The organism is Mycobacterium leprae TN (assembly GCF_000195855.1).
GTDB classification, from domain to species: Bacteria; Actinomycetota; Actinomycetes; order Mycobacteriales; family Mycobacteriaceae; genus Mycobacterium; species Mycobacterium leprae.
In genome coordinates this window covers 2,537,547-2,595,217 of the sequence record NC_002677.1, presented here as the reverse complement: position 1 = coordinate 2,595,217, position 57,671 = coordinate 2,537,547, and the positions used below count along the sequence as shown (strand labels likewise).

41 protein-coding genes, 4 tRNA genes, 15 pseudogenes and 1 riboswitch (1 of these 61 only partly in view) are annotated in these 57,671 nt (G+C 56.2%); of the genes and pseudogenes, 33 read left to right on the top strand and 27 right to left on the bottom strand.

The annotated features are described in order from the left end of the window. Positions 1-159: 159 nt before the first annotated feature. Positions 160-232: transfer RNA gene (locus ML_RS11170), tRNA-Lys, on the bottom strand. 123 nt (positions 233-355) lie between these two features. Between ML_RS11170 and ML_RS11165 the strand changes: the two genes are divergently transcribed. The 3 genes from ML_RS11165 (at position 356) to ML_RS11155 (ending at position 637) form a co-directional block, all read left to right on the top strand. Then, a tRNA-Glu gene (locus tag ML_RS11165) sits at positions 356-428 on the top strand. A 30-nt stretch (positions 429-458) separates the two neighbouring features. Continuing rightward, positions 459-532 (top strand) — tRNA-Asp (locus ML_RS11160). Between the two features lie 31 nt (positions 533-563). Further along, positions 564-637: transfer RNA gene (locus tag ML_RS11155), tRNA-Phe, on the top strand. A 306-nt stretch (positions 638-943) separates the two neighbouring features. Here ML_RS11155 and ML_RS18145 read toward each other — a convergent pair. Beyond that, positions 944-1,267, bottom strand: a complete 324-nt coding sequence (locus ML_RS18145; RefSeq protein ID WP_306455890.1) for a hypothetical protein — start codon at positions 1,265-1,267, stop codon at positions 944-946. Between the two features lie 2,796 nt (positions 1,268-4,063). Further along, positions 4,064-4,177 (bottom strand): annotated as a pseudogene (locus tag ML_RS19915) (rolling circle replication-associated protein); the annotation flags it as partial. Positions 4,178-4,464: 287 nt separating this feature from the next. On the opposite strand from ML_RS19915, the gene ML_RS11145 reads away from it, so the two are divergent. From ML_RS11145 to ML_RS11135, 3 genes are all read left to right on the top strand, one after another. Continuing rightward, a complete protein-coding gene (locus tag ML_RS11145; protein ID WP_145985211.1) occupies positions 4,465-4,809 on the top strand; it encodes a hypothetical protein in 345 nt (114 codons plus the stop codon). A 366-nt stretch (positions 4,810-5,175) separates the two neighbouring features. Then, entirely contained in the window at positions 5,176-5,427 is a 252-nt protein-coding gene (locus tag ML_RS11140) for a PIN-like domain-containing protein (RefSeq protein ID WP_010908750.1), read from the top strand. A 282-nt stretch (positions 5,428-5,709) separates the two neighbouring features. Next, positions 5,710-6,621 (top strand): uridine phosphorylase, encoded by a 912-nt coding sequence (locus ML_RS11135; RefSeq protein ID WP_231846619.1) that lies wholly within the window; start codon positions 5,710-5,712, stop codon positions 6,619-6,621. Positions 6,622-6,773: 152 nt separating this feature from the next. Here the strand turns inward: ML_RS11135 and ML_RS11130 are convergent, their stop codons facing one another. Next, entirely contained in the window at positions 6,774-7,031 is a 258-nt protein-coding gene (locus ML_RS11130; RefSeq protein ID WP_010908748.1) for a hypothetical protein, read from the bottom strand. 521 nt (positions 7,032-7,552) lie between these two features. On the opposite strand from ML_RS11130, the gene ML_RS11125 reads away from it, so the two are divergent. Continuing rightward, on the top strand, positions 7,553-7,744 hold the full coding sequence (locus ML_RS11125; RefSeq protein ID WP_041323218.1) for a hypothetical protein: 192 nt from the start codon (positions 7,553-7,555) through the stop codon (positions 7,742-7,744). Between the two features lie 928 nt (positions 7,745-8,672). Here ML_RS11125 and ML_RS11115 read toward each other — a convergent pair. Further along, complete coding sequence (locus tag ML_RS11115) at positions 8,673-9,077, bottom strand: cytidine deaminase (protein ID WP_010908747.1); 405 nt, start codon at positions 9,075-9,077, stop codon at positions 8,673-8,675. 308 nt (positions 9,078-9,385) lie between these two features. Between ML_RS11115 and ML_RS17565 the strand changes: the two genes are divergently transcribed. Next, complete coding sequence (locus ML_RS17565) at positions 9,386-9,520, top strand: hypothetical protein (RefSeq protein ID WP_269147025.1); 135 nt, start codon at positions 9,386-9,388, stop codon at positions 9,518-9,520. Positions 9,521-9,576: 56 nt separating this feature from the next. On the opposite strand, the gene ML_RS11110 is transcribed toward ML_RS17565, so the two are convergent. From ML_RS11110 to ML_RS11100, 3 genes are all read right to left on the bottom strand, one after another. Further along, the gene (locus tag ML_RS11110; RefSeq protein ID WP_156511899.1) at positions 9,577-9,750 is read right to left on the bottom strand and encodes a hypothetical protein; all 174 of its coding nucleotides are present in this window, start codon (positions 9,748-9,750) and stop codon (positions 9,577-9,579) included. A gap of 880 nt (positions 9,751-10,630) precedes the next feature. Further along, entirely contained in the window at positions 10,631-10,816 is a 186-nt protein-coding gene (locus ML_RS11105; protein WP_041323212.1) for a hypothetical protein, read from the bottom strand. 798 nt (positions 10,817-11,614) lie between these two features. Further along, positions 11,615-11,971: a hypothetical protein gene (locus ML_RS11100; protein ID WP_010908746.1), complete on the bottom strand. Its 357-nt coding sequence runs from the start codon at positions 11,969-11,971 to the stop codon at positions 11,615-11,617. A gap of 337 nt (positions 11,972-12,308) precedes the next feature. On the opposite strand from ML_RS11100, the gene ML_RS16640 reads away from it, so the two are divergent. Next, a complete protein-coding gene (locus ML_RS16640; protein ID WP_145985209.1) occupies positions 12,309-12,491 on the top strand; it encodes an alpha/beta fold hydrolase in 183 nt (60 codons plus the stop codon). Between the two features lie 42 nt (positions 12,492-12,533). Here ML_RS16640 and ML_RS11095 read toward each other — a convergent pair whose 3' ends face one another. Then, positions 12,534-12,743, bottom strand: a complete 210-nt coding sequence (locus tag ML_RS11095; protein ID WP_269147094.1) for a multicopper oxidase domain-containing protein — start codon at positions 12,741-12,743, stop codon at positions 12,534-12,536. A 1,609-nt stretch (positions 12,744-14,352) separates the two neighbouring features. Between ML_RS11095 and ML_RS19525 the strand changes: the two are divergent. Then, a pseudogene (locus ML_RS19525) lies at positions 14,353-15,492 on the top strand (amidohydrolase family protein). 259 nt (positions 15,493-15,751) lie between these two features. Here ML_RS19525 and ML_RS16630 read toward each other — a convergent pair. Then, the gene (locus tag ML_RS16630; RefSeq protein ID WP_231846617.1) at positions 15,752-15,946 is read right to left on the bottom strand and encodes a hypothetical protein; all 195 of its coding nucleotides are present in this window, start codon (positions 15,944-15,946) and stop codon (positions 15,752-15,754) included. 825 nt (positions 15,947-16,771) lie between these two features. Between ML_RS16630 and ML_RS19520 the strand changes: the two genes are divergently transcribed. Beyond that, the gene (locus tag ML_RS19520) at positions 16,772-16,918 is read left to right on the top strand and encodes an AMP-binding enzyme (protein WP_231883273.1); all 147 of its coding nucleotides are present in this window, start codon (positions 16,772-16,774) and stop codon (positions 16,916-16,918) included. A 625-nt stretch (positions 16,919-17,543) separates the two neighbouring features. On the opposite strand, the gene ML_RS11080 is transcribed toward ML_RS19520, so the two are convergent. Further along, entirely contained in the window at positions 17,544-19,253 is a 1,710-nt protein-coding gene (locus ML_RS11080) for an alpha-keto acid decarboxylase family protein (protein ID WP_010908744.1), read from the bottom strand. A 516-nt stretch (positions 19,254-19,769) separates the two neighbouring features. Here ML_RS11080 and ML_RS11075 point away from each other — a divergent pair. After that, positions 19,770-20,761: pseudogene (locus tag ML_RS11075) on the top strand (CoA transferase); the annotation flags it as partial. A 587-nt stretch (positions 20,762-21,348) separates the two neighbouring features. Here ML_RS11075 and ML_RS11070 read toward each other — a convergent pair. Beyond that, positions 21,349-22,444 (bottom strand): annotated as a pseudogene (locus ML_RS11070) (aminotransferase class I/II-fold pyridoxal phosphate-dependent enzyme). A gap of 252 nt (positions 22,445-22,696) precedes the next feature. Here ML_RS11070 and ML_RS11065 point away from each other — a divergent pair. Together ML_RS11065 and ML_RS11060 are read left to right on the top strand one after the other, a co-directional pair. Next, entirely contained in the window at positions 22,697-23,908 is a 1,212-nt protein-coding gene (locus ML_RS11065; RefSeq protein WP_010908743.1) for an acetyl-CoA C-acetyltransferase, read from the top strand. A gap of 4 nt (positions 23,909-23,912) precedes the next feature. Beyond that, positions 23,913-26,057, top strand: a complete 2,145-nt coding sequence (locus ML_RS11060; RefSeq protein WP_010908742.1) for a 3-hydroxyacyl-CoA dehydrogenase NAD-binding domain-containing protein — start codon at positions 23,913-23,915, stop codon at positions 26,055-26,057. A gap of 106 nt (positions 26,058-26,163) precedes the next feature. Here the strand turns inward: ML_RS11060 and ML_RS11055 are convergent, their stop codons facing one another. The 3 genes from ML_RS11055 to ML_RS11045 all read right to left on the bottom strand — a co-directional run bounded on the left by ML_RS11055 (position 26,164) and on the right by ML_RS11045 (position 29,771). Beyond that, positions 26,164-26,451 carry a hypothetical protein gene (locus ML_RS11055; RefSeq protein WP_049769863.1) on the bottom strand — a complete coding sequence of 96 codons (288 nt, stop codon included), beginning with the start codon at positions 26,449-26,451 and terminating at the stop codon, positions 26,164-26,166. A gap of 1,690 nt (positions 26,452-28,141) precedes the next feature. Continuing rightward, positions 28,142-28,549 carry a hypothetical protein gene (locus ML_RS11050; RefSeq protein ID WP_041323199.1) on the bottom strand — a complete coding sequence of 136 codons (408 nt, stop codon included), beginning with the start codon at positions 28,547-28,549 and terminating at the stop codon, positions 28,142-28,144. 982 nt (positions 28,550-29,531) lie between these two features. Then, the gene (locus ML_RS11045) at positions 29,532-29,771 is read right to left on the bottom strand and encodes a hypothetical protein (RefSeq protein ID WP_145985208.1); all 240 of its coding nucleotides are present in this window, start codon (positions 29,769-29,771) and stop codon (positions 29,532-29,534) included. Positions 29,772-29,926: 155 nt separating this feature from the next. Here ML_RS11045 and ML_RS11040 point away from each other — a divergent pair, with 155 nt between their 5' ends. The 7 genes and pseudogenes from ML_RS11040 (at position 29,927) to ML_RS11015 (ending at position 34,236) form a co-directional block, all read left to right on the top strand. Further along, a complete protein-coding gene (locus ML_RS11040) occupies positions 29,927-30,154 on the top strand; it encodes a hypothetical protein (protein ID WP_041323193.1) in 228 nt (75 codons plus the stop codon). Further along, positions 30,151-30,396: a hypothetical protein gene (locus ML_RS11035; RefSeq protein ID WP_041323190.1), complete on the top strand. Its 246-nt coding sequence runs from the start codon at positions 30,151-30,153 to the stop codon at positions 30,394-30,396. Before ML_RS11040 ends, ML_RS11035 begins: the two co-directional genes overlap by 4 nt. 62 nt (positions 30,397-30,458) lie before the next feature. Next, positions 30,459-30,638: a hypothetical protein gene (locus tag ML_RS19515; RefSeq protein ID WP_368730487.1), complete on the top strand. Its 180-nt coding sequence runs from the start codon at positions 30,459-30,461 to the stop codon at positions 30,636-30,638. Between the two features lie 973 nt (positions 30,639-31,611). Next, a pseudogene (locus tag ML_RS11030) lies at positions 31,612-32,103 on the top strand (cytochrome P450); the annotation flags it as partial. After that, positions 32,104-32,307, top strand: a complete 204-nt coding sequence (locus ML_RS19510; RefSeq protein ID WP_119608002.1) for a cytochrome P450 — start codon at positions 32,104-32,106, stop codon at positions 32,305-32,307. It begins immediately after the preceding pseudogene. A 645-nt stretch (positions 32,308-32,952) separates the two neighbouring features. After that, positions 32,953-33,350 (top strand): annotated as a pseudogene (locus ML_RS11020) (PhlB family protein). Further along, positions 33,343-34,236: pseudogene (locus tag ML_RS11015) on the top strand (thiolase C-terminal domain-containing protein). Before ML_RS11020 ends, ML_RS11015 begins: the two co-directional pseudogenes overlap by 8 nt. On the opposite strand, the gene ML_RS11010 reads toward ML_RS11015, so the two are convergent. Both ML_RS11010 and ML_RS11005 read right to left on the bottom strand, forming a co-directional pair. Next, entirely contained in the window at positions 34,233-35,882 is a 1,650-nt protein-coding gene (locus ML_RS11010; RefSeq protein ID WP_010908740.1) for a DNA repair helicase XPB, read from the bottom strand. The pseudogene ML_RS11015 and the gene ML_RS11010 overlap by 4 nt on opposite strands. A gap of 36 nt (positions 35,883-35,918) precedes the next feature. Beyond that, the gene (locus ML_RS11005; RefSeq protein ID WP_010908739.1) at positions 35,919-38,180 is read right to left on the bottom strand and encodes a helicase-associated domain-containing protein; all 2,262 of its coding nucleotides are present in this window, start codon (positions 38,178-38,180) and stop codon (positions 35,919-35,921) included. Between the two features lie 121 nt (positions 38,181-38,301). Here ML_RS11005 and ML_RS11000 point away from each other — a divergent pair, with 121 nt between their 5' ends. The 5 genes and pseudogenes from ML_RS11000 (at position 38,302) to ML_RS10985 (ending at position 39,844) form a co-directional block, all read left to right on the top strand. Beyond that, positions 38,302-38,502: a hypothetical protein gene (locus ML_RS11000; protein WP_162618285.1), complete on the top strand. Its 201-nt coding sequence runs from the start codon at positions 38,302-38,304 to the stop codon at positions 38,500-38,502. 178 nt (positions 38,503-38,680) lie between these two features. After that, complete coding sequence (locus ML_RS17560) at positions 38,681-38,917, top strand: cyclic pyranopterin monophosphate synthase MoaC (protein ID WP_269147024.1); 237 nt, start codon at positions 38,681-38,683, stop codon at positions 38,915-38,917. Beyond that, on the top strand, positions 38,812-39,066 hold the full coding sequence (locus ML_RS19505) for a cyclic pyranopterin monophosphate synthase MoaC (RefSeq protein ID WP_414085497.1): 255 nt from the start codon (positions 38,812-38,814) through the stop codon (positions 39,064-39,066). Before ML_RS17560 ends, ML_RS19505 begins: the two co-directional genes overlap by 106 nt. A gap of 10 nt (positions 39,067-39,076) precedes the next feature. Next, positions 39,077-39,474: pseudogene (locus ML_RS10990) on the top strand (molybdopterin-binding domain-containing protein); the annotation flags it as partial. After that, positions 39,474-39,844: pseudogene (locus ML_RS10985) on the top strand (molybdenum cofactor biosynthesis protein MoaE). The pseudogenes ML_RS10990 and ML_RS10985, both read left to right, overlap by 1 nt. A gap of 188 nt (positions 39,845-40,032) precedes the next feature. On the opposite strand, the pseudogene ML_RS10980 reads toward ML_RS10985, so the two are convergent. The 3 pseudogenes from ML_RS10980 to ML_RS10970 all read right to left on the bottom strand — a co-directional run. After that, positions 40,033-40,473 (bottom strand): annotated as a pseudogene (locus ML_RS10980) (transglycosylase family protein); the annotation flags it as partial. An 8-nt stretch (positions 40,474-40,481) separates the two neighbouring features. Continuing rightward, positions 40,482-40,667, bottom strand: a riboswitch (cyclic di-AMP (ydaO/yuaA leader). Positions 40,668-41,170: 503 nt separating this feature from the next. Next, positions 41,171-42,224: pseudogene (locus tag ML_RS19500) on the bottom strand (radical SAM protein); the annotation flags it as partial. 48 nt (positions 42,225-42,272) lie between these two features. Further along, positions 42,273-42,600 (bottom strand): annotated as a pseudogene (locus ML_RS10970) (YccF domain-containing protein); the annotation flags it as partial. A gap of 196 nt (positions 42,601-42,796) precedes the next feature. Between ML_RS10970 and ML_RS10965 the strand changes: the two are divergent. Together ML_RS10965 and ML_RS18140 are read left to right on the top strand one after the other, a co-directional pair. Next, the gene (locus ML_RS10965) at positions 42,797-43,207 is read left to right on the top strand and encodes a cold-shock protein (protein ID WP_010908736.1); all 411 of its coding nucleotides are present in this window, start codon (positions 42,797-42,799) and stop codon (positions 43,205-43,207) included. 1,339 nt (positions 43,208-44,546) lie between these two features. After that, positions 44,547-46,398 (top strand): annotated as a pseudogene (locus ML_RS18140) (acyl-CoA dehydrogenase family protein). Between the two features lie 343 nt (positions 46,399-46,741). On the opposite strand, the gene ML_RS18135 reads toward ML_RS18140, so the two are convergent. From ML_RS18135 to ML_RS10945, 4 genes are all read right to left on the bottom strand, one after another. Next, entirely contained in the window at positions 46,742-47,008 is a 267-nt protein-coding gene (locus ML_RS18135; protein WP_330944514.1) for a hypothetical protein, read from the bottom strand. Between the two features lie 89 nt (positions 47,009-47,097). After that, positions 47,098-47,274 carry a hypothetical protein gene (locus tag ML_RS16600; protein ID WP_231883239.1) on the bottom strand — a complete coding sequence of 59 codons (177 nt, stop codon included), beginning with the start codon at positions 47,272-47,274 and terminating at the stop codon, positions 47,098-47,100. A gap of 1,782 nt (positions 47,275-49,056) precedes the next feature. Next, entirely contained in the window at positions 49,057-49,506 is a 450-nt protein-coding gene (locus ML_RS10950; RefSeq protein ID WP_231846806.1) for a DUF2771 domain-containing protein, read from the bottom strand. A 46-nt stretch (positions 49,507-49,552) separates the two neighbouring features. Next, positions 49,553-51,292: an MFS transporter gene (locus ML_RS10945; RefSeq protein ID WP_010908734.1), complete on the bottom strand. Its 1,740-nt coding sequence runs from the start codon at positions 51,290-51,292 to the stop codon at positions 49,553-49,555. A gap of 109 nt (positions 51,293-51,401) precedes the next feature. Between ML_RS10945 and ML_RS10940 the strand changes: the two genes are divergently transcribed. Next, positions 51,402-52,211 carry a DUF3027 domain-containing protein gene (locus ML_RS10940; protein WP_010908733.1) on the top strand — a complete coding sequence of 270 codons (810 nt, stop codon included), beginning with the start codon at positions 51,402-51,404 and terminating at the stop codon, positions 52,209-52,211. A 111-nt stretch (positions 52,212-52,322) separates the two neighbouring features. Here ML_RS10940 and ML_RS10935 read toward each other — a convergent pair whose 3' ends face one another. After that, positions 52,323-52,598 (bottom strand): DUF2530 domain-containing protein, encoded by a 276-nt coding sequence (locus tag ML_RS10935; RefSeq protein ID WP_010908732.1) that lies wholly within the window; start codon positions 52,596-52,598, stop codon positions 52,323-52,325. A 203-nt stretch (positions 52,599-52,801) separates the two neighbouring features. On the opposite strand from ML_RS10935, the gene ML_RS10930 reads away from it, so the two are divergent. The 3 genes and pseudogenes from ML_RS10930 to ML_RS10920 form a co-directional block, all read left to right on the top strand. Next, the gene (locus tag ML_RS10930; protein WP_010908731.1) at positions 52,802-53,233 is read left to right on the top strand and encodes an Rv0880 family HTH-type transcriptional regulator; all 432 of its coding nucleotides are present in this window, start codon (positions 52,802-52,804) and stop codon (positions 53,231-53,233) included. A gap of 26 nt (positions 53,234-53,259) precedes the next feature. Further along, a pseudogene (locus ML_RS18130) lies at positions 53,260-54,075 on the top strand (TrmH family RNA methyltransferase). A gap of 165 nt (positions 54,076-54,240) precedes the next feature. Then, a pseudogene (locus ML_RS10920) lies at positions 54,241-54,356 on the top strand (DUF2537 domain-containing protein); the annotation flags it as partial. Between the two features lie 123 nt (positions 54,357-54,479). Here the strand turns inward: ML_RS10920 and sepH are convergent. Both sepH and serC read right to left on the bottom strand, forming a co-directional pair. Beyond that, the gene (gene sepH, locus ML_RS10915; RefSeq protein ID WP_010908730.1) at positions 54,480-55,235 is read right to left on the bottom strand and encodes a septation protein SepH; all 756 of its coding nucleotides are present in this window, start codon (positions 55,233-55,235) and stop codon (positions 54,480-54,482) included. 117 nt (positions 55,236-55,352) lie between these two features. Continuing rightward, the gene (gene serC, locus ML_RS10910; protein ID WP_010908729.1) at positions 55,353-56,483 is read right to left on the bottom strand and encodes a phosphoserine transaminase; all 1,131 of its coding nucleotides are present in this window, start codon (positions 56,481-56,483) and stop codon (positions 55,353-55,355) included. Positions 56,484-56,696: 213 nt separating this feature from the next. Between serC and ML_RS10905 the strand changes: the two genes are divergently transcribed. Beyond that, positions 56,697-57,671: the 5' portion of an AurF N-oxygenase family protein gene (locus ML_RS10905; protein ID WP_010908728.1), read on the top strand. It continues 51 nt past the right edge of the window; the window shows 975 of its 1,026 coding nt (coding positions 1-975); its start codon is at positions 56,697-56,699; the stop codon falls past the right edge of the window.

Sequence of the window (57,671 nt, the reverse complement as noted above, 5' to 3'; positions counted from 1 at the left end):
AAAGCATAACCAACGATATGGCGGTAACACGTCGTTTAGCCGCGCGCCGTGCCAGTAAGTCCGGCACCACCCCGGTAGACCATTGGCAAACGAGTTGCTGCACGGCGCTATCGTCGAAGGCGCCAACATCGGATAACGTAATGATAGCAGGGGGATCAGTGCCCCCACTAGGACTCGAACCTAGGACCTGCGGATTAAAAGTCCGTAGCTCTACCAACTGAGCTATAGGGGCGTGGATATTTAGGATACCGGTCTCGGGAACTGAGCTCGTTTGAGGATTGGGCCCACGGTGACCTAAGCTGACTGGGCTCCAACGGTAACTGCGTTGTGAGTACCCCGGAGAGATGCGGTTCTGGCCCCCTTCGTCTAGTGGCCTAGGACGCCGCCCTTTCAAGGCGGTAGCGCGGGTTCGAATCCCGTAGGGGGTACTGCTACGCGGTGACGTGGAGCACAAGCAAGGCCCTGTGGCGCAGTTGGTTAGCGCGCCGCCCTGTCACGGCGGAGGTCGCGGGTTCGAGTCCCGTCAGGGTCGCTAGCGCAGCGAGGCACACACGCTGCCTTCTGGCCAGGTAGCTCAGTCGGTATGAGCGTCCGCCTGAAAAGCGGAAGGTCGGCGGTTCGATCCCGCCCCTGGCTACCGGTTCTGAGCTGTGCGGACACTGTGATGGCAGCTATGGACGTTTCAGTGTCTCCGGTTTCTATCCGTTCGCCTGGGTTGCTGCGGAGATGTGGAGCCAGGTCCGGTCGAGGTTCGTGGCTACGCAGCCGAGTTTGTCGGTGTATGAGATCGCTGTAGATATTGGTGGTGCCAGTTGGTGTGGATCTTCTGTACGTAGCGTAAGGTCGGCGCCGGACACTCGGGCCAGGCTGGTATGAGGTTGTGGATGGTCACAGGTGCGCCAAGTGGGTTTTTTGAGGAATTTGTTGCAGTTGGTTTCCGGCGTCAGTTGCTTGATCTGAGTAAAGCCGCCGGTCGGGTGAGGTAGACCACTTGTTCTTGAGGTGCATGGTTGTCGATGCGTGGATTGAGGGTATCGATAACGATTGGCGTGCAGTGGGACGGTGCGGACGGCTGCGCGCGTTTTGGCGAGCCAACTATGATCCGGCTTTTGACTGCCGGCGCGGCTTGGCGGACGTTGAGCCTGCTCGCCGTTAGGTAGATGTCGCCGACGCTCAGGCCGACGAGTTCTGACCAGTACAATTCGGTACAGGTCAGGATAGTTACGACGTTGCCTTGGTCGCCACACGCCGCTGCGAGCGTGGCCACTTGGGCGTCCGTGAGGTAGCGGTGGCGTTCTCAGGACGCATCCACTCGGCTGATACGTCCTGATCTGAGTTTATGTGAATCCGACCATTTTAGCAGGCTATGTCGAGAATCGACCGCAGCAGCCGAAGCGTGGTGAATTTAGCTCACGGGCCGACAGTGAGGGTGTCGACGAATTGCTATACGCCCTTGCGGCAGATTTTGTCGGTCGGTTAGGAGTTTCCAATGCTGGGTGTAACCACTCCACGTCTTGGGCGACACGGCTGGGTGTTTTGACGCGCTGTATTTGGGTCCAGATTTAGGCGAGTGTGATGCAGCCCAGTCGGGGGTCGAACCGCCTGGTGCCAAGTGTCGCTTCACTGTTCCGCTCGGCTTTGAAAATTTACGCTTATAGCAATAAGGCACAGGCGGATGGCGTTTAGACCCATCTCGACGAGAAGGCTGGATCGCGCACTAGTGTAGCGCGGTTGGCCGGCTGAATTGATTTCGCTTTCGGATGCCGCACTATACCGAGCCGACCATTTAGCGGAGCACCTACTTCAAGTATGCTCGGATTTCCTTTGTTTCTCAACATCTTACTCGATCTGACAGCGTGTAGCAGGGTAGTCTCATGTCTCCGCCGTGTTCATGGAACGCTCCTCATCGACTCACAGTCGCAGCCGAGAAGCCCAGCAGTTCGCCCACCTCTTTGTTCTCAACAGCTATGGAAACAGCGCAAAAAGGGTTGCCTTGGTTGTGGTGCAGGGAATTACCATGTCGATACCTTCAGCGCTTTACTAGACCCACGTGACTAGGACGAGTGTATCTATTAGGTATTATTCTTTTGTAGAACGAGTTAACGAGTACGGTCAGTAGTCAGCATGTACCGTTGACTCGTTTCTGTCGATAATGTATCCATTACCAGGGTCACTTGGGTTGATGCGATGCACGGGTGCGCGATCAGCCGTGCCGCCACGCAGAAACTATCGTGGCCTCCTCGTGTGAATGAAGCCGCAAAGCGTGGTCTGGGTGAACAATCCGCACATGGGCAAGGCATCTTTGCGCGAGTCTTGTGCGAATGCAGCGATCACGATGCCGAACTTTTCTTCTCTTGTTCAATATGCGTGAAAACAATTCCGTTACTTGCTTTTTAAGGACTTCATCCGTCATGTAGATGGTCAACCTAGCCAATTTATCGATGAGCAATATAACGATGGGTCAAAATATTTTTGACATACGCGAGCGTGCCTTACAGGCCATTCCGCAGCCCCGGACATCTAGCAGTTCATCCAATTTGGTTAGAAGCCAGGCTGCTTCTTCCTCTGTCGTCGTGACCTTGCTTAATAAGGCTGAGCCGATGGACGTTTGATTTCGTACTTGATATCTATGACAAGCTGGTTCACTGTCCCCGAATTAATATATGGGCTTAACCCGCTGGTAATTCCCCAGAAAATTGATCTTTACTTGCGTCAAAGCACCCAACAGTGAGAGTGTGACGGCCAGTGACAGGTCGAATCTGTATCGACCAGTTCTCACGTCTGCTGATTTCGTCTGCCGACGTTTCACTAGTGCATGGCTATGTAGCAATTTCCACAGTCGACAGTTGTTCCCACATAAAAAATTCCATACAAATTGTTCCGGGAACAACTATTGTCGATTGGGCGGAATGCGCCCCGACAGCATCACGAGTTTTGGAAGCCGCTTTTTATGGGTCATCGACCGTCTGGTCGATACGGGTGTGGGCGGCAATGCGTAAATAGTTCTTGGACCTTCTTACTCCTAGTAGATGTTTATAAATACAGATGGTCTGGTCGATTTCTTTGTCCTGCATGTAATTATGGGTAATGCGCTCTTAGCTTAACAAGCCGTCATCCTTAGCGACTCGCGGCCACGAGGTCACGCTCCAGAGAATTCACCGGGCCCACCTGACGGGGCGCGCAGAAGTGGAACTCGTAATTATTTGGTTACCGTAGTATCCAAGCGAGGAGCACAGTCGCGACCACGACGACCGTACCAACTACCTACATAAGAAAGTTCTCCAGTTTCTGAGTGGCCATCGAACGTTGATGGAAAGCCCTTCACACTAATAGTTTTCTAAGGTCTGTGTGTCTTGTCATACGTATACAGCTCGGTTAAATCCTGCCGTTTTGTGTGGTCTTTTCGGTCCTCGGTCATGACGGCCGATATGGGCAAAGGCGGCAGTACGGGTGTCAGCATGAGTCTGTACTCGCCTAATTCCGTAATGCCGAACGACCCGTATTCAATTCCACACCTCAACAGCGGTATGGATCTCTTTGAGGTGTTTGAGATCAAGTTTAGCAATTCTATTGCTCCTAAATAAATTCAGGAATTGAAGTCCCAGAGTGATGTCATGGCCTAATTACTTAACACTTTTTCGGACAAGTTTAGGCGTTCAAGGGTAGTTTTGTTCTGATAGTGTAGGTTGTTTTCCGGATGATAGGTGTATGTGCCTTAACGGTGTTGATGTGGACTGGGTGCGGAAATATATCACCCGGTTTTATCGGTGGGAAGCAACCGATCAATCAGGTCGGCAATGTGATGATTACTATGCATACTGCGCCGAAGTGCAGACATATAAGGACGATAGAATTTTTTAAGTCGTTCGACCGATCTTGCGTTGTCTTTATCAGGAGTGGCAATACGAGAAACTGGGCAGCAAAAAACTATTATTTCAAATCGAAAAATGACGTATCCCGAACGATTGTTACGACTATAGTTATTCATTGAAGTCCAGGAATACCGCCAAAATAACTTTGGTCGGTGCCCCAGCTTGCGCCAGGCGTTGAAGACGATGCGTTAGTACTCCTTGTTACCCGATCAATTCGGTGACGAGTGTTTGGTGAAGTAGATCACCAAGCGTTTAGGGTCGCACGCAAGTAATCCATTCAGGATGTTGACGGCAGTGCAAGCAAGGAAAGATGGGTTGGAGGACAAGAGAAGAGGTTCGATTCAAGTAGCCATGAATCCTGCGTTCGCCGCGTGCATTCTGGACGCTTTCGATTATGGCACCCATTCACACGCCTGCGATGGAGTCGACCTAATATCGGGTTAGTTTAGGTTAACTACTACACTCGCTAGTTTTTTTCGGTGCCGTGTCTTTCTAGTCGATCATTCAAGGACGGGTGAGGTGATCATGTATGCAAATAGCCATGAAGACATAGTGTCGGTGACGGAAGGTATTCATGTGCCATGTTATTGACATGCCAGTTCTGTCTATGTTCTATTCGGAAGTGGACTGGATTATTGGGATGCGTGGCGGGACGGCGTGGCGCTGGATAAACGGGTACGGACGCCGCGGCAAAGCGGTACGATTCGCTCCTTTGAGCCGCTTCTCGCATTACAGAGTGGGTAATGTGGGGCGAGTTTGTCGAGTTCGGGTGCGAGCTGAATTACAGGAAGAAATCCCGACACGGTGGTTTCGGACCGCAGTCAAAGCGCTTTGGGTGACTTACCGCATCGACCTGACCTTGGCGCACCTTCGCCCCTCCCTGTCGGCGCAGAATCGTGAGCCGACAATCGGCGGAGTTGAGGTGGGTCTTGACTAAACGGACATGATTGTGCGTATCGGCCAGCTATTTATCAGCGAGGGCTAGACGGTGGTTAAGCGCGATCAGTTGGGCGCGGACGAGCGTGGCGAAACATACGTGGTCGAATTGGCTGTCGATGACGAATTCCTGGCATCCTGGTCAACCCATGGTAGTTACAGTGGGCAGTTGACATTTGCCAGGAGCCGCGTCGCAGTCGAAACGTTGCTGGGATGGTCATGTTGGCGAGTGAGAAGAAGACTTCGCAGCCGATTACGGGCTGAGCATCGCGCAAGTTCGTGCAGCGGTTGGCTACGTTCCGAAACATCGCAACGCTGCCTGACTAGGTGCGAGCAACGGGATGGTTGTTTTTGAGGACGTCGTAACATGTCGTGGGAGAAATTTGCTTCGGATGGGAAAAGGCATAGTGGCGGTCCTCCGCTACACTGCACCTATTGTGCTAGGCACCTCATCGATGCACTACTTCCTAAGATTCCTAAGAGCATCGATGATTCTGACTGGATCATCGATGTCGGTGAGCGTGGTTGGGTAGTTATCACGAATTACAAGCGCATCCGGATTAGCTCTATTGAGGTGCAAATGTTGATCGAACACCATCTGAAGGTGGTTCATTTGTAGGGTAGTGCCGGATGCGCCACGGGATGGCAACGGCTGGTTTGTCCTGCAAAGCGTTGGGAGTCAGCAGGAATGCCAACGACCAACGACAAGCTAAATTTCGGCCACTCTTACAGCTCCATTACCTCAGACGAAATGGTTCGAGTCGGGGTGTGTCCTGGAGACTACGGTCTTTTGGACGGCTGTACCACATCGCTAGACGCCCGATGTTGTCCGTGGGTTGCTGTACCAACTTGACCCGCGGTGCGTAGATTTCCTTGCGTTCGACGAATCGGAGAGGTCGAGGTGAAGACTGAGAACATCAACTACGCATTTCTCGACGGTGTCCTAGACGGCAGCCACGAGGACGTTTACTATCACTTCGGCATAGCCTCCTCCGACCCGGCTCTCGATGAGCTTCGCGATGTCAAAGCAGTCATCCTGGCCGGCACTAGGGAGCGTATCACCACGTTTGCCGACCGCTGGAGTGAGCTGAATGGCGGGTCTAAAGTTTCCCGGGTTATTGCCTTTTCAAAAGAGGACCGGTTCGTCACCAGGTACACCGCCGGCGTGCTCTTCGCTTCCCACGGCATGGGTATGGCCAGTGCCTCGATCGCGCTACAGGAGCTCATGCGCTTGGTGTTCTTCCTCAAGCGCGGCGACCTGGAGGCCCTAGATAAGGTATTCTGGTGTCGGGTAGGCACCAGCGGGGGTATCGGACTGCCCAGCGGAACCGTGGTGGTGTCATCTGAGGGCCTCATGGCTGATCTCCAGCCTTACCGATTACTCAGGGGCGGCGACAGTGAGTATTGGTTCGATGGGTGCTTCCCCGCTGGTACTCACAACGCCATCATCGCTGCCAATGAAGGCATCGATGACTTGGCGATGGTATCCGGTAGGACGGTCAGCGGCAACGAGTTCTTCCTTGAACAGTTCCGTCTCGACGGCGCGGTGTGCTTCGAGACACCGACGACAAAGATGGCATGGCTGCGGTGGCTCGACGAGAATGGTGTGCGTAACATCGAGATGGAGGGCGCCATGATCGCGGGCTATCTCAATCACTGGGGCTTTCCGAAATTCGCGATGATCTGCTGCACACTGCTCAACCGGCTCGAGGGTGACCAGGTAACGGCCACGCCCGTGCAGCTACATAAATTCAGTGAAGATTTAGGTGCGGCGTTGTTCAACTACCTCAAGGTCAGCCTGCTCAACGCTTGATTGGTTGATTCCTGTCGAGTATGAAGCGAAACCGTTCTGCACCAAAGTTACTTATCACCAAACAATGGTAACTGTAGAGCTGTTTGATCGGTAGAAGCCGGCGGTCTTAGCAGGGGTTTTCGCGACGACAGATAACTTGGGCGAAACCAGTATCAGGACTGTGTTGAGCAAACTGGTTCCGATGTATAGGGCGTCGTAGCGATAGAAGTATTAAGCACGATCTCTTCGGCATCGGTCAGCACGCAACTGAGAACTTTCACCGGACGTTGCTCGGCGATCACGCGGAGAAGATCCACGGTAGGTTCGTCACCGTGGCAAAACTCGATTGCCTGATTGAGTTGCTCATCACCGTGGCTGACTGCGAAGGCCAGTAGTTTAACCACGCTAGGGTCGTAGACGGGACCGCTCACTACCTGTACGCTGCTTAACCGGGCATCACATCCGTCCCTGATCGATGATGTCAGTGAGTTTGCAGAACCCAGTGATTAACGCCTTGCACGCAAATCGGCGGCGATACCGCTGAAATTACCAGGCTTAGGTGCTGGAACGCAAATCCGGGGATTTGTAGTTCGAGGGAGTATGTCCACACCTAGGCGAAGATTGCGCTTGCCAGCGCGACAATCGGCAGTACCAACATCGAGGTTCGTGATTGCCACCGATGAAGTTCCCAACGCAACCTGATCCGGTAGCCTCGGCAGCGTCGTTGGATAGCGCTGCGAGGCTGTCGTTGGCCTGCGATAAATTGCTGTTCTGGACTGTTCCGGCATAGTGTGCAGTCACATGTCGCAGTGCCCGGTCGATTATCGAGGTCCGCAGTAATGTTTAAGGTCATCTGGATGAGCACCGATCCCATCCCGGATCATTTTGGTGTCCACGGCCGACATGGCTGCATATATTACATAATAGAAGCTCCATACCCACGTTAATAACCATGATTGCCAACGAAATTGCCATTTCTGCCAGCGGTCTGTCTAGTCTGAAGAATAGTCCGATCCAGGCCAGGGCCATGGCTTGCATCGCCGGAGCAACCATCATGGGGAGGCGGGGGCTGACCTTGTCCAACCATCGGCTGGCCGATGGTTGGACAACTATGGAGCTGACGGTTGTTATCACGATGACCTAGCTGGCCTGCTTGGTGAGTAATCTTAGACATAAATGAAGAACAGAGAACACCGACCCGACAAACGTCCGGAATGGAATGTAGACCAAGCCGACAGCGCTCTAGGCGAAGAAACCGCCGGAAAACAGGTACTCCTTCCACAGATCGAAGTCCACCAGAGGGTGGGCCGATGTTGGTTTCCACGACACAGAAAACGCCAGCAAAATAGATACTTGCCGTCAGGGATCCCCAGGCTTCCTGCGTAGTTTAGCCCACCGACGAGTTCTGCAGCATGAAGACGAGCAGCGTAACTCAAAATCAGGCTAAGCCATCGTATTTCTCCTCAGCTATCACGTTTTGGTATTCGCGAGTTGCCGCGAGAGTGACGATAATGGCCAGCGCTGTGGAGCGGGTACGGCCATCCAGGACATCCAGCGCTAGCTGGCGTCTGCATCATCTAGGCAGCATCAGCGGGTAATGAGGAAACCGAATCCGTGCGCGGACCCCCACACGCCGGCGGCGAACCCCTATCGGGTTATAGGGAAAGAGTTAACCACAATCGATAAGGTAGCCGGGGCGGATATGCCGATACCGATGTCTTGGATAGTTCGGCTATTAGATCATACGGGGGCCGGCCACGGTGATGGCTTACACTATCAGACCGGCGTTGAAAATGATGAAGCCTATGACGATCATCTTGACTTCGCCGAGCAGATCACTCATGCGACCGCCCGCGACGAGCGCAGCACCAAACGCCAGGATGTAGGCGGTGATCGTCGAAGTTTGTGCGGACAGAACAAAAATCCAGTTCTGCCTTAAGCATGGGCAGCGTTGGGCTGATTACAATGTTGAACATTTGTGCGACGAGGCGCCGAAACTCATAGCGGCCCGAATCGCCCACGTTGCCTTGCTGGCTGTGCGGCCGTCGATTGCGATCGTCTCCACGGTGGTCTTATTCGTCATTTCCGAATATCCTTTCCTGCGGGTTGAATGCTTGGGGAAGGAGCTGGGCCATTGTCTGCACGCCTTTCGGGGTCATGATTTTCAGTTCGGGTCCGCCATGCTCGTAAAGCAATTGGCGACAGCGACCGCATGGCATGAGCGAGTCCCCGTTGCCGTCGACGCAGTAGACGGCAACAAGTCGGCCACCACCGGTAGCGTATAATGCCGAAATCATCGAACACTCGGCACATAGCGCGAGTCCGTATGAAGCGTTCTCAACATTCACCCCTGTAATGAGCCGGCCGTCGTTGACGAACCCAGCTACCCCGACCGGGAAATTCGAGTAGGGCGCATAGGAATTCGCTCTGGCCGCGACCGCGGCCTTCTGCAGCGTGTCCCAATTCACGTCACCCATCTGACCGGACCTCCAGCGTGAACACCGATGCGTAACCGACGTCCAACTGACTGCGTCAATCTAGCATCGGCAGATGCCCTGAAATGTGATGCCGACTTCATCCTGTCGCTGGTCATAGCTAGCGCTGGTAAGTGAGAAAGTGAAAATATCAGGCGTTTTTTCGTTTTCATACAGAGTGAGGTCATCTAGGTGGTGTTTTAGTACGAAAGAAGTTCGAATGAGGTTCTAGGTCAGTTGGACCACGTCGCTACCCGTTTTCCTATCATGATTGATAAGGGGTTGGCATTGGTGCGCGGAGGGACGCTGGGATGATCGAGATGTTGGTCACCCCGGAGTCCCCTCCGGCCATCGCTTCCAACAGCAGTTGTCCACTACTGCTGTGGGGTCGTCAAGGGGATCCTAGCGCGGTGCCCGTGGGTGTGGTAGCGCCACCCGACGAATGACGTCGTTTAGCCTCGAGTATGAGTGCACTATGGTCTCTTCCATATCAATAGTCTACTTAGCTGCGTTCCGCAGATTCTTTCTGCCGCAGTAGCTCCCAGCACAGCAAGATCCCTTCACGTTGGCGGCGCAGATTCTCTGGGTCACGGCCATAGTCGATCTTGATACGAGGCAGCGGTGCGCCCGGATCGGTGGATACTGCACGCAGAGTGCCACACCCACGATGAGCCATCCAGGGTAGAGGTTACTATTGAAAATTCAACGGTCCGGCGTGACGCTCGTGAGATGGGGTGCAAAAACCTCTAGGACACCATGGCTGAGTCCGTGTAGCTGTATGTCATTCCGCGTGGCCGACCCGGGTGCTGTGTAGCGCAGTGCGACTTTGTCATATGAGTCGGCGGCCCGGCCGTGGCAGTAGCCCGATCCGCGAGCTGGGAATGACGGCGAGGTTGGAACCGACTCCGGGTCGGTCGGCGAACGACAGCAACGCCAAGTGCACACAGCAGGTCCGCTGGGCCAATATACGGATGTTGTTGTAGAATAGTCAGTGTGCCGTAGGTTCCTATTTACAGCGTGATTCGGTCGGCATGTATGGTTCGTGATTGTCCATCGGTAAATCAACTGTACCCCGATGGTCCGCGACACGTAGAAAAGCGCTTTGTCCACTAATGCGTTAGGTAGGATTGCCAGAATCGATCTGGCGCGTACCGCGTCTCGATAGGCTGCGGCCACCGAGATCAGCCGTCTGTCTGCCGTGATGTGTATCAGAACCGCACCCAAGCAGGTCGCATCTAGTGTGCTGTGGTATGCGGCCGAGGGGAATCCTGCGGCGACAGCGGTCTTTACCAATGCAGAGCCGAGATTGCTGACCACTCTGCAGAGTTGTTGTGTTGAAAGGCCAAAGGGACTGCAGTTCCGTAATGAGGGCGGTCGAAGTCAGCGCCGTCCTTCAGGCCGCGAAGGAACGGTAGTAACTCCATCCAGGACTAGACGTTCCAGTCCGCGAAATCATAGTGCCTCGGCTGCAGGGTAATACGGCTTGATCGTCTAGCAACAAGCCGACGACCTTCTGGGCTATAGTTCTGTTCTGTCGTCACGGAAACTGACGAACCCTAGTCGTGCAACGCCATTGATGGTGTCTTGTCGTTAAGCAGATAATATGGCAACCGTGACTTATCCGGGTAATCCGGACCAACTTCCACTAGCAGCATTTTCCACCTGATGATGGTCAGACGAGCGGTTAGTGTGGCATCCGATGAACCTGCTCCACCGATGATTTCGTTGAACTCAGAATACATGCGGACTTCCTTCGTAAACATAGAGATCGACGATAGCTAACCGGTCGGCAAGTCGGCGGAAGGATAGCATACCCAGGTGTATCACCAAGGTAACCGTGATCGGCACGAACGGTTGACCGAGATCGATGCGGGGCTCAGATGGGTAGTTGGTGTTTACCAGAACGTTACGGGTGGCGGTGATCGTTGACAGGTCGATGTGGTGGTGGGCGTCGTCAAACCAATACCAGCAAACCCACAGGCTCGCCAGATCAGCAAGCCCGTGGTCGGCGCGAATGCCACCAGTGCTCTCTGATTCACAGCTAATTGCGCGTGCTGATAATCGTCGAGTCTGAATAACGCCTCCGCTGTCCGTCCGCTGAACATGTGTTCCCTTACCGCACAATGGTAGCAGCGAGGAAGATGTCGCAGGCTCCCGGCGAGCCAGCGGTAGTACTGGACTGTATGTTGGCGGCGGCGCGTGTTGTGGCAGGTCCAGTGCCTTTGCTTGACACTACCTATTCGGTGACGAAGTCGGAATATGCATGCCGGTGGTGTGCTTGCGGGGAAAGACTTCAGGGCTTTTACTACTACTACTACTACTACTACTACCCCTCATTGTGGACCAGGCCTTGGCAGGCGGTGATCGTTGCATCTGCGCGACTAAGGCTGCGAAACCGCAGCGTTGATCGCACTAATCGAGTGTCGAGTCGGACAGCACTTGCTTCTATAACCGAAGGTGGCAGCAGGTCGTTGAACAGCGAGTTGGGGACATAGCAGATTGCTTGTAGGTAGCGGTGGGCGCCTTGGCTGGAGCTCAGGTCATTGGGTGGCCAGAGCAGTTCGTGTCGTCCTCTGGTCAGGCCCACCAAGCGCTGATGGCCGGCAATGGCGTTGGATCCGTATCAGGAATCCGGCCCCGTCGGTGTGGCCGTGGACGTTGAATTTCATACCGGTATCGTCTACAACCATGCCGGCGCTGAGTGCACGATAGACCAAGTCTGACAAGGCTGACCTGGCACAATCCCAGCCAGAGTTGGGGAGGTTGTGTTCCAACCGATCGCCTTTGGAGTACATCCAACAGGTGAAAGCGTCGTCGATGCGAAACGCGGTCGAGGTGCCGTTGACAGTAATAGCGAAGGACACTGTACTGTTAATGATGTGGGTATTTTTGAGCATTAATCACCTCTACTTCAGGTGTTATCGGTGTTTTTAGACTTAGCGCGATGCTTCGACTGTATGAGTCCATATTTGAGAATGCTGGTCGTGTGATCGCTTGGGTTCCAAGGCTAATCTAGTGAAGGTGTTGGAGTGAACCAGCTTCGATATGTTAGTTTCCTTGTACTGTAAGTGTCGAGATCTGGAGTCGAGGTTAAAACCCGGCTCCTTAGCGTCTTGTGCCGGGCTGCATAATTGCCAGTCTAGGCATAGACGGTGCAACATTATTGAGTCACTTCGCGACCTTGTCCATCTCTTTTTACTGCTAATTGAATCACGTTTTTAAGGAGCCTAGTTTATGCCTCGTTTTGTTAGGGAAGCTCCTTCTTCTCCGGCGGCTGGTTGGATCAGATTAGCGAAGCAGGTTAAGGGTGGGCACTCGGTGGTGGTCGACAACGCCGGCAACTATCCCCAGATCGAACAGTTGTCAGCAATCAATGAGTTGCTGCTGGACTTTCTCGGGAAATTCTCCGACAGCTAGAGGTTGTAGTTCAGCAGGGTCTTAATACCTGCTTCTTGATTCTTAGATGTTGTTGCAGTCGAACATCCATGTTCCCCGGTTATTTACAACCAGCACAGCATCGATTTTCTGGTTCGACGGCACGATGAGCTTATCTTTGTGGTAGTTGGGGCTACTGTCGGCCTTGGTTGCCTGGATGGCATAGCGGTGCAAGTACATCGGATGCCGCATAATTGTGATTTTATCGAACTTTAACGTGTGACATTGGCCCAGTTGTACCTTTCAGCGGATTGGTTTCGCTATACGGTTCGCCGTTGATTGTCCAGTTGTGTCGTATCATGTTGCCATCCAAGACTATCGCAAGATTCATATCTAGTTGTGTGGGATCTAGGGGTGACGACCGTTGTGTAGGTGAACATCTCGATGACACCTACCTGTTTAGTTAGCTCTGCCGGACGAACTTGAGGGTCGGGTGTGTCTCCTAACCCGGTGACGAATAATGCACGTGCAAAGGAAGTTTTCCTTTCCACTGATGCACCACTGATGCAACCGGTGGGAAGATGTCGTCGGCGGCGGTCGCGATGACGTTGTAGTGTTCGTCCATACCGATTAACAGGGCGTTGGCCTGGGAACCACGGGGTAAACGTCAGAGCCCGTCACTTTCATCGAATACCTCACCAGAGCAATGCGAAAAGCTTTGTCGGAGCAGTTATTGATAAACCGGATCCGGATTTGCTGGCACGGCCTCGCTTTGAATGTTTTCTTAGTCACCGGTATTCGTCCTTTGAACAGGTAATAGGGGTAGGCGATGTGCACCGCGTTACTGGCGAGCAAGTCGTTTTTCCCGACGTAGCTACCCAGCGACCCAGGAATTTCGGTCGACGGGTTCGTACCGCTTGTAGCTGGTGCAGATGATATGGTCGACGTTGTCAGAATGGTCTTGGTCATGTTCGACTTTTTGGGCGAGGTTAGATCATCATAGAGTTATTGTGGGATCTTCCCGACACCGTCGTCTAATCATTCATGACGACAATTCATTAGGTCATTAGGCGTCGTAGTTACCTGGCTTGGTTGGATCGTAGACGATAACTAGTAGATAGAGGCTTTGTATCAGCGTCCAGACCAGTGTGCGGATGGGCCCAGTAAGTGCCCACGTTCGGCACCGAGAACCGATAAATAAAGTCACGGCTGGCCCGGGCTGCTTGGCATGGCGGGATCGGCGCTGTCCATGTCGTTGGGCAACGCGACCACCGTGTCAGTGGACTGAGGTCGGATAATCGCGCCGGATCGTCACGGTGATCGTAAGTTCATCGCCGATGTTGGCCCGGATAGCCCTTCCCGGGACAATTTTTCCTTAGGCAAGCGTCCTGGCTGTCACCCCCATCTGAGCCATCTAGGTCGATCTTCACCTGTTGGGGGAGCCAAGGTTGCGGTTACGGTGTGCCCACTGTGTGGCCGGGTTGCTTCCGGCGGCCGCAGTAGCATGGGTTATTTCAGTGGCCACCGCGCTCTGCGGCGTCAGGGTGTTAGATTGGCTGCAAATGGCTAGTGCGAACCCGTTCGGGTGCCTTCCGCGGCGTCGAACTGTTCCAGATTCTTTAGTTATAATGGGATTGCGGGCGTGTGGATGGTTAATGGTGCGGACCGCGAGCCTGTAGTCGAACTTCGAGTTGACCATGTACGGCTCCTGCGATATTTACCTTCTCGTAAAGGGTGAATAATATCACCTGCGGATTCCCTGACTCCTGCTTTGCGCCCACCGGACGTTATCCTCAAGATGTATCTCCGGTCAGCCAGAGTCAAGAGGTTTAGCCTCTGTTCCTAAGCCCAGCGCGACAGCTCACTTCAATACGTTTTTACAAAAATTTTTTCGTAAATAGCAATGGAGGATCTTATGTCAGCAGCTGACTCGATCTATCCGCTGTTTGACGCCAAAGATCACTTCTACGAGATGGAGGATTCGCTAACCAAGTAACTGGTGAAGCATCACCGCGACGCGATCCAGTACATACAGGTCAATGGTCGAACCAATATCGGGATTTGCGGCCACATCGGTGACTACATTCGTAATCCCACGTTCGAGGTGGTTGCCTGTCTCGAGGCTATGTAGGAGTACTTCAAAAATGGCAATCTGAAAGGCAAAAACTGCCAGCAGCTATTTGGCGAGCGGATGTTTGTTCCCGGCCTTTCACGAGACCGATCCCTGGCTAGAGCTGATGAATGATCTAGATGTCGACCGCTAATCGATGTGCTCGACTCTGGTCAGTCTGGTTGAAGAGCGAGTGCATGATGACCCGCCGTTGATTCATGTGGTGGTGTACGCGCTCAACCAGTGGCTCGACGAGGTGTGGAGTTTTAGTTACCATGACCGCATTTTCACCGTCCTGGTAGGCCAGCTTGCTGATTGCCGAGAAGGCAATTGAGGAGCTGGACTAGGGTGGTGCGACGCGTTGCTCGGACGATCCTGATGCGGCCGTCCTCCGTTACCTGGTACTGTGGTCCGCGTTCGTTTGCGGTGCCGGAGTTCGGCCCGTTTTGGCAGCTATGTGTCGACCATGACGTGCTGGTGGCGATGCATTCGTCGAATAGTGGCTATGCTCGATACACACCTAAGAGGACGGTGGCGACAAGGAGATGTTCCCGTTCCAGACGAATGCGTTCGCCATGCTCAATAAGTTGCGGTCGATGCAGGACACTGTGGTGCCCTGAGGGATTTACGGCGCGTTGTATTGTTCCCCCACGATTGAAGGTCGCGGTCATCAAATTTCGTATCGAAGTAACTGTTTCCCTTGCTGGGTCAGCTGGTTGACATCTACAAGAAAACGTCCGCAAGTTTACCCGGCGGTGACCCGGTCGAAGAGGTCAAGCACCGAATCCACATCAGTACATTCTACTAAAGACGGTATCAGCGTCCTGGTCGGTCTCATCGGGATGGGTAGGGTTCTCTACAGTTAGGATTTCCCGCTCCAGGATGGGCTCGTGCAACCCCGGGCATTACGCGGATGCACTGTGTAGTACTTGACGTGTTGATGGTCAGGCAAAGATCTTGAGCGGCCATCTGGCTCGACTAATTTCGGTATGACAACCGCGGACCACTACGGTGAGCCGATCCCGCAAAATTGGACTGCAATTCCCGCTATGATGTTAAGTGCGAAAGATTGTTTCGGTGAAGCAGAAATGGTCGTCTACGGCTTCTTGCTTCTGAGCTTCACTCAGTTCGTAGACTGGATCCGCTGTGCTGCAGGTTCTTGCGTGTTATCCGGCATTGACAAGGTGATTAGCTAGCCATCTAGACGTCCAATTCCGCCTAATGGATGATGGATGATTGCGGAGTTCGGTTTGCTCACCTCGGGTGCAATGTTGGTTTCGGTCAGTACCAGGTTCAGAGCGCCGAAACCATCGACATCATCTGTTGCAGTGGAGAGAAAGTGGTTATGATTGAAAAAATCTTCTTGAGAAAGGATTGCGCTGATCACACCGATATGGTCGCGATCGATGTCGAGTCGAAATTTCTGGCCAGTGGTTCGTCGTTCGAGTGACCGATCAGCGGCACCGATATCACGGATGTGATCTACCCCTCGGGCACCACCTAACGGACCAAAAGCGTGATGATGAAATACTTGCAGAACCTATGGCCCTACGCTGATTTGGTGCGACTTCGCCGACCCTTCGGTGAAGATAACCACTACACTGATCGTCAACTCGTTCTTCCGCACCAAGGTGTGCTATATTTCTTTAATGATCTTGGGAAACAACGTCATTCTGGTTTCCGTATTCTGGCTGAATCGTATGCTGGAGCTGCTTGAGCGTGAATGAGTTACCAGGCTTCCTGGACGGTTGACGCTCTAATCATTCGCTGCTGCTTGCCTCGGTCAATTACGACCTGTCGTCGTTGCGGGCAGCGATGATCGGTCGGCTGACATCTTCATGCAACTCATCTGACGGGTACATAACGAATTGCTTTTCCAGCCTATCATGACCGGCTAGGTCCTCACCAAAGCGGCAACGGTAACGACGCAGGGATTCCTTCGAAGATATCGCGACAATCGCCGGTACGCCGTGCGATGGGCTCGAGGTACACATCGCCGACGATGGAGAGGCTTTGATCCGTGGGTGCAGAGTCATGCAGGGTTATCTCGATGACTCTGTTTGCCACCGTGGAGGCGATTTATGACGAGGGTTAGTTGCTATACCGACGATCTGGTCAGCTTGGATTTGACAGTAGCGGATAAGGATTAACGGGAGTAAGAAGGGCATGTTCATCCTAGACGGCTTCAACGCGTACTTAGCGGAGATCGAGGGTGCTCGAACACCCGGAGTTAGCACAAGCCGCAGTAATCGGAATCACCTACGAGCGACTAGGTCAGGTAGGTAAGAATTTGGTTGTGCCGAAACCCTCCAACCTTTGTCCGAGGCTGATTTGGTTGTGTGGTTCCGAAAGCGGATAGCGTTGTGCAAAGCTGATATCCATCGAATTTCTCGAAGAGCTGCCACTTAATGTTGCCGAAATGTGATGGAAGACAGCTTCGGTGATCATCGGAGACATGTACGCGATGGTGATTGCTCTGATGATCGCATGCCCGATCTCACTCGGGTGTGGCTGTTGCTGCAGCGCACTCGTTCGACTTGTTCGATGCTACTGCCATTGACGACATACTGGACGTTTTCGTCGGTTAGATCATCGACGGGTTCGTCGCGGCGATTCCGATGTCTGGATTAGTTACCGCTGTGCCCGGGGTGATGACTGCGATCGCATCTGTCGATGACGTTTCGACCATGACCGTGGAGGTTAGCTGTATGGTGGATATTTTCACCGAGCCCGGTATCTGAAAGACTTGGATTTTCTAGGATTTAGATGATGAACACGCAGTCTTGATCTTGCATGAGTTTTTTGACGAATATGGGTTCCGGCACTGGATCGATCATCCCTACGTTGTGGCACAATAGTTATCTAGAGTGGGAGTGGGCTCCTATCCCCGCTGTTCGTTGTTCGGTTGTTCGACATGATTCGCATCGAGGCGGCAGAGTAAGCGGATCACTCGATGTTTATCTACCTATGTAACCAAGCCTGTTTCAGTTGTCCCATCCTGGGTTGGGCAACTGAAAAATCCGATTGCTGTCCTGCGCTGGCCGGGTCAATGCAGTCAATAGGCTTGGAAGATCTAGTTTAGGCACGATGACTTCGACGAAAACCATCTGATCCTTAAGCTCGGCGGCGACGGCGAAGGCCTCGTCGAGCTCACCGTAGGTTTCTGCACGGAAGGACGAATGATTGGCTACCCCCAGCGCACCGGGGATGTCGGTCCAACGCCATCTGGCAATGTTATTGTAGGGAGCTGTTGCTCCATGTATCGCCCGTTCGATTGTATAGCCGTCGTTGTTGACTACCACAATGACCGGTGACAACCCCTCGCGGTAGAAGGAGCCGAGCTCCTGGATCGTCAGTTGCGCGGCGCCGTCGCCGAGCAGCAACACCGTCCTGCGGTTGCGATGCGCTAACCCCGCACCGAGTGCTGCAGGCAGCGTGTAACCGATTGAACCCCAAAGGGGTTGACCGATGAAAGTCACTCCTCGCGGCAACCGGTGTTCCACCATGCCATAGAACGCGGTTCCCTGATCGGCTAGTACCACGTTTCCCGGTGTGAGCGCTGCACAGAGCCTGTCCCACAAGATCTGTTGGGTCAGCCGTTGAGTGGGTGATGGTGTGTCCGCAGTTGGGTTGCCAGGAGGTAATTCCACTGGTGGCGAGCTGACACCGCGGCGCACCAGGATTGACGCTAATGCCTCAAGCGCGTCACCCATTTCCAGTGGAGTGAAGACCTTATCGGCCACACTGCTCTGGTACTGCCCGACGTCGATGGTCCGGGCTGGGTCGATCCGCTGGCTGAAGAAACCACTGACCATGTCGGTAAAAACCACCCCGGCGGTCACCAGCACAGGTGCCTGCTCAATCGCCGCGCGGACCGCTTCGGTGCTAGCAGCCCCGGCATAGATCCCCAGGAAGTTAGGTGAGCTCTCGTCGAGCAGACTTTTGCCCCACATTAACGTGGCGTACGGCACCACGTCGGCCGTCAGCAACGTCTCGAGCTCTTTGACCACTTGCAACCGATGGACCAGCAAGTCCGCCAGCACCGTCATCCGCTTATCGGCAATGAGTTTGGTGGCGGCATCGATGAACAGCGACAGCGCACGCGGGCTGGTGCCGTCGGTATGGCCCGGCAATGGGGCGGCGGGTGGTTCGGTAGGGAAGCGAGCTACGTCGGTGGACAGTAGTATGTATCCGGGACGTTTGTGCTTCCGCACTTCGCTGAGTACCCGATCAATCTCCTTGCATGCTGTAGCTGTTGTGAGATTAGCTTGGGAGCAAGTTATTTCGCTGCTAATCCGGATGAAGTGCTCGAAGTCCCCATCGCCTAGCGAGTGGTGTAGCGCTCGGTGGGTGCTTTGCGCGTCTTTAGGGGGGGCGCCGACAATGTGAACGACGGGCACATGCTCAGCGTAGCTACCCGCTATCGCGTTGGCTGCCGAGAGTTCGCCAACTCCGAATGTCGTCACTAAAGCGGATATTCCGCGTAAACGTCCATACCCATCTGCAGCGTATCCGGCGTTCAGTTCGTTTGCGTTGCCCACCCATCTGATGGTCGGATGGGCAACGATATGGTCGAGAAATTCCAGGGTGTAATCGCCGGGTACGCCGAAGATCTCTGTGACACCGAGTTCAGCGAGGCGGTCAAGCAGGTAGGCGCCGACGGTATAGACGGCTTCAATCTTGGGGGCGGTCACGAAGACGACGGTACGCTTTGGTAGGAACTACTCCAGGCCGGGCTCCGGTTCGCTATCGTGCGGGCCACGGCAATCAACGGATCCCGCGACGTCGTAATCGAAGTCAAGTTCTGCAGAGGTTCTCGACGTCATCGTCGCTATCGAAACGATACCCAAGTGGTCAGCTGCGTATCAGGGCGCCTGGGTGCCCGAGACGGGCAGACCAGCAAAGTTAAGATGTAAAGTCAAGGCCGTGGGCGTCACCGACTAACAGGTGGTGCCATACACCTGAAGTGACAACGGTGATGAGCTGGACGCTGGTCAACTCTTCGGTGCAGCATTTGCAAAATGCGAATTAATTAAGAATTAATTAAGTTGTCTCTCAAGGGTGATAGCACTGTGGTCAAGTTCGAGAATCAGTGTCAACCCGGTGGTACCATTGTCTGTCTGGTTTTGTGCTCAAAAGCGTGGTAAACGAGTCGATCGAAGCGGTGTGCAGGTTGAGTGCTGCAGGTGATGAGAGGTCAAATAGTCACCGTGAACTTTGGTAGTCCCCTGGCCGGGGCCAAGGTAATCGAACTCACTGGCATCGGACCGGGGTCGCATGCAGGGATGGTGCTGGCTGACCTCGGCGCTAACGTGGTGCGGGTGCGCCGTCCCGGCGGACTGACGATGCCGTCCGAAGATCGCGATCTGCTGCACCGTGGAAAGCGGATTGTCGACCTGGACGTCAATACGCCGTCGGGCGCTATTGCGCTATTGGAGCTGGCAGCCAAGGCTGATGTATTGCCGGATTGTTTCCGGCCTGCACCTGCGAGCGATTTGGTATCGGTCCCGGCGAGTGCGCGGCGATTAACCTCCGACTGATCTTCGCGGCGTATTACAGGTTGGGGACAATACGGACCGTTGGTATCGACGGCGGGTCACGGACATCAACTACCTCGCGCCGACCGGTGCGCTTTTGGCGCTGAGATACCGCGATCGGCCACCGATGCTGCCGCTGAACCTGGTCGTCGACTTCGACTGCGGCTCGATGCTGGTGTTGCTGGGTATCGTGGTAGCGTTATATTTAAACTCTAATTAATGAGATTAATCAGCATGTTCCGGTAGGGAGGGGGTAAGTCGTCGACGCCGCTATGGTCGACGGGGTCAGCGTTTTTCCCCAGATGATGTGGGCCATGAAGTTGACCTGCGTTCTGCGTGACGGGCGCGAGTAATTTCTGCTTTACGGCAGTGCCCCGTTTTCTAGTTGCTATGAGATCGCCGGTTGTAGATATTATGGCCGTCGGCGCCATCGAGTCTGCTTGACATACGCTTCGTATCAACAGATGAGCGAGATCTTTGCGCAGCGGTTCGCCCAGTCAGACCAGAACCCAAGACCAGGGACCACTGGTTTTCTCTGGTCCCGATGCTTGCGTCACACCGATGTTGACGTGAAGTGAAGCCGCGAGCAACGACCATCTGAGAGCCCGGTCGACGGTGATCATCTCTCATGGTTTGACCAGGCTGTGCCGGCTCCGCGGTTTGCCCGCCGACTGGCACCGTGACACTGATTGTCGTAATTGGTTGGTAACAGAATCGTTGCCCATTCGCCCTGTGCGGGCAGGACCCTGTTGCTCGCCTAGAAGTTAGTGGCTTTTACAAGCGCCGCGGGAAATCATCATTTATGTTTACCTGGAAGGGATTCTAAAGGCGTTAGCTGATATCGGGTCAGTGCCCGTTTTGGTCGTTGGTGTACAAGAATGCTGAAGTCATCGACACCTAAATCCCGGTGGGTGGCTGCATCATGTCAAGGTTGCGGTCGAAGTGGTCGGGATTGCCGAATCGGACACTGGCCGAATTCTACTGGGTGGTGTGGGATGCCTACAAGACTTTAAAATACCAGCGTGGCCAGCGCGTCGCGTACACCCTGCGATAGGTGGGTGGGGACAAGATGTGGGTGTGTTTCGCCATCACCATAGAGCCGTCAGCGCCGCTGCCGGAGTTTCTGCTTAAGCGAGGTCTTGAGTTTAAAGTATTTAAAGCCGCAACGGAAGTCCTGTGGAACTTCGTCATGAGTGCGGACGGATCTATAAGTAGTGTATCCGTTCTTAAGCACGGAGAGTCGCCTGATTGCCTAATCGAGAGTGTCGTCGCGTTTGCAGAAGATAAAGTGCACCAGGTGATTCCACACGTCGGCTTGTTTTGAGGTGTGCTCGGCTGCCGGATCGCAGAATGCCGACATTTGAGATGGCGTCCATTCCAGCCTTTTCCAGCAGGGCCGAGCAGAACGCCGCGCTGTCGTCGTAACCTAGCGGACGCGGGTCGGCGCAGAGGAAGTACGTGCCGTAGCTGTTGTACAATTTGAAGCCAATCTCGGTCGGCACCGACGACAGCCGATCGTGTCTGTCTTGCAACGAACTCCGAGGCCTGGTCACCTAGGCGTCTTCGGTGTCCAACGCCAAGGTTACCGCTGGCTGAAACGGCGCGCCGCCGACGTAGCTCAGGTACTGTTTTGCCGATAGCTCCCCGGCGATGAGATCTGTTGTTCCGCAGGCCACCCGATCTTCCAGCCGGTGCAGTTGAACATCTTAGCCGCGCTGGAAATGGTGATTGTGCTTTCGACCATGCCGTCAAAGCCAACCAGCTGCAAGTGTTTTCGTTTTTCGAACACCAGGTGCTCATAAACTTCATCGGTAATGACCAACAGGTCTGCCGCCACGGCTAGCTCCGCTATCTCGGCTAATTCGGTCGCGCTCAGCACCGCGCCGGTGGGGGTTGTATGGTGAGTTTACAATCAACGTGCGGGTCCGAGGTGTCAGCGCCTGTCGAAATGCGTCGGCATCCAGCGCAAAGCCGCAGCCACCGGGTACCATGTGGTATGGCTACCCGATTAGCGGCAGCCATCGCTACCGCTGTCGTAGAACGGCTCGAGTAGAATTACTTTAGCGATCCGGGTTCGATCAGGCCGATCACCGCCCCTCCGATAGCCTCGGTGGCTCCAACCGTTGTAAGAACCTTAGGTGTCTGGGATCGTACTCGACGCCAAAATGCTGCTGGCATTGCGCGGTGATGGCCTGCCGCAGCCCAGCGATGCCTATCCCCGGTGGGTATTTAATTGACTTCGTCGGTGATGGCGTCTTACGCGGCCCTCAGCATCGCTGGCGGTCCGTCCTCGTTGGGAAGTCGTGCCCGAGGTTCACTGCGCCGATGCGTGCAGCTAGAGCTGACATTTCAGCGAACACCGTGGTTGCTTAGGGGCGTAGTCGCGTCACTGTTATGGCAATTGAGCTTTATGGAGTGTCGCTGCCAGCACGACCGTAGTGCCACGTTCGGTCGCTGACCAGCGCAACCTTGCCCAACCAACAGGTTGGCCGAACCCTACTGTTAGTGTGCCTGTACTGTACTAGTTCCTAGTCTTTAAGACGGAATCTAACCGCCCACATCAATAGTAAATTAAATTTTTTTGCGAACAGGAAGCCGACATGTCCGAAGAAGCTTTCATCTATGAGGCCATCCGCACCCCTCGCGGTAAGCAGAAGAACGGATCGTTGCACGAGGTCAAGCCGGTAAGCCTGGTCGTTGGGCTAGTCGAGGAATTGCGTAAGCGAAACCCCGATCTCGATGAGAACCTGATCAGCGACGTCATCTTGGGATGCGTCTCACCGGTGGGCGATCAGGGCGGTGACATTGCCCGCGCCACGGTGCTGGCCGCTGGCCTGCCTGTCACCGCAGGCGGGGTGCAGCTCAACCGGTTCTGCGCATCGGGGCTTGAAGCCGTTAACACCGCCGCGCAGAAGGTGCGCTCTGGCTGGGATGACCTGGTTCTGGCTGGCGGTGTGGAGTCGATGAGCCGGGTGCCGATGGGATCCGATGGCGGCGCGATGGGCTTGGACCCGGCGACTAACTACGACGTCATGTTCGTCCCGCAGGGCATTGGTGCCGACCTGATCGCCACCATCGAGGGCTTCTCGCGTGATGACGTCGACGTCTATGCGTTGCGCAGCCAGGAGAAGGCCGCGGCCGCGTGGTCGGGCGGCTACTTCGCCAAGTCGGTGGTTCCGGTGCGCGACCAGAATGGTCTGTTGATCCTCGATCACGACGAGCACATGCGGCCCGACACCTCCAAGGAGGGCCTGGCCAAGCTGAAGCCCGCCTTCGAGGGTCTTGCCGCGATGGGTGGTTTCGACGACGTGGCCCTGCAGAAATATCACTGGGTGGAGAAGATCAACCACGTTCACACCGGAGGTAACAGCTCCGGCATCGTCGACGGCGCGGCACTGGTGATGATTGGCAGCGAAGCTGTTGGCAAGTCCCAGGGCCTGACTCCGCGGGCGCGCATGGTAGCCACCGCTACCAGTGGGGCCGACCCGGTCATCATGCTGACCGGCCCCACCCCCGCCACCCGCAAGGTGCTCGACCGCGCCGGGTTGACTGTTGATGACATCGACCTGTTCGAGTTAAACGAGGCGTTTGCGTCGGTGGTTCTGAAATTCCAGAAAGACCTGAACATTCCGGACGAGAAGCTCAACGTCAACGGCGGTGCTATCGCGATGGGTCACCCGCTGGGTGCCACCGGCGCGATGATCCTCGGGACCATGGTCGACGAACTGGAGCGCTGCAACGCGCGGCGTGCGCTCGTCACGCTATGTATCGGCGCCGGCATGGGTGTTGCCACCATCATCGAGAGGGTTTAATAGCATGGCAGACACTGCAATTCAGTGGAGTAAGGACGCCGACGGTATTGTCACGCTGACAATGAACGACCCGTCCAGGTCGGCCAACGTTATGAACGAGATTTACATCGAATCGATGGGCAATGCGGTGGATCGCATTGTTGCGGAAAAAGATTCGATTACCGGTGTGGTTATAACCAGCGCTAAAAGGACTTTCTTTGCCGGCGGTGACCTCACCGCGATGATCAATACTGGATCAGAAGAGGCCGGGCAATGCTTCGACACTGTCGAGACGGTCAAGAAACAATTGCGCACCCTGGAAACGCTGGGCAAGCCGGTCGTTGCCGCCATCAACGGTGCCGCGCTGGGCGGCGGTCTGGAGATCGCGCTCGCATGTCATCACCGGATCGCTGCCGACGTCAAGGGCAGTCAGCTCGGCTTGCCTGAAGTGACGCTGGGGCTGTTGCCCGGCGGCGGTGGGGTGACCCGCACGGTGCGGATGTTTGGCATCCAGAACGCGTTCGTCAACATTCTGTCACAGGGCACCCGCTTTAAGCCTGCCAAGGCTAAGGAGATCGGGCTGGTCGACGAGCTGTTGTCAACAGTCGAGGAGCTGGTGCCCGCGGCTAAGGCGTGGATCAAGGCCAACCCGGAAGCGCACGAGCAGCCGTGGGACAAGAAGAGCTACGAGATGCCCGGTGGTACTCCGACCTCGCCAGGGTTGGCGGCCATTCTGCCGTCATTCCCGTCGCTGTTACGCAAGCAGCTCAAGGGCGCGCCGATGCCGGCCCCGAGGGCCATCTTGGCCGCCGCGGTCGAGGGCGCGCAGGTCGACTTCGACACCGCCAGCCGTATTGAGAGCCGCTACTTCGTTTCGCTGGTCACCGGCCAGGTCGCCAAGAACATGATCCAAGCGTTTTTCTTAGATCTGCAGCACATCAATTCCGGTGGGTCTCGACCCGACGGCATTGGTAAAACCCCGATCAAGAAGATCGGTGTGCTGGGTGCGGGTATGATGGGCGCCGGTATAGCCTACGTCTCGGCCAAGGCGGGCTACAACGTGGTGCTTAAGGATGTGAGTCTTGAGGCCGCGCAGAAGGGCAAGAGCTACTCGGAGAAGCTGGAAGCCAAGGCGCTAGAGCGGGGCCGCACTACGCAGGAGAAGAGCGACGTTCTGCTGGCGTGCATCGCCCCGACAGGCGACCCTACTGATCTCAAGGGCGTTGACTTCGTGATCGAAGCCGTCTTCGAGAACCAGGAACTCAAGCACAAGGTGTTCCAGGAGATCGAAGACATCGTCGACCCCAATGCGGTACTCGGGTCGAACACCTCGACGTTGCCGATTACCGGTCTGGCGACCGGCGTCAAGCGGCAGGAGGACTTTATCGGGATCCACTTCTTCTCTCCGGTCGACAAGATGCCGCTGGTCGAAATCATCAAGGGCGAGAAGACCTCGGACGAGGCACTGGCCCGGGTGTTCGACTACGCCCTGGCTATTGGCAAGACCCCGATTGTGGTCAACGACAGCCGCGGCTTCTTCACTTCGCGGGTGATCGGCACTTTTGTCAACGAGGCGCTGGCGATGCTCGGTGAGGGGGTGGAACCATCCAGCATTGAACAGGCAGGTGCGCAGGCTGGCTACCCGGCGCCGCCGCTGCAGTTGTCCGACGAGCTGAATCTGGAGCTCATGCACAAGATCGCGATCGCTACCCGCAAGGGTGTCGAGGATGCCGGCGGCATGTATGAGTCGCACCCGGCAGAAACCGTGGTGGAGAAGATGATTAAGCTCGGCCGGTCCGGGCGCTTGAAGGGTGCCGGCTTTTACGAGTACGTTGACGGCAAGCGGTCCGGGTTGTGGCTCGGTCTGCGGGAGACGTTCAAGTCGGGCTCGTCGCAGCCGCCGTTGCAGGACATGATCGACCGGATGCTGTTCGCCGAGGCGCTGGAAACTCAGAAGTGCCTCGATGAGAACGTGCTGACGTCCACTGCCGACGCCAATATCGGGTCCATCATGGGTATCGGTTTCCCGCCGTGGACCGGTGGCAGCGCGCAGTTTATCGCCGGCTACTCTGGCCCGGCCGGTACCGGCCAGCAGGCCTTCGTGTCCCGAGCCCGTGAGCTGGTGGCCAAGTACGGCGATCGCTTTCTGCCGCCGGAGTCGCTGCTATAGTCGTTTTGGTTTTTGGTCGCGTTCGGCCGGTCCTAGCGTCGAAACATAACCTGGGGGCTGCGCACGGGAACAACTATCTGCCGTTCGTAGATGTTCCGTTTGCCTGTTAGCACGTAAGCGCTGAGTATCGAAAGACTGGTGTTGCCATCCACCGCGGGCCCCGGGCAGTGTAGTAGGCGTCACTGGCTAGCACGATTCGTCCGCGCGGCCAGCTGGCTAGCTGCCAATGAGTGATCGAGTAGAAATAGAATGCTGTGGGTGCCCGTTCGGGCTTGCTAAGCCAGTTGTTCATCTGCGTATGTATCTTGGTCAACCCCGCGCGCAGCAACTCCTGCTGACGCAAGGAATCTCGGTAGTGATACTTGAGTTCGTTTTCGGTGCGGAACAGGAACATTGCGTGCATCGTCGAGGGGTTGCGCAGTGTAGATCGCCGCTAGACGGCCAGCGTCGATGTGACTGATCACATCTGGTCTTCGTGTGCAAAGCTTTTTCGGCAACGACTCCACCACCCGGTACCCACCAAGGAATTGGGTATGCCCGGAATCCTCACCGAAAACAGGGGACGAACGTTTGAGTGCAGCCCGCCGGGGTTCCTACCACGAAGTCGGACTTGCGTGGCGTCGCGCGCTCGAAGGTCACCTCGCTGTCGGGGGTGCGTGGCCGTGATCAGAGTTACCGAACTAGGTACTCGATGTGGTCGCAGCCGACGTCGTAGTACGCCTCGCTAAGATTGTCACGCACGATTGCACACGTGCCTGTCGGATACAGGCTGCCTACAGCCTTGGTGGATATCTATGCGGACCAGTCGGCGCGTGGCCCTCGCGGCCAAATTCGTCTCGGCGTTCGTTCTGGTGGCCAGCGCCTCGATCCGCGGCAGCACGCCCAACTTCGCTGAATTCTCCGACAAGCTCCTCACCTACTTAACGTTTGGTAAGCTTAACCACCCGTGCTTACCTATCGGTAAGTCAGTTACGCTTGTTGTAGTGAATAGCCTCCGTCAGGCACCCGACGGCACATCCAAGAGAGTCGTTCGGGACCTGTTTCTTCAGCAGGGTGCAGCAGCGTGCCAGCCTGCACGACGTCGCCGGACAAGTTGGGGATCATCAAACCCGCGCTGTACTGTCATCTATGTCTCGTGAGAAGCCCTGTTGCGCAGCATCTTGGTTCCGCTGATCGACGGGGGCGAGCAATTCGTTACCAACCAGGAAAAACTTGGCTAAACCGGTTCCCGCGAGTTGCTTCAGTTATATGCCAGTTTACACTACCGGCACCATGGAGGATTTCGTACTGGTGTGGGCCGAACTGACGGCCCTGGGCCGAGCTTGGCCTCATGGACAAGGCGTTGGCGTGGCGTTACCGGCTCGGCAAGGCTGGTATTCGGTTCGAATCCGACGACAGCAGAGGCCCAGGACTCAGCGCTAAGTCCACCCGCGCGGGTGGACTTAGCGCAACCCTTTATCAAAGCGTTGCGAGTGTCCTCGGTAGACGTTGCGCGCGTCGCGCTGGGAAAATGCGACTAAGCCGGGTGGCGGCATGAAGTGAGTCATCATCCTAGTTTGTAGATATTTTAGGAATCGTTCTGGCACAATAATTCTTGTGCGAGCGTGCATCACGTTGCAGCTCTGCTTCTAGGAAGCTAGACCGAGTAGTACGGCCGTTGCAGCAGTCGTAGCACCAGGTGAATAATACCTGCATTAAACAGATTTTTTGTTGGCGATTTTCAGCTGAAATAGTTTCACTCCTATTGCTGGTTATGGTCATCCATCGTATTTATGGTAGCGCTGTCAGAAACTAGGTTAGGTCCTTGTTATCGATTTGCGGTACGCGGGTTCGGCCTGGTTGTCTGCCTTGCGAAACGGTCTCTGTGTGGGCGCCATATGTGGCAGGCTAACAACACCACCACCACCACCACTCGTTCACTCCCTTGACTATCAACAACGTATCCTCGGCATCAGCCAGCGCTTCAACCAAACCCGGAGCGTCGATGGTGACTGCGGACTAGAACTCTACACTGAATCCTTTGTGAGGAGCGGCTAAGAAACACTCCCGATGGTGGCGAACGCTATGCTGTTACACCGCTGCTATCAGTAAGTCGTTGGTAGCACGTTGGCGATGTAGCAAATTTGTTGCAAGTAGAAGCTGTCTTCTTCACTGTGGGTCGGATCATTTGGCGGCCAGTGTTTTTCGTGGATTTCTCTGGTGCGGATCAGCAACTGGTGGCGGCCAGCGACATTGATGAGTCGCACGAGATAAGCAATGCTGTTGTCAGTGTGAAGGTTGAGTGCGATTGCGGGATTGCGGACTAGTACACCAGCACCGAACGTTCCATGGACTAGGTCCGGCAAGGTCGATCTGGCACAGTCGGTATTCGGGTGGGGAAGTTTACGGCCCGGCTTGTCACCTTCGGTGGTGACCCAGACCATGAACGGTAACCATGAAGGCTGGTGCGCCGGCTGGATACGGGGCTGATGAGCGGCGATCTGTTTGGACACCGATCCCGCTATGCCGTGGCCATAGGCTTGGTTGGTGCTATTTAGGGAAGGCTGTGAGCACTACTACACATTGATAATAATTACATTTTATGCAATTTGCAACATTTACTGATCTTAACTTGGCGTTGCGCTCCTCGGGGTCGTGTAATAATTTCTGCGCATAACGCGAGAATGTATGTGGAAAGAAGGTATTTGATCAGCACGGTTGGGTCAGAGTGCCTTTCAGGAAAATCTGAGCTGTCGATGAAGCTCGATAAATTCTTCAAAGATAATGCGAAGCCTCGCTGAGGTAGCGCTGTTTAAAGTTGTAGCCGCGACGGTAGTCACCAAACAGACCGGATATCGATCATCACGGCCTACATGTCGCAGCAGTACGCCGGGGTCAAAAACGACCTGACCGTACAGCATCATCGCGCTATCGACGAATTCTTTCGTTTCCCAACGTCTTACCTGATCGACTTTGACATCGATCCATGCATCGATGTCAATACCAACCTCGTATAAGTGCTACGTGATAGTGGGGTATGTGACCTGGCAATGTGTTCCTCCGGCTTAACTCCCTAGTACCGCAACAGCTTGGCAGCAATGGTTGATCATGTGCACCAGCTTGAGCAACTTCCTCCGGTCGTACCTTCCCAGGTAAGCTACTTCGGTGGCAATGTGTAATGTCGATCTATTCGTTCTAGCACGTACGTTGTCGATCCCTGGGCGCTGGAACAGCGGAGAAACTCTCCTGTTAAAGAGGTCTTCCTATCCAGCTAATACCCACCGATATCTTGACAGCCACTGAAAAGCAGTGTGGGTTATGGTTATCCAGCGTTGAAGACCTGCTCTTTTACCAAGTCGGGACGTCGGACTACCACATCGATCAAATCGTGTGTCACGAAATCGGACACATGGTATTGGGACACTCCGGCGGTCGACAAGTCGATATCGAAAGCACACCGAACGTCGAGATGTTTCGCAAACTGCTACCTGAAATCTATCCCACTACAGTGCAAAGCGTGTTGGGGAGTAAATTTTTGTTGACGATCAAGAGCGTGGCGCTGAAGTGTTCGCGAATGTGCTGGTGATCGCCGCAGTCGAAGCCGGCGAGCAAACTTCGATGATGTGCAACGTCTTCTTCCAATGCGCTTGACTCAGGAAATCCATTGATGAGTTCGACAGTGTCAGGTGTGATTGCCTGGCCGTTGATCATGTTTACGATGACCATTGTCGTCACGCGCTGTCGATGGTTAAACAACAACCTGTATGGCATATACCTCAACAACCTTATGGCATTTACGCTATTGGATCAGTTGCTGCATGAGCACCTCGTGCATAACACACTGTCCATGGTCCGCTGATACCTAGCAACATATATGGCGTTGTGTTGGCTTGGCTATCACTGAATTTATTGGTTTCATCTTGCTGTGGACGGGATTGTCGCCGGTCAAAACGCGTCGAGGCAACGATCGCCTGGCCGTGCTGTTTCTGTGCGCGGCATATCTCATCTGTGGCACCCACGCTCCGGCCTTCGTCAAGTTTCTTGAAGCCGCCGGAGGCTGGGATTGTGTAGTCGCCCGGGCCTTCTGCATGACCCTGATCGTGGTCTTAGGTTTTTGAACCTACTCTGGAAGTCTCTGCTTGAGCCGCGTAATGTCACCCAGCGCAGCGAACGCCTCATCACCATCAACACACTGCTACTGGGTGTACTGCTTGCACTGACCGTTCTGCAAGAGGTTTTCCTGCAGATTTCCGACCAACTTGGCTGTACTGATACCGCTGACTACAGGTTGCGGGTCCGCAGGTCTATGAATTTCTGGACGGTGTTCGGCACCGCATGGTCAGTGTTGTGCCGTGCATGATGAAGTTACTTGGCGGCCCGGGACTAGATCGGATCAGCCGCAGCTGGCGTAAGTTGTAGCCGTTGCGGCAGAGTATGGTAACTGCGGTCCTACAATGTGCACTCTACTTCGACATCGATGACCGTCGACACCTTAAAACCACGCTGCAACGATACCAAACCGTAGTAGAAATTCGTGACGCCATCTTGGCCGCTCCTTTTTGCAGTGAAATAGCCCGGGCCGATCTAGTCAGGTTCCTCTAACGCTGCACCGGCTTGGGAACATGACGCCGCAATCGAGATTCTGCATCTGGGCTTAGGCCGTCAGAGACAAAGCCGCTGGCGCCACGCCTGAGCCAGGCCCACGTAATGCTGAGCGGGCAACAACTCTGGGAGGGGTAAGCAACCCAAACTATTGAAGCTGGCGAAATGGTGGTCGGCCGTCTACGCTGCCACTGGACACATCGACACTATCCGGACTCGATACGATGAAGGTAAGTTCGTCAGTATGGGCCTGGTTATCCTCATGTCGATTCCATGTCAGCGTTTGCAGTTGTTTATTGTTGGTGATATGATCACTATTCGCTTTGCCAAACTGCCTAAGGACTGACCGTTCAGTTCGGCAAGGCTTGGCAGCGGAATCGTCGAGCAACGCATCTCAGTCCTGTCGATCATCGCGCTGGCTGACCCCATTGTTATTGACTAGATCAATGACGAAACCGTGTGGGAAAACATATTGGGCTCGTTATGCGCAAACTGCGCCTCCTTATGGGTGACGAGCTGTTCACCCGCTTATAACAAGGAATCCAACTGGGGCAAGGCTCACAACAATTCTATTGCCCGCCTTTACCAAAACAGCTATGGTGATTTACCACCGCACCATGGCTACTGCGGTGCGTGAATTCATCGAGTTCTGGGCTACCGACGATAGCGCCGACCGATTCTAGATCGACATCCCTGCCCAAGCTAACCGGCTCCCCACCGAAATCATTACCAGTACCGGACTGGGCTACTCCTGCAGCAAACTCAGGAGGAGCCCAGCAGCAACGCATTTGTTACGTGTAAGCAGCTACTTCAGACTTACCTCCCGCATCAATGCCATACTGTTTTATAACAAACTCTTCGGGCAAAATACCAATAACAGCATGTCACACGACAATGCCTACATCCGCCGACGAATACCTCTTCTCGTATTTAGGTTGGCGGCTGTCGTCACCCGACAGCAAGTCAGCACGACGACATTCTCGACATCATGTTGTACAGTGCCGATCCCAGCACCGGCGAGCAACTCGACACTGATAATGTTGTTAACCAGATCCTCACGCTGTTAGTCAGCGGCAGCCAAACATTGGCCAACGCCATCGCGTTCGCCTTGCACTATCTCCTCTCCATCCACCACGACATCGCCGCCCAAACCCGCCGCGAAATCTACCAAAACCGGTCAGATCGTGGTATCGCCAACGTATCGTATTGTTCGGCGATGTCGTTAAACTGCGATGCTTACGTCGTGTCGTCGACGCAACTTTGCGGCTGTGGTCTGGTGGTGCCCTGCTACTTGCGCCAGGCTCGCCGTGACACCACTCTCGGAAACGGCACATCTCTTTTCCACAAAGGCCAATGGGTGATCGTCCTGTTAACCGCGCCGATGCCTGGGGGCCCGATGCTAACGAATTCAACCCCGACCGAGTCTTGCCGGAAATTTGCAGGAAGCTGCCCCGTATACCTATAAATCCTCTTTGGGACCGGGCTCCGCACCTGCATCGGTCGCCGATTCGCCCTCCACGAAATGGCGTTGGAGTTGACGATGATCGTGCATCAATACATACTATCTAGAGCCGACCCGGGTACTGCCTATCGATCTCCGAGGCGTTCACACTTAAAACCGTCGGTCTGCACGGCTACACAGCCTTCTCTAAACCAAAATTGCTGCTGACTGCATACAACGAAACTACCTTTGAACTTCAGCTTTCTGGCTAAGTGGTGCCCGCGTTGAGCTAAATATTGGTCGTGATGTACCTCGTTTTGACCGGAGGTGCGGCCAGTAATGAAGGCAACTTCGCCCGACCTTCGTTGGCACGAAATCTGTGCTATGCTTAGCATTGCTCAACTGTGTCCCAGAATTCGTAGATGATCCGGTGCGTTTCGTTGTATTGATTGACGAGCATGTCAGTGCTGAGGTTCCCGTCGAAAGCTTGGGTGTCCCCATAGCACCCAGCCTATGACGTCGCTGGTGGCTTGCACCCCTTCACAGCTTGAATTTCAGTTCTAATAGCACTGTAATTTACATGGTTATCTCTATGAGTTGCAACTGCGATTTCAAGGTAGCTGTCGTTGTGCGGTTGCTTCATCAGTCTCGCATGCCACATGGGTATTGCGCGGAGGGCATCACACAGAACTAGGAAAGTGATATCCATAATTTGTGGGGGTGACCTATTAGTCGGTGCGGTGCGGTGCGCCGGGACGGCAGCCGGAGCATGCGGGTTACGGCAATAAGAATTCAACTTCCGTTTTTTTTGTGTAACGCTGTTGTACTTCTCAGTGAGCGTGTTTTCTTCTGTAGAAGACGCTTGTCCCCGAGATCTCTACCTGGTATGCCGAAAATCGGCAGTTGATCGACGGTCAATACGGTGACTGTGGTGCCACCACCTTTCTTGCACAGCCGAGGTGGCTGTGGCGGACAGATTAGCGAGTTGTTGTTGCTGCGCCGGTGGGACTGTGGTGGCGTGGACCATCCAGGGTTTCCTGATCGGATCGCCGTTATGCCGGCCCGACTGGCACGCATTTCGTGCCAGTCGGCATAGGCCTGGTCCCGCTGGGCGACGTGACCCCGGTCGAGGATCGGCTGATCGAGAACGACCCGGTCAAGTTGCAGTTCGCCAGGAGGTCGAGCCCACCATGGTGTCGCTCACCAATGACGAAGGCAGCAAAGAAATCCTCACGTACGTGTTAGCTCCGGTCGGAGCTGGAGATGACTAATGATGTAGCTACCGTTGGGGTGGGTCTGCATCCTTTTGGGAGGTTCGATAAGACGCGATGCAGATGGGTTACGTCCAATCCACGCTGACGGACGCGGGGTGACGAGCGTGCGCCACAGCAGCCAGCGCCATTCAACAGGACGTTGACACTATTCGGTTGGGCAAGTACGACATCGGCGTCATTGTAGGCCTGGAAACGTACCTCGCGGAGCCTTCGCTGACGATCCCGCTAAGTTGGGCTGCCGCAGTGGTACGTGCAGAAAGGACAGTTCGTCACCACCAAGTTCTTCGGCATGAAGGCCAACAAGTCACAACATTTCCCAAGCCACGCTGGCTAAAGTCGCTGCTAAGAACTACTGCAACGGCGCACTGAATACGAATGTGTTCCGTCGCAAGCCGATTCTTAAGGACGAGATCCTTAACGCAATGCATGTTCTGTGCGCTCAATAAGGGTGCCTTCGCCGTGATCGTGTGCCTTGGCGATATCGCGCACAAGTTCACCGACAAAACGGTGCATGTGCATGTTACCGAGATCCGCACCCGGCGTTATGGCGCCTACGAGGTGCATGCCACTTTTGCCCCGTTAGTCGAAGACGCTTCGCCTAAGAGGTGTACGATTGCTAAGGCTGTCTACCGGGGACGGCAGGCATCGGACCTGAGGACATCGACTTCGCCCAGTTGCAGGACATCAGTGCCGGCGCCCGAGGTCATTCAAATGGACGAGACGGTCCTGTGCGCCGACGGCGAGCAAGAAAAACTAGCGAGCTGGTAGCGTCAAGCTGCGAGGCAAGGCGGGCGAGCGTCAGGTGTCCGGCAATTCGCGTGTTGGTCTGGTCCAAGTGTACGGCATGCATGAAATCTCGTTAGCGATCACTCTGTCAGGCTAGATCGCCGGGCCCAGCAGGTCGTCGGCGTCGCGGATGATGTAGCTGTAGCCTTGCTCGGCTAAGAATCGCTGCCGGTGTGCGGCGTATTCGGCGTCCAGGCTGTCGCGGGCAACCACGGAGTAGAAGATCGCTCCACCGCCGTCGGCCTTAGGTCGCAGCAACCGGCCCAGCCGCTGCGCTTCCTCTTGACGTGAGCCAAAAGTTCCCGAAACTTGTACCGCAACAGCGGCTTCCGGCAAATCTATGGAGAAGTTGGCAACCTTGGAGACCACCAGTGTGAAGACTTCACCGCGGCGGAAAGCGTCGAATAGCGCTTCGCGTTCTTTGGTTCTCGTTGATCCTTGAATGATTGGAGCGTTGAGCTCGGAACCAAGTTCGTTGAGCTGATCCAGGTAGGCACCGATCACGAGGGTTTGCTCGCCGGGGTGTCGGCTCAGCACCGACTTAACCACTGCAATCTTCGAATGCGCTGTCGAGCAGACACGGTAGCGTTCTTCGGGTTCGGCTGTGGCGTAGGTCATCCTTTCGTTATTCGTCAACGTGACCCGGACTTCGACGCACTTTGCTGGCGCGATCCAGCCTTGTTCCTCAAGGTCCTTCCACGGCGTGTCATAGCGTTTCGGGCCGATCAGGGAAAACACGTCACCTTCGCGGCCGTCTTCGCGGATCAACGTGGCGGTCAGGCCCAGCCGCCGCTTGGACTGCAGGTCAGCGGTCATCCGGAACACCGGTGCGGGCAACAGATGCACCTCGTCGTAGATGATCAGGCCCCAGTCGCGGCTATTGAAGAGTTCCAGATGACGATACTCTCCTTTGGTGCGGTGGGTGATCATCTGGTAGGTCGAGATGGTCACCGGTCGGATTTCCTTGCGCTCTCCGGAGTATTCGCCGATCTCGTCCTCGGTCAGCGAGGTGTGCGTGATCAACTCGCGTTTCCACTGTCGGGCAACCACGATGTTGGTGACTAAAATGAGCGTCGTCGCACCGGTTTTCGCCATCGCGGCCGCCCCCACTAGCGTTTTGCCAGCGCCACATGGCAGCACTACCACCCCGGAGCCGCCAGACCAGAATGAATCGGCTGCTAGCCGCTGGTAATCGCGCAGCTGCCAACCGTCCTGATGCAGGATAATCGGGTGCGCCTCACCATCCACGTAACCAGCGAGATCCTCTGCGGGCCAACCGATCTTAAGCAAAAGCTGTTTGATCCGGCCACGTTCGCTGGGATGGACGACGACTGTGTCGTCGTCGATGCGGCCGCCCACCATCGGTGCGATCTTCTTGTTATGTAACACCTCCTCCAGTACCGTGCGATCCAGGCTTACCAGCGTCAGGCCGTGGGCGGGATTCTTGACCAGTTGCAGCCGCCCATAGCGGGCCATGGTGTCGACGATGTCGACCAGCAGAGGCTGTGGCACTGCGTAGCGCGCATGACTGATCAACGTGTCGACGACTTGTTCGGCGTCATGACCTGCGGCGCGGGCGTTCCACAACGCTAGTGGTGTGATGCGGTAGGTGTGTACGTGTTCGGGTGCGCGTTCCAGCTCGGCGAACGGTGCTATGGCTGCACGTGCCGCATCGGCTAGCTTATGGTTCACTTCGAGCAGCACCGTTTTATCGGACTGCACTATCAACGGCCCGTCGGTCATTAGTGCTGCTCCTTCTCGTCGTTTCGTGAGAGTCCATTATTGGCTGTCGGACGACACCACTGACGTGATGCGGTGGATGACAAAGTCACGTAGCCGCCCGGTACCCGGATCGAAGGCCACCAGCTGACCACCCCGTATGGCAATAGGCGATACCATCCGTTGGGTGGCAATGCCGGCAGCGTCGAGATAGCCGATCACCAGCGTGGTCTTTTCTTTCGTGGCGCGTTGCAACAGCGACATGGTGACGGTCGGGTCGACGCGTATACCGCCAAACGGTGTGGCGGCCACTTTACGTAGTACCGCGATGACCGCGTTGAGGGTCTCAAGGTTGGGGCGCTGCAGTGGGCGGTATGGCCGCCGATGCTGTGGGGTGGGCAATCTCGCTCTGCGAGGCCGGACGTCGACGATGGAACCGGAGGAGTCTTCGGCTGCTGGGGCGAACCCTGCGGACTGCAACGTGACGAGGACTTCGGCGATGGGGGCGGGAGACACCGCCACCGTCGGAGCTAGGGCCCGTAGCTGCAGTTCCTCTGCGGCCGCCACTGTCTGGGTCAGTAGTGCCGGGTCTTCGCACCGGACGAACGATGCGGCCATGCCGATCCGGAGCTGGCCATGTCGGCGCGCAACATCATTGATGAGATATGTGAGCCTTTGTGGAACCGGGGTTTTGGAATGATTCGTGAAGAGTGCATGCATCCAATCGCGAGTCTTGCCGATGTCGAGTGCATGCCGGATCGACTGCTCGCTGATGCGGTACACCATCGCCGTGCCGGCTGATTCGACGGTGGCCACTGTGCCCAGTTCCTTGGCAAGATTGCGTTGCAACGGCCCGGGTACCACGACCGTCAGGTCGGCTTGCACGAGAAAGTGGTCGATCGGTTCGGGCAGTGCCCGCGTCATCGCGGCGACCGCGATGGCTGGGTCGGCGGAGGCAATGGCCTCGTCCAACAGTGCGCGTCCAGGCGTGCTGATTGCACCGCGACCCACCAGTCCCATAGTGTGGCCCTCGGCTAACATATCGGCGACCGGTCCGGGCTGCAGCCGCCTGGCCCAGCGTGGGCGCCGCCAGATCAGCGCCGCCGACGCCTCGGCTGCTTCGACACCGACTCCGGCTGGTAGTTCGGCGAGCATGCCGAGCAAAAGCCTGCGATCCAGCGGTGCCGCCGTAGAGTATAACGAATTTGACAGGGCGCCATAAGACTTGGCGTCTGGTCCGCGGCTGCCGATCAACGCGGGCCGGCACTGCAAGTCAAGCCAGGTGCTGGCCAGCAGGTGCCAACGCTCCGCGGGAGGCATTGCGGTGAACCGGTCAGTGGCCACCGTCGGCGCCCAATAAGGGCTGTCACCAGTGGCTGGCTCTGGATCGGGTATGCCGCTGGCTATTAATCCAGCCGCGGCCGTGACCTCGAGGAGCAAGCCCAGTCGCGGCTCGTTGATGCCGGTAGCTTTGGCTAGCCGCTTGAATTCACGAACTCCCAATCCGCCGTTGCGTAGTTCGTAAACCGGTGCGCTGCCGAGGGTCTCGAGCAGTACGTCGAGTTCGTGCAGTGCCTCGATGACTGCCCCGGCTGCTTCGGCGTCGGCGTCGTTGGGTGTGGTTACCGAAACCACCGGATACGGCTGCGTCAGCTGCGTTGGACCGGATTGCTCGCCGCGTAGCACCTGCCCGACGCGGCGGGGCAGAATCACCGTATCGGCATCGATGCGTCGTAGCAGACCCATCGCGAGCAGCTGTGGCACCGGCCGATCGGGTGGAGCTCCGGGCGCGGCGTCGCGGGTGCGCCCCAGTGGGGACCCTTCGAGCAATTTCTGCAGCACGTCCCGTTGGGTTTGACTGAGGCGAGCGATCAGCTCGGCGATTTGTTCGCCGGTGCTCGAGATGTCCTCGAGTGTGACTTGCCCCGGATGCCACGGCAACGCCGCGGCAGCGGCAGCAGCTATCCGGACTGTGGTCTCACCCCAGGCCAGGGCGCGTTGCCGAAGGTTATCTAGTGCGCTGACCACGTCGGCCTGGGGAGCGCGGTCGCCGATCAGCGCCTTTAGCTTGGTGGTCGGTACCGGCGTGCTATCGGCCTGCAGTACCAGCAGTGCATCGATCACCGCGAATTGCAAGAAGTTGAGTTCGTCGGTGGCAGCTTTGATTGATTGACGGGCCTGTGCCCGCGCAGCTAGCGCCGCGATACTGCCAGGTGGCGGTTGGGCCAGGTCGGGTCGCAGCTCCAGTAGCTGGATCAGCCGCTCGTCGGACAAGTCGGCCAGCCAGGATCCCAGCGGGATATCCGGGGTGTTGTCGGTCATTGCTGACCAGCGTAAAGCCAGCGAGGTGTGACGCAATGCTGAGTGACTCAGCGGGTGAGCAAGACCTGCAGCGCGGTGCTTCGCGTCACATGCGAGTATGAAATCTGTAAACTACTATGTCGTGGCTGACATTGCTAAGAGCAAGGCGCATAAAAGCAGATACGTAGACAACGGCTGGCCGACGACTGATCCAGACCACCACGCTGTAAGCGAATTGGTGACCGATTGCGCCGGTGCGTTATCGCCATTCGGCGACCTGGTGTTTCCGGTGCCCGCTGACGACCTGCCCTACGTGCACCCGGTTACTGTTGTTAACCGGTAGGGCCGTCGAGATGGCTAGGGCCGCTGAAGCGCCTAGGTCTGCTGCGACATGCGGGTCGGGAGGAATCCCGCTCGGTTCTGTTGTCTCAATACTTGAAAAAGCGAGGGGCGGTGCAACATGGGGTCGGGGACGTTACCGAGAAGATCGCCACAGGCTTACTGCTGTTGACGCGGGAGCCTTGCACACCCAGGTGCACGTGGTGGCCGTTGATCTCGACCGGCAGCCTGGCTCATCAAAAGGTGATGCGCTGGCTACCGAGTGGGTGGCGGGTATTCTGGCGGTCAAACCCACCAGTGACCTGATCCCGCTATGCCACCAGTTCGCCCTCACCGGTGTTGGTGTGGATTTCACCGTCGTCGACTACGGATATCGAGATCACCCTGGACGATGTATAGCACCGACCGTGCAGGCGTGACTATGGAGGAGTTGACTGCCGTCAGTATGGCAGGACTAACACTCTACGACATGGCTAAAGCGGTTGATCCGGCCTGCATTTATAGCATTATGGATGCTCCGCAAGGAGAGCGGCAAACGCGGAACTTGGGCACGGTGATGTGCGGCTGATCCGCCTGCATTATTCGTACTCAATACTCGGGCGTCGGCCGGTGGGTATGACGGCCAATTCGGGCTAATCATCGTCGAATGCCTTGGAGAGCATGGCTTTTCGCCAGTGCAACCGTAGATGGTTGCCGATGGGAACTCGGTTGGTGAGGCACTGCGCGACGCGGTCGACGCGTGTGTCGACGTGATCATCACCTCGGGTGGTAACGATATTTCGCCTAGTGTATAGTACCCCGGACCAGACTATGGTTGTGCTGGTGGATTACATGAGGATGACATCATCCGCCGCAGCGGGTTGTCGAAGGTACCGACGTAGGTGCTATCGCCCGGCGGGTGCGTGACGACCTTGCCATATGTGCCGATGTGCTGGACCACGTGCTCGATCAATTCGCCGGCGGAGATCGCCAATGATGATGCTGGTGCTGCCCGCCGCTATAAACGATCAGCCGATCTCACTGGCCGAGCATGAGTATCTAGTTGAATCATCAGCTGGTCGGATCCATCGTCGTTTTCGTTGGAATGATCCGCTACTATGACGGCAGACGTCGGGTGTTGCGGGTCGCCTATTTCGCACATCCGCCGGTCGCCCAGGTGTTCATTGATGTGTTGGTTGAGCAGTCCAACAGGGTGCGTGCGGTCGCGGCTCGCTATCGACAGGGGCATTCCCCTAATCTGGTTGGCCCCATAATAATATTTAGGGGGGCGGCTACCGGTGTGGAAGCATCAGTTCGTCGATGGACGGTGCCGGGCGAGTGCGTGGGCTCGGCCTAGTGTTAGCTGAGGATGGCCGGCTGGGCCAGTGCGGCCAGCGCGCCGTTTCTGTGCACGTCTTCCGGCCCGGATCGCTTGCCACAGTTGCTGTATGTAGCCGATGCTCGAGGTCTGCTAAGGTCGCGCCAGGGGTGAGGGTACGTCGCCCGGTGTCGGCGGGAAGTTGTCGGCCGGCGGCTGGGGCGGAGCGGGCTCTGCAGGTGGCGGTGGGGCTAGCGGTGCTGGCGCACCGTTGATCCAGGGCGCGCCCATCCCTGCAGGAAGAACTTCCTGCAGGGATGGGCCCGATAATCCGTGACCGCAGGCAGGCCAGGCGCCGCTACCCTGGGTCGCCAGCACGCGCTCAGCGACGGCAATTTGCTGTTCTCTGGTAGCCAGTTGAGCCGATGGTGCGTACTCGCCACCACCATGCGACGCCCAGGTACCTTGCGAGAATTGCAGGCCACCGAGGTATCCGTTGCCGGTGTTGATTGACCAGTTCCCACCGGACTCGCAACGGGCTACCTGATCCCATTCGCTGTCGGTGGCCGGGCTCGCCTGTCCGGCCAGAGCGATACTGCCGTCTAGCATCGCCCCGGTAAAGGTGATTTTAGCGACGATGATGCTCGATGTAGTGAGTTTACGGTAACTTTCACTCATACGCCAGGTATTCCTCTCGATACGCGCTTGCGAAGTCAGCTGTCGGATTCGGGTTGGAGAGGCTGCCCCGCCGACGTCGTAATCATCAGGAAAACGGCGTCGACTTGACCCCAAGGCCGCGCACGGCCCCGGCCCGATCGTTGGCGGACTGGGGTGGGTGCCCCGCCTCTATCCACGGTTAGCGTCCCCGCCTACGTGGATGGAGATTGGTACTTTGGGGAGGGAAGAACGCCACTGGCTAGCTTGACGAGCCTTCGCAGAAGGTAGCGGCTGCAGGCGCTCTCGTCACGTGTTGAGAAACTTGGCGTTTCGGTTGTTGTTATATGACAAGAGACCAATATCTGAAGTTATTGGCCCAGCTTGCGAGGGGTTCGATGCCATCCTGTTCCCACGTCATATTTTCTGTTATATGCTGAAAGTCACAATCTCATCCGCCTATAGAAGGCGGCAAAACGTCGATTGTGTCATTGGAGCGCAGCGCTATGGTCTGGTCGCGCACCGTGATGCGATATGAGCGCATAGGCTCAAAATCGTAGCGAGGCGCGAACCCTGGCCCGCAAGGCTCGCTACCAGCTCGGCGACCGTGGCGGCCGGCCGTAATGTCATTGTCTCCGATTCGGTACCTGTGGTTACTCGCGCGGCTACGTGGTTTAGCACATTGACCCGAATTCCGACGGATTGGTCCGGGTGTCTTAAGCGCATCGATTACGCTCATCGGGCGATTGGGCTGGACGAAGTTGGGCTTGTTTATGCTGTGGCCAGCAGGCTACGAAGGTCGGTCTCCTGACTCGAGAAAAAAACAACTGCGGATTTGGTTGTCGGCTGTCAGCAGGGCAAGGTTGCAGCTTGCACAGAAAGCATGCGACACTGACTTGATGACGCCAAACTTTCCGGACGGTGTTTCAAGGCCTGTGTTAACCAGCCAAAGTTCAGCCGGAGTCTAGCCTTGCGGCGCCGGGTTCTGTCACAACTGGGGAAGGAATTGGGGCCGTAGTGCTACTCTAGCACGTTATAGTAGTTTAGTGCGTCAGTAGTTTAGTGCGTCCTCACATTGTCATTGGTGCCCAGCGTCCAGCTGTATCTGCCTTGATAACCCGCAACTGATAAGCTCCGGTTCAGTACAAAACCGCAACAGCTCGACGACATGCTTGCGGCCGCTTGTCTGGTTCAACACCGAATTCGCCTTGAACAGCGGGAGATCTGTGTGATTCATTACGGCTAAGCCGGGTCATCACGTCAGCGAGTTGTTCGCGACGGGTGATGGTCGTAAAGTTGTTCTGGTCCACCCTGTCCATAGACATGTCGATTCATTCCAGGCCCGCGTCAGCCAGAGTGCCAGCATTTCCGGGTCAGTCCTACACCGTTGGTGGTCAACGAGCTCTCTGGGCGGGGACGCAAACTGGCCGCTGCTGCGATTACCTCTTCGAAGTGCCGGGCCAAGAGCGACTCACTACCGGTGAACCGGATGTTGGTGACGTCGAGCCGGGTGACCGCGATGCTCGTGAGCCTGGTAAGCTCGTCTCGCTGCGGCAGTTACTGGCCTCGTAGTTATCCTCCAGGTCTGCTGTAGGTATGTGCAACTAGATGCAACGCAGAGTTGGTGAGTGATACCCGCAGTTCGTTGGCTCTCCTGCCGCATGTAGTCCACTACTAGGGCTATCGCGGCACGTCCTTGAGCGGAGGCGTGGTGGTTCATCCGGCTCTAGTGTGTGGCCAGGTATTGTTGGCACTCCCGACGCGGTCAGTGTCATACGGGTACTCGTTCGAATCGAGTTGACGAGCCGACTTCGACGATGTTTTTTGCCCAGCAGAACCAGCGGAACCGGGATGAGCTTGGAGTTAGTCAACGTCAGCGGAATACCGACGATCGTGACCGCCATCGCCGCGACACTGAGCAGGTGCCTGATCGTCAACCATAACCCGAACGGCAGTACTCAGATGGTGTTGCCGACGAGAGCTCTCGTCCCGGCTCCTGGCTTGTTGACTATCGTCCGGTCGAATGGCCACAACGCGTAAGACGCTATGCGCAAAGCTTCGAGGCCGAAGGGGATGGTGGACGATTAGCGAGAAGCTGATAATTGCTGCAAGTAAGTGGCAGAGGACCAACCAGAGGCTGCCGAAAACCAGTTAGGTGACGTGTTTAGGATCAGGCCGCATATCTCCTTCAGCGGTAGTGCCACCCTACTGGGTAACGGCTAATCTGGGTGCTTCGCGGGCAACTGCCCGAGTAAGATTGGAAACTAACATTGTGTCCCGCCTACGTAGGCGGGACGTTTGTTCTGTTGTCCATCTTAGTGATCTGTTAGACAAGCAGGTGAGACCAGTGCCGACCGGCAAGGTGAAGTGGTATGACGCCGACAAGGGGTTTGGCTTCCTTTCACAGGAGGATGGCGAAGACGTCTATGTTCGCTCGTCGGCGTTGCCCGCGGGTGTCGAGGGGCTCAAAGCCGGGCAACGGGTAGAGTTTGGCGTGGCTTCTGGCCGGCGTGGGCCGCAAGCATTGAGCCTCAAGTTGATTGATCCGCCACCGAGCTTTGCTCGCCAAGTGCGCCGCGAGGCGCTGGCCGAGCACAGGCACAGCCCGGATGAACTGCACGGCATGGTCGAAGATATGATCACTTTGCTGGAGAGCACGGTGCAGCCCGAATTGCGTAAAGGCCGCTACCCGGATCGCAAAACGGCCAGGAGGGTATCTGAGGTGGTCAAGGCGGTGGCCCGCGAGTTCGACGCGTAGTGGGGGTCTTAGTGGGTTGATTAGCTTGAAGGCAGCGCTGCGCAGCGTCGTCTTTCTCATTGTGGCTGGCTTCCTCTCCTAGGGTGCCTTGACTTCTTGTGCCCGAGGACACCCGGGTGGCGTCAACGTACCGAGTTGGCCTCCGACAGGTCAGTTTCATCGACGAGAGCAATCCTCAGAGTGTGTGTGGCACCGGGTATTGAACGTTTTTTCCCGACTCAGGGCCCAGATCCATCGGACAAGCCGTTCCATTCCAGATGCCGTTTTCACCAAACTGGACTTCTACCGCGAATTGCCGCCGGTGCTCGACGGTTACCGGAATTCGCTGATCTGGTTCTCGTATGGCCGCGGAAATAACGGGCATGCAGTACGTGTGGTGTTCTTAGGCACTGGCCAGTCGTGGGTACGTGGTGGCTGCAATCAATCATTACCGTGCCAACACTTATCACTCGATCATGGATTACCTAACTAGCAAACTTTGTCAGCGGACAAAGGACTTGACCTTTACCGCGAATTTCTTTGTTGGCAAATCAGTTTAGAGGTACATTGGTGGACTACAAAAGGACTACAAAAGGATTGGAGTGGCCGGGCACTCGTAGGGGGATTCACGTCGCTGTGGATCGGCGGTACGCGAGTCAACACTGAGCAATTCCTGGCCTTCCAGTAGGGCGTGAAAAACCATTTAGCGATCCCAGCAGACATTCGAGACCAGCTACCGCTGGACGCCGCCCCAGCTTTTGACGTCACAGACCCACGAATCAAAGTAGTTTTTTTGTGATGGCTCCCGGTGTTCTCCAGAACTTAGGTATGGACGAGGCTGGATTGCATCAGTTGAGACTGCCCGACTATAGCACTGTCTGTGCCTATGACACCAATTATCCTCCAAGCGGAAGACCGAATTCGCTGCCTCCAACATTTTCCTGCGCCAAGTTCAACGTCCTACCCAGCGATGTCGACCACGAGGTTTTCGGCGATGAGTGCACCCAGGGAGAAGCAACGAGTTTCCCGAAGCATACATCGATGCTCTGAGTGTGGACTGCCACGCAATCCACACCGAAATCGCCGAGGCTGAAGCCCAGTTCTTCGCGACTGTGTTTGGTGGCTGACTAGCTGCTGATGTCTGAGGCCGATGGCGGTGTTTCAAGTCTGTCGACCCCGGTACATGCAGCTTCGACACGGCTTATCCACTTCGTTCGGCAGCGACGTGCACCAGCTCACAGCTGATGGAAGAACTTATACCTAATCCTTAGGACATCGGTGCATTATAGCATGTGGGCAGGGAGTGGGGTATCCAAAACGTTGTGCTAAGTCGTTAGTGATGGGGAAGTAAGTAGAGGTTATTCAGGAGAAAGCACGAACCCTCGCCGAAGCATACTGTGAAAGTTGTTGGTATAGAGTAGATTTAGTCAAAAAACTGTTCTTTGGTCACTTTTTCCAACTCGTACATCCGTCTCCTAAGCCGTTCGATGTCGAAGCGGCTCGTACAGCCGCGTTTTTGGACCAGCTGCAGCAGTTTCTTGTCGCCGTTGACGGGAGTGTTATCGAGTGCGATGCGCAGATTCCTGATGAATACGTGAAAGACTTTGTCGGCCTGGGTTGCTTCGGCATGCATGAATATACAGACCGGAGTATGGCGGTTTGCACATGTCGCAAGTAGCCTACAGCTGTGCGCTGATGATGACTACCAGCGTTACCCCAGTCTCGGCGTACTGTATATAGTTTACCAGTTTATTGGAATTAGCCGAACTACTAAAGCTTGCTGGGATCTCGTAACAGAAGCGGATGTTCTTGCCGCGGTGTGCCGCTGGTGCCGTTTCTGCTTATCGAAGCGTAGATCCAGCCCGCCTCGCCTCGGTGGCTACACCGGTCTACGATAGGCAAGCCTATGAACTCGAAGGTGTTAAGTTGCGGACCACCAACGGTTGTAGTAGCAGAATTGCTGGTGGTCATGGCCCGAGTATCCCGCAACAAAGGGTATCGAGGGGAGTCAGCCGTATTCGTGGTCTAGGCTGATTCACTCTGAGGGTCACCGTGGAGCGGCGTAACAAGTGCATGGGACTACGGGGCATCGAAAACGGCGGTAAACCAGGCTCCATCGTGTTAGCATCCTCGTCGAAAAGTTAATCGGGCTAGGAAGGTGACGGCCTGAAGACTTGGCCGTCAAAATGGTCACTGAAGATCGCAGGAGAATAGTCCAGCTAGTGCGCGCCATGGGGCAAGTCAGTTGGCAAACATGAAACGGTTGCCAGTGAGATTGCATTCATCGTCGCCATCAATTATGCACCGCAAGCGGTGGTGGAGCTGTCTGGCCAGATGGTCGACGAAGGGTGTAACGACATAAGGATCGAAATGGCGTTGGCTAAGTTCTGGTTTAGTGAGATGGTCTGCCGTATTGTTTACGAGCTGATCCAAACCCGGGGTGGACGGGGCTACGTGACAGCCGGATCTCTCGCGGCGCGTGGCGAGCGTGCGGTGACAGCCGAGCGGATGCTGCGGTAACTGCGGATCAACCGCATCTTCGAAGGATCAAGCGATATCACATGCTGCTGTTCATCGCCAGAGAGGCGCTTGACACCCGATTTCACTACCGAAGGTGCCCTGACGAAACTTAACGTCAAGTTGCAAGAAAAAGTTACAGTTGGCGTGAACGAGTTCTATGCAAATCTATGCAAAATAGTTGTTGAAACTAGTCTGTGGCGAAGGCCAACAGCCCGCAGCGTATACATAGCTAGTTCGGTCCGATCGCTTTCTACCTGTGGTATGTTGAACGTTCCCCGAGTAAGTTGGCCTGCACAAATTTTACGGGATGGCTTGTTGGCAAGTCTTTTTGGAACACGGGCAGGGATTTCTGGATCGCATTGTCGGTATTGGTGCTGAGCTGTTCGCCATGTCGGTTGTGTGTGCTGAGTCTCGGTGTCTGACAGATCCTATCGTCGGTCAACAATTATACGAGCTGGACTAAAAATTTTGCGAATATTATGCGGGCGGAGGAGCTCTTCTATGCGTTATGGAATAATACCGACAGCAGTCGATGTTCAACTGACAAAAGTCGTTCTGCGGGGCCGCTATATCTACTGGAGGATGGGCTGGTAGATTGGCTTAAGGCTATTGGACCGTAAATCACGTACTGGGAGGTGGTCGGGTCGAGCGAGTCCAATCTGGCTCTACGGTTTTCACGGTGTCCTCCTTAGTATTAAGGTTGCTCCGATCACATTTGTCACGGTGCGTAGTATGCAACCTGTTGGGACTGTTTATTCTTGGATCCGGTTCATCTTGGCCTGGAAGAGGCGGTATTCTTCCGCGCGACACGGCTGGCGTCCCACGGTTGGCTAACCGGCCACAACGATCACGAGCCACAATGGGAACGCTGCCAAGGCCATCGTCGTCTCCCTGACGGTGCCTAGCGGCCAGAGCACGAATGCGAAAAAAGTGAGAACAATCCAGTACATCGGGGTACACCGCCGGGAATCTTGTAGCTTGACTCGGCATGGTGTTGCGGGTATCTGCGCTGGCAGATGAGGTAGCTGACGATGATCATCGCCCACACAACATGAATAACAACGACGTAATAGTTGTGATGAGCGTAAAGGCGCTGATCACTGCACCTCCAGCGTAGAGCAGTGGTAAGTAAGTTAAGTCAACAACAGTGGAGCTATGAGAATGTAGGGTGACCGCCGGCGTTGTTCCGCCGCGGTTAAGTCGGCGGAACAGCGCTGAGGCATTACCTTCGTTTGCAAGACCGAAAAGCATTCGGCCGGAATAGGATATACAGGAATTTGCCGAGGAGGTGGCGGAGATCACGACGAAGTTAACTATTTACGCTACAGTGGCAAATTACTGCCAGTGAAAATATCGCTATGATATGGTGACTCACCGTTCGTGAACTACCTTCAAGAGAAGATGGTGGGGATTGCCAGGAAAGCGCCGACGTAAAAGATCATCACCTGTAACGGCACGGCATTGACTATTCGAGGAAGGGTGCAGCGCGGGTTTGTTGTCTCAGCGGCGGTACCGACGAGTTCCACTTCGATGTATGAGAAGAACGCGATCTGCAAACCATTTACCATACCCATGAACTCGAATAGGGGAAGAACCCGCCGTCATTCCAGAAATTTTCAACCGTCGCGTGCTTACCGTGCGATGAAACAAAGCTAGCCACCAGCAGAAACGCACCGACCACTATGAGGCAGCCAACCGTAGCTAGCTGGACCAGGCAAGACCAGAATTCAGTCTACCCGAAGGCTTGTGCACACTTAACAAGTTGAACATCAACATTAGACCGATTGTAACCAGACCGGTAGCCATGCGGGCACGTCTTTCCACCAGAACCTGAGTAGTCCGTGATCGCTACCATGTCTGAGCTACCGGTGACGATCCGGGCGAACCAGTACGATCACACCATGAAAAAGCCTGCTGTTGGCCACAAAAAGTCGGACGTGAAGTCGGCGAACAACTGGTCGATTCAAGTTCGACAGAAACAGCTCGCCCATAGCGAGCAGCACGAAGAACATAAAGAATCCGATCATCTCGTACACCACGAGTTACTCCCGGACTAGCGACGGAGATTGTTAACCCGAGGCCTATGAAGAGGCCAGTGCCGATCGCTTCTTCGAATTCGATTAACTGAATATGTATTTTTAGGCAAGGATCCGACGCAGGTGCGGCTACTCGGCTACCGGGTGCTCAACGGGGACATCGTCCGATATGTGTGATGTCTTCATCAGGTAGCGGCTCTCGTAAGAGGACCAATTGGATCACGATTCGCCGGACAGCGCGAAGATGTCTAACCGGTGTTTGTTAGGCTGCTTTAATTGTGCTGAAAATATTTTAACACGCGTGTCCCTAGGGGAACATTGTCAATATGGCTTCCTATGTTGCCGGGATTTGCTAATTAACTTGCGAAAAAATATCTTACTATCTGCATCACTGCCGACGGATATGATTGCTGTCCGGTAGAGAACGGCCGTTATTGACTCGTTGTCATCAGCACTAGCGGCTACTGGGATTGGAAGACATTCTCTCCATCGGATTTTTAGTCGAATCATGGATTAATGCAGCTGAATGTTCTATTTCGGTCCGGTGCTCAAGATCCTTCCGGTTGCGGTACGTTTATTTCAAGTACTTCCCCGACTACTCCAAAGGCATAACGATCCCAGCGATCGTTGACATACTCACCGGCCGTTATAGAAATGTAACGATTTGGTGTGTATGGCGCTGAATTTCTCCACGGAGTGGGCCGCTTACCATCGCGACCGCGCACCTCAGCTCTACCCGGATCGGCTGCGGGCTTAGGTCGATGAGGTGAGCAAAAAGGACCTGCACCTAAATCAACACATGGGGTGTATCCGGTGTGGCTTTGCTGGCTCGCAACAGGCCTACAACGGTTGTTCACTGCGCTGTACTGGGTGAGCGATTACTTCACCAGCTGGCGATACGTAAGGGATGACAGCATCGTAAAAGCAGACGTCCGGCTCTAGTACCAAACTGGCCCGCTTCGATTCCAGTCTATCACGGGGATTTCAAGTGCAACAGGCGCAACCTCAGAGAGATGCCAGTGCTATGGTCTTACGTTCGTGATTTGTTCCAGACACCGGGCTTTGGCGATACCGTCGACTTCTTCCAAATTAAGCATTACTACTACAGTTATGCACGCCGATATCCAACTTATCTGTAGCGTGCCAAGGGCCTAGAATTGGCTGTATTTCTGGTTTTACATGTCCAGAGAACTTTGGAGAAGTAGACCTTAATCGATTATATCACGCCACCCGGTTCGTAACTTGCGCCGAAATTGCCGTCAAGGCTGTGATTGGGTAGGCGAGTATGGTTCGGCGGCAATCTTGGCATAAAAGTCAGAACGTTAGTCGAACCAACCATTCCGTGTGCGGGACATCGTGTACTTCACCGGCGGGGTCGACCACCAACGTCAGCAACTGCACGACTATTCCGGTCAGCCGCCCGCGGTGCGGGTCGAGGGTGGGGATGGTCACCGCTAGTCGAGTGTTCGGCCGATAGAGAGTGCTGGTGGTGCCGGTCGGGTCTTCATAGATTCGCAGCAGTCGCCAGGGCGCTCGGCTAATCGTTTCAGGAACCGAGAGCTGCACTGGATTGTGTTCGTCCGCCGATAACACGCCTTGCGCTTGCGGTGTCTGACACTCGTCGAGGTTGAGCATGTTGCAGTGTAGGTACGGCCCCACGCGAGTCAAGTGTCCGTGTGAATAGACGCTGATCTCAGGTCGTTGTGGATCGGGCTCGCGCACCAGCAGCCATACGCCGAACCCGGCCGCGGCGGCTAGCAGCATCACCACGGCCGGGAGCAGCACGGTTACCCGGCGTTGCACCAGGGTCTCATTGAGGACTCACCGCCGCGGCGCGGCGCATGCTCTCCTGCTCAATCATCACCGGACGATTACCTCCGAGGCCTGGAATTAACGAATCACCGCGAAAGCTCACGACGGTTTGCGCTAGACCTAGGATCAGCAAGGCACTGACCGCGGTGAATCCGACCCACAAATCGGTGTACACCATCACGCCTAGTGCTCCGCCTAGCACCCATGCTAGTTGCAGCGTTGATTCTGAACGGCCGAATCCCGATGCTCGTGACTCCTCAGGCAAATCATTTTGCAACGAGGCGTCCAACGAAGCCTTCGCAATTGCACTAGATCCCGATGTGATCAGGGTAGCGATAGTAGTCATCAGTAGATTGCCAGCCACTGACGCCGCTAAGGCTAACACAGTGACCGCGATTGTGCAGCGCACCACCAGCACGGCCGGCCTGCCCAGCTGCAGGCGTGCGCTGGTGAAATTGCCAGCGAAGTTGCCGATCGCGGCAGCAGTGCCGATCAAGCCCAGCATCCCCAGCTGGACCCAGCCATTGGCTTGATGCTCTTTGGCGACAAACGCAGGATATAAGAATAGGAAGCCGACCATCACTTTGATGGTGCAATTGCCCCACAACGAGGTAATGATATTGCGGCCCAACGGTTGTCGAAGTCTGCCGCTGACCTTCTTGACTTCCTCAGGCCAGCTCTGTCGCAATGGTTTGCGATGCAAGCGATAGCTCAAAGTGGCTGGAATTTCACCCGCGGTTACCTCGACCCAGCGCGGAATCCGCATTGACAGCAAGGCGCCGGAGATCGTGATCGCGGCGACGACGAACAATGCGCCAGGCAGCTTGAACAGGTGGGCGCAGACGAACTCGACACCGGCCGCGATGGCGCCACCGGCGATGGTGCCGCCGAGCAGACCGAACACGGTCAGCCGAGAATTGACGCGTACCAGATCAATGCTGGGCGGCATCACTCTTGGTGTGACAGCGCTGCGCAGCACGCTGAACGATTTCGACAACACCATCATGGCCAGCGCGCACGGGTAGAGCACCATGGACGGGTAGCTGCCGGTGGCGCCGTCGTAGTTCATGATCAGTAGTGTTGCCAATCCGGTGCGTAGCACGAATGAGGTTGCCAGCGCCACGCGGCGGCCGTGCTGCAGCCGGTCTAGCGCCGGACCGATGAGCGGCGCGATCACCGCGAACGGAGCGATGGTGATCAGCAGGTACAGCGCGACTTTGGATTTGCTCTCCCCGCTGGCCGCGGCGAAGAACAAAGTGTTGGCCAGTGCAACGGCCATTGCGGAGTCTACCGCAAAGTTCGTGACCACCGGCCACGTCAATGCAGTTAGCCCGGATTTGTCAGCGCCGTCAGCGGTGGCGGCACGCTGAACCATCCAGTACATTCGGTAGCCCATTTCACGGCTTCGCTGTGCGGCAGCGCGAGTGACCTTAATTCGTTCACCAGGGTACGGACCGCATGGTGGCGCACTGTTGTGTTGGGGTTCTGACTGCTGCTGGCCCAGGGGCGGGAGATAGCGGTTGGCGCTGGGCATCGACGGCGAGCGGCGCGCTGGGTCCAACTGCCCGGCTTGTTGTTCGCGCTGTTCCAGCGCTCTCCGTTGCTGGGCTGGCCGAAAGTCAGAGCTGTCGGCCGGGTAGTTCGCAATGCCTGGATGCTGGTTACGCGAGCCGGTGCGGGTCCGGAGGCCTGGTATAGAGGCCAAACGGCCCGGATGATTACGCCGCCGTCCAGACACGAATCAATTCTGTCCTATGTCGACTTCATGCGTGTGCAGGAGGCCGGGTGTCGCTTGCAAACTGTGTCTTCCGGCAGAATTGGATTATGGGTTGCAAAGAGGAGGTAGCGTGACTGGGCCTGTCGAGGATTCCGCCGTCGCGACCGTGGCTGAGTGGCCCGAAGAATTGGCGGCGGTGCTCACGAATGCGGCCGACGATGCCAGGGCGGCTATTGAGGAGTTCAGCGGTTCTGTGACGGTTGGGGACTACTTAGGAGTCGGTTACGAAGATCCGAATGCCGCCACTCACCGGTTCTTGGCGCATTTGCCCGGTTACCAGGGATGGCAGTGGGCGGTTGTCGTCGCTGCTTATCCTGGTGCCGAGCACGCCACGGTGAGTGAAGTGGTACTGGTCCCCGGGCCGACGGCGCTGCTCGCGCCAGAGTGGGTGCCGTGGGAACAGCGGGTCAGACCGGGGGATTTGGGCCCGGGGGATCTGCTTGCGCCGACATCGGAGGACTTACGGTTGGTTCCTGGTTACAACGCCAGTGGTGACCCGGCGGTGGACGAGATCGCCGCCGAAATTGGGTTGGGTCGACGCTGGGTAATGAGTGTCTGGGGTCGGTCGGCGGCGGCCGAGCGGTGGCATGGTGGCGATTACGGTCCCGACTCGCCGATGGCGCGGTCCACCAAGCGTGTGTGCCGCGATTGCGGTTTCTTTCTGTCGCTGGTGGGATCGCTTGGCGCGATGTTCGGGGTATGCGGCAACGAAATGTCCGCCGACGGGCATGTTGTCGACAAGTTGTACGGTTGTGGTGCTCATTCCGACACCCCGGCTCCAGCGGGCAGCGGCTCATCCGTGTATGAGCCGTACGACGACGGTGTCCTCGACATTTTGGAGCCGTCTACAGTGCAGCTTCCAGAGTCCCCGGCGGACTAGCCTTTTCGACTGGTGGTGCTCAGTCATCGTGGTGGTATGGCGTGGTCGGTCGAATGGGCTGATCCGGTAGCGCGGGGATGTAGGGTTTTTTGACTTGCCGACCTTGGCAAGCTATCTCGGGTCGAGATAGGTTTCGAGTCCGCCTTGTGCGCCTCGTGCGCCGCGGCGGGCAGCGGCAAGTTGCCACACGAAAATCCCGGTACCAAACAATCCGACGACCAGTCCGGCCAATGCCACTGGGCGCCAACTCTGTAGGCTCGACACCACGAACGCAGCGACCACAGCGATCAGCCAGGCTAGAGCGCCGACCATTATAACCGGCCAGACCTCGAGCAGCATGGACGGTAGCGGAGGCGGCTCGCGGCTTCTATCAGGTTCGACCAGCATCTTATCCAATTTAGCTCGGCAACGAAGTACACGGTGCTGCGGCCTGAGGTGATGTCCCACACTCGTGGGAGAGAGCTGGGCACTTAGCTAGACCGGGCGTCAATGAAAAACGTCGGCAATTGCAGCAGCACAGCGAAAAGGATCGAAGTCCGTCGTTCGTCGTTTCTGACCCGAATTCTTAGGTTCCGATGTAACCTCGCGCCATGCTTGACAGCGATGCGCGGCTGGCCAGCGACTTATCATTGGCCGTAATGCGGCTGGCCCGCCAACTACGGTTCCGGAACCCGCAATCGCCGGTGTCGCTGTCGCAGCTGTCTGCGCTGACGACGTTGGCCAACGAGGGCGCCATGACGCCTGGCGCCTTAGCGATTCGCGAACGAGTCCGGCCACCGTCGATGACTCGGGTGATCGCATCGTTGGCTGATATGGGGTTCGTGGACCGTGAGCCACACCCTGTCGATGGGCGACAAGTGCTGGTCTCGGTATCGCAGTCCGGTGCCGAATTGGTTAAGGCAGCCCGGCGCGCCCGCCAGGAATGGCTGGTCGAGCGGCTGATGACGCTGAATAGCGATAAACGTGACATCCTGCGCAATGCCGCCGATCTGATCTTGGAGTTGATTGACGAAAGCCCGTGACCTCACGCTTTTATGGCGTTGCTGGTCTGTATGAACTCGATGTTCAAGGCGTCAACAATCCTGAGGATCCGCAACTCGATGATTTTCGCGACTTGAACAGCATCGATCGTCGTTCGGATCTGCCGACCGGCAGAGGACTGGTAGGACTGGTAATCGTCGAGTGCGTGCTGGTTGTACGGCGCATGCTAGCGTCCCCATTTAGGCTGGGTATCGACCGCAGATTGGTTGAGCGCAAGGACGATCTGGCCGATGCCAGCGACATTCAGGTGCCCTACTATACAAGTGTACGCCGGTGTCAATGACTCGGGTGGTTGGCTTCCACCTCAACCGTGGAGTGTTGGCCGCCGTGAGATGGGTGCCCGAGCCAAGTGTGGCGCAGGTGGTCGTCGGAGCCCGGAAGGTAGCGGTGCTCGAGGATGTCAACAACCACGAGAACCTGGGTTCAATATTTCGCAACGCGGTGGGGTTGGGAGTGGACACGGTGGTGTTCGGCCCCGGCTGCGCTGATCTGCTACACTAGCGTGTGGTACAGGTATTTATGGGCTCACGCTTTGATTTTTACTGTGGTCTGCCCGACGAGCAACCGGCTGGCTCGTCGGTTTCGTGACTCTAAACAAAGGACGATGCTTTCTCGTGTTGACGATGACTCCAAACCGCGAAGCGTGCGCGCTGCCGGAGGTGATGACGGCGGTGCGCGATGAATGGATTGCAGTGCTGGTAGGGTGCAGAGGGTCCGGGATTGACCTCTATTCTGCGGTTAGTTAAGGCGTATGCCGGTTCGTATCCTAATGTCGCGGGGCATTGACTCGCTAATGCCGCTTCGGCTGTGGGTCTTCTACTAGAGGGTTAAGGTTCGGCGACGATGAACTTCGCGGCCAGGAGTGAAGGGAGTCGAGCGATCAGGCTCGGCTTGGGCTTGTGAGTGCTTGTGAGTGAGAGGGGCAGCGAGCACGACCAATCTCAGTCCTGGGCAACGATTTGACGGTGGGCAGGGTATTGATGTCGTGGTTATTGTCTCCGGGGTCGTGGTGCTGAGTGTCTCGGCCTGATTCGGGTACATCCGCTGTTGGCAGTCGGGCTTAACATCGTCGTGGGTGGCGGGCTGGCGCCGACGTTGTGGGGTTAGCGGCGCACCGCGATCTTGTGCTAAGCACGGGAATTGGTGTGACGGGGGGTGTTGCTGAGACGCTGCTCGTATTGATTGCATTGGGTCGGGTCTACCGGTCTGGGCTGGTTTATCAAGTCATCAGCGCTGCCCGGCTGAGCGCACTCCGAGCAGGACATCCTCCCAAGCTGGAATGGTGGGCTTGCCTCGTCGGCTGCTCACTAGTTGGTTGTCCGGCGTGACGGTCGCCGGTGTCGCGGGTTCAACAAAGTCGAGGTGTGCTACCCGTGCCAGCGGGCGTAACGGACGGTTAAAGTCCGGGTCAATGAGTTCATTAGCCGCGTCATCGCTTGCGGTTACGGTTCCGCCGTGAGCGCCGGGAGTGAAGCAGAAATGTGCGAGGTTGTCGGAACGGCCGGCATGCCACATGAGTTGCACTGTCCAGCGGCTGTCTTCATTGCGCCAGGCGTCCCAGCTCAGCTTGTCTGGTTCGAGGCCACGCTTCACCAGCGCAGCGCTGACGGTCTCCAAGAGTGTCAGCACGGCCGGGCCATCGGCGAGGACTGGATGTGCGGCAGTGGCCAGCTCAGCTGCGCGTGAACGTTCTAACAGCACCGGGTGGGCGAATCGGCGGATCCGCGCGATGTCGGACCCCGACGCCATGGCCACCTGTTCGACGGAGGCGCCAGCCCGAATTCGGGCCTGAATTTCTTTAGGGCTCAGCATGTTGGTGACTTGGATGTCGAGCTGCGGTTGGTCCAGCAACGTCGTGTCGCCGCGCACGGCTGCACGTAGCCGGTCGTCAGCCGGCAGCTTGAACCGTTCACCAGGGATGTCACCTTCGCAGAGGATGGTTTTGCTGTCGGGATCGAGCCCGACGACTTTGAGTTCCCGCATGGCTTCTCCTCGCAGACTCCGTGCAGGGTCAGCACTGAACCTGTTGCGCATTTTAGTACAGCAAATGCCCGGAGCCGTGCTGACACGCTGAGTTATTGGGGGTCGATGAGCGCCGCGTTAAAGGCGCTCGACTATCCAGTCAACGCACTCGGTGAGTGCTCTGACGTCATCGGGCTCGACCGCGGGGAACATCGCAACCCGCAACTGATTGCGGCCGAGTTTACGGTACGGCTCGGTATCGATGATGCCGTTGGCCCGTAAGATCTTCGCGACTGCCGCCGCGTCGACGTCATCAGTGAAGTCGATTGTACCCACCACCTGAGAACGCAGCGCTGGGTCGACGACGAACGGAGTTGTGTAGGGCCGGTCTTCCGCCCATGCGTATAGCCGTTGCGATGAGTCTGCCGTGCGCTTTACGGCCCACTCCAGTCCCCCGTTGCCCAGCAACCAGTCGAGCTGTTCGGCCAGCAGCGCCAGGGTACAGATTGCCGGCGTATTGTATGTTTGGTTTTTCAGGCTATTCTCTACCGCGATTGGCAGCGAAAGAAAGTCAGGAACCCAGCGACCGGACGCAGTAATGGAGTCGACCCGGGCCAGTGCGGCCGGACTCATGATGGCTAGCCAAAGGCCACCGTCGCTGGCGAAGTTTTTCTGCGGTGCGAAATAATAAGCATCGGTTTGCGCGATGTCGACGGGTAGCCCGCCGGCGCCAGAGGTCGCATCGATGGCGATCAGCGCGCCACCCGAACCGGTTGGACGGCGGACCGGTACCGCGACGCCAGTTGACGTCTCGTTGTGTGCCCACGCGATCACATCGACTGACGGATCGCCTGTTGGTTTGGGCGCGCTGCCCGGATCCGATTTGATGACGATGGGTTCGTCGATGAACGGGTTTTTAGCGACGGCGGAGGCAAACTTCGAGCTGAACTCACCGTACGTCAGGTGTAGCGAGCGCTTGTCGATCAACCCGAAAGCTGCGGCATCCCAGAACGCCGTTGCGCCACCATTGCCCAGAATGACCTGGTAACCGTCTGGCAAGCTGAACAGCTCGGCCAGCCCCGCCCGAACCCGACCTACCAGATTTTTGACCGGCGCCTGCCGATGCGAGGTGCCGAACAACGTGGCCGCGGTGTTGGTAAGCGCCTGCAATTGTTCGGGCCGGACCTTCGACGGTCCCGACCCGAAGCGGCCGTCACGGGGCTTCAGCGCGGCGGGAATGTCAAGGGAAGGAGTTAACTGGTCGGCCATGCCACCAAGGTTAGTGAGCTGCTCCAGCACGCCGATTAGCTGGATTCGCCGAAAGTTAGTCTAGCTACGCGCGACGGCGCTGTAGAGTGAGACAATTCACACTGCGGCACGGGTCCCGGCAACCAAGAAAGATCTGGAGAATTCCCAGTACCTACGGTACTGTATACTTTACACGTCCAGAATTAATTTATGAACCTCATCGAGGAGGCTGTGATGGCCAGGACGCGAATGGTTCGGCGTTGGCGCAACAACATGGAGGTGCGCGATGACACCGACTATGTGGGCATGCTCACCACATTGTCTGAGGGGTCGGTGCGGCGCAACTTCAATCCGTACACCGATATCGATTGGGAATCACCAGCGTTCGCGGTAAAGGACAACGACCCGCGGTGGATCTTGCCGGATACTGACCCGCTGGGTCGTCATCCCTGGTATCTGGCGCAGCCGGAACAACGCAAGATCGAGATCGGGATGTGGCGTCAGGCCAACGTGGCCAAGGTTGGGCTGCACTTCGAATCCATTTTGGTCCGAGGTCTGATGAATTACACGTTTTGGATGCCGAACGGATCACCGGAGTATCGGTATTGCTTGCATGAATGTGTTGAAGAGTGCAACCACACGATGATGTTCCAGGAAATGGTCAACCGCGTTGGCGCGGACGTTCCGGGCATGCCGCGCAGACTGCGTTGGCTTTCGCCGTTGGTGCCGTTGGTCGCCGGGCCGTTGCCGGTGGCTTTCTTCATCGGTGTGCTCGCCGGTGAGGAACCCATCGACCACATGCAGAAGAACGTGCTACGCGAAGGCAAGTCGCTGCATCCGATCATGGAGAGGGTGATGGCCATTCACGTGGCCGAGGAGGCGCGACACATCTCCTTCGCTCACGAGTTCTTGCGTAAGCGGTTAACGCACTTGACCAAGCGACAGCTTTTCTGGGTCTCGTTGTATTATCCACTAACGATGCGGGTGTTGTGTAACGCAATCATGGTTCCGCCCAAGGCTTTCTGGCAGGAGTTCAACATTCCGCGTGAAGTCAAGAAGGAGCTGTTCTTCCGGTCACCGGAGTCACGAAAATTGTTGCGTGACATCTTCGCCGATGTCCGGATGCTGGCCTACGACACCAGGCTTATGGAGACGCGCTCTGCGCGGCTCATGTGGCATATATGCAAGATCGATGGGCAGCCGTCGCGT

Excerpts from the sequence above, each read along its gene's own strand:
- ML_RS11145 (WP_145985211.1), top strand. The coding sequence starts at position 4,465 with ATGCCAGTTCTGTCTATGTTCTATTCGGAAGTGGACTGGATTATTGGG.
- ML_RS11140 (WP_010908750.1), top strand. The coding sequence starts at position 5,176 with ATGTCGTGGGAGAAATTTGCTTCGGATGGGAAAAGGCATAGTGGCGGT.
- ML_RS11125 (WP_041323218.1), top strand. The coding sequence starts at position 7,553 with ATGATTGCCAACGAAATTGCCATTTCTGCCAGCGGTCTGTCTAGTCTG.
- ML_RS11115 (WP_010908747.1), bottom strand. The coding sequence starts at position 9,077 with ATGGGTGACGTGAATTGGGACACGCTGCAGAAGGCCGCGGTCGCGGCC.
- ML_RS17565 (WP_269147025.1), top strand. The coding sequence starts at position 9,386 with ATGATCGAGATGTTGGTCACCCCGGAGTCCCCTCCGGCCATCGCTTCC.
- ML_RS11110 (WP_156511899.1), bottom strand. The coding sequence starts at position 9,750 with ATGGCTCATCGTGGGTGTGGCACTCTGCGTGCAGTATCCACCGATCCG.
- ML_RS11105 (WP_041323212.1), bottom strand. The coding sequence starts at position 10,816 with ATGTATTCTGAGTTCAACGAAATCATCGGTGGAGCAGGTTCATCGGAT.
- ML_RS11100 (WP_010908746.1), bottom strand. The coding sequence starts at position 11,971 with ATGCTCAAAAATACCCACATCATTAACAGTACAGTGTCCTTCGCTATT.
- ML_RS16640 (WP_145985209.1), top strand. The coding sequence starts at position 12,309 with ATGCCTCGTTTTGTTAGGGAAGCTCCTTCTTCTCCGGCGGCTGGTTGG.
- ML_RS11065 (WP_010908743.1), top strand. The coding sequence starts at position 22,697 with ATGTCCGAAGAAGCTTTCATCTATGAGGCCATCCGCACCCCTCGCGGT.
- ML_RS11060 (WP_010908742.1), top strand. The coding sequence starts at position 23,913 with ATGGCAGACACTGCAATTCAGTGGAGTAAGGACGCCGACGGTATTGTC.
- ML_RS11055 (WP_049769863.1), bottom strand. The coding sequence starts at position 26,451 with ATGTTCCTGTTCCGCACCGAAAACGAACTCAAGTATCACTACCGAGAT.
- ML_RS11010 (WP_010908740.1), bottom strand. The coding sequence starts at position 35,882 with ATGACCGACGGGCCGTTGATAGTGCAGTCCGATAAAACGGTGCTGCTC.
- ML_RS11005 (WP_010908739.1), bottom strand. The coding sequence starts at position 38,180 with ATGACCGACAACACCCCGGATATCCCGCTGGGATCCTGGCTGGCCGAC.
- ML_RS19505 (WP_414085497.1), top strand. The coding sequence starts at position 38,812 with ATGCCACCAGTTCGCCCTCACCGGTGTTGGTGTGGATTTCACCGTCGT.
- ML_RS16600 (WP_231883239.1), bottom strand. The coding sequence starts at position 47,274 with ATGGTAAATGGTTTGCAGATCGCGTTCTTCTCATACATCGAAGTGGAA.
- ML_RS10950 (WP_231846806.1), bottom strand. The coding sequence starts at position 49,506 with ATGCTGCTAGCCGCCGCGGCCGGGTTCGGCGTATGGCTGCTGGTGCGC.
- ML_RS10935 (WP_010908732.1), bottom strand. The coding sequence starts at position 52,598 with ATGCTGGTCGAACCTGATAGAAGCCGCGAGCCGCCTCCGCTACCGTCC.
- ML_RS10930 (WP_010908731.1), top strand. The coding sequence starts at position 52,802 with ATGCTTGACAGCGATGCGCGGCTGGCCAGCGACTTATCATTGGCCGTA.
- sepH (WP_010908730.1), bottom strand. The coding sequence starts at position 55,235 with ATGCGGGAACTCAAAGTCGTCGGGCTCGATCCCGACAGCAAAACCATC.
- serC (WP_010908729.1), bottom strand. The coding sequence starts at position 56,483 with ATGGCCGACCAGTTAACTCCTTCCCTTGACATTCCCGCCGCGCTGAAG.